The organism is Umezawaea tangerina (assembly GCF_003002815.1).
Taxonomy (GTDB): domain Bacteria; phylum Actinomycetota; class Actinomycetes; order Mycobacteriales; family Pseudonocardiaceae; genus Umezawaea; species Umezawaea tangerina.
On sequence record NZ_PVTF01000014.1, the window covers coordinates 277,196 to 320,490 of the forward strand.

Below are 43,295 nucleotides of genomic sequence, written 5' to 3' on the forward strand. Positions count from 1 at the left end.
TTCGGCACACGCCGCACCCGGATCTCGATGCCGTCGCGCACCACGCGCGCCCGGTAGCCGCGGCACCGGTACACCAGCACGAGGCCGTGGGCCATCACGAGGGTGAGCAGCCACAACACCAGGCCTGCGCTGGCGGTGAGCACCAGCGCAGCGAGGATCCACACGCCGAGCACCTTGCCCAGCTCGACGACCCCATACCTGATCATGGGTGTGCGCCCATGGACCGGCCGAGACGGACGAGCGCGTCCTCACCGTCGGCGAGCCGGGCAGGGTGCACGACCGCGAGACGCTCCAGTCGGGCTACCTGGACGGTGGAGACCGAGCCGGAGCGGTCTGCCATCACGTTGACCTCGGTCGTCGGAACGTTCTTCGACGTCGGCACCGTGATGCCGACGTCGAAGAACGTTCCGTCCCGGAGGCGCACCTTGTCGCCCACCGTCAGCTCGTTGCGGTTGATCATGGATCGCTCCTTCGCGGTCTTCACTCTTCGCGCGACGTCTCCGCCCCGCACGCGCGGCAGCGGTGCGGGTACTCCTTCAAGGACTCGCTCGATGCCCCGTGGTCCCCGCGGTGGCGGTTGCACTCGTGGGTGTGGTTGGCGCCGTCCGTCCAGCGATGCACGCAGAGCGGTCGCCGCTTCGGCACGGCCGCCAGGATCGTGTCGTCGCGCAGCCCTCGCATCTCGGCGAGGATCCGGCCGACCTCCGCCGCGTCGGCGCGCATCCGCTCCTCGCGCTGTACGGCTCGCGCGTACTCCTGCGCGGAGGGGTTGGCGAGCCAGCCCTCCAGCGCGGCGGCCTTGTGCTCGTCGGTCATCCAGTCGTCCATCACGCCTCCTCGAAGATGTGGAAGACCAGCGCTCCGCCGGCGGTGAGCGCGGTCCCGTGGAAGGTGGTCGCGCCGTCCGGGATCGGCGTGCCGGTGCCGACGATGTGGAAGACCCGTGTCACCAGTTCGGCGGCCGGGTTGACCCACGCCCACATCGCGACCGCGCCGTACTGCTCGTCGACGTCCAGCACCACAGCCCCCGTGGGCATCTCGATCCTGCTGACGGCGGTGGTGAGCTCGTACTTCCAGACGGTGCCGGTCACGGTGACTCCAAGCGGACGACGTCGAGTTCGTGCCGGAGCCGGTGGAGCCGCGTGGTCGACCAGCACGACGCGGCCTGCTCTGCTGCTCGGCCAGCGGGGGTGTTCTTGTCGCACTGCTGTGCTGCCCACAGCAGGCGTAGCCACGGCACGTCGACGCGCACGACGCTGTTGGAGTGCGCACTGCATCCGCTTGGCGGGCAGATGACCTCGACCGGGCCGCCGGACACCCGGACGATGACAACGTCGCAGGCCTCGTGCTGGGTGCGGGAGCGCATCCACTCGTGCGCGCCGTCGAGCGTGCGGACCTCGGCGGAGTCGGTGATCATGCGGACGCTGATGCCTGGGTCGTGGGACAGGCACACGAGGTCGAAGGCGCTGCTCATGAGTCCGCCTTGGACGGACCGCTGTGGACCCGCTCGTACCGGGTGACGCCCGGCGTTGTCTCCGACGGGCCCAGGCGGCGGTAGCGGTATTCGCCTGCGGTGTCGAGGGTGAGGTGGTCGCCGTCGAGGACACCGGTGCGGGTGAGCGCCTGGACCAGGTCGTCGTGCACGCCGATGAGGTCGTCGGCCTGCTCGACGGTGCGCACACCGCCGCTGACGGTGGTGAGCACCGCGGTGCTGTAGTCGGTGGTCACTCGGCTTCTCCCGTCTCCGGGGCGACGTTGTGCTCCGGACCGGTCGGCCACCGGAGCGCGAGCGACACCGCCTGCAGGCGGCGCGGCTGCCCGCACTGCCCCAGGCCGTCGCTGTCGGCTTGGGGCCGGTCGAAGGTGAGCGCGTGGGCGACGTGGAAGCGCATCCACTCCGGCGTCTGCAGCTCCAGCTGGTCGGCGATCTCCCGCAGCGTCGCGGCGAGCGCGGCCGCGTCCTCCGCCGTCGGCGGCTCGTCGGGCTGGACCTGGTCGACGGGCACGAGGTCGCCGGTGATCCGGAACCGGGTCAGCGCGTTGGGGTGGTAGAAGCTGTGGTCCGGCCTCTCGACGGAGATCGTGACGTGGTCGATCGCGAGCCCAGCGAGGTGCGCACCGGCGACGAGGTCGTGGTAGGCGGGGTCACCGCCCAGCGTGGCTTCGACCGTGCTCGTGCCGAGCCGGGGGCGAGCGAACCCGGCCGCGCCGAGCGAGGCCTCCGTGAGGAGGCGGGTGCGCGACGCGGGCAGGAGCGGGTGGCAGCGATCGAGCCATGGCAGTGGCCAATCCCTGCTGGCGGTGGACGGCACCAAGCCGCCTCGGTTGAGCCTGGGCGTCTCGAGAGCGACCTCGGGCGCCGGATCGTCGGCTGGCCGCCAGCCGTTCGCCCAAGGCGTGGACTCCTCGTCCGCGGCGACCAGTTCGATGGGGAGGCCGAGCACCGTCGAGTCGGGCAGGCCTGCCGCGACCAGCGCCTCCCACTCCTCGTCGGTCGGCTGCTCCGCCACCGGTGACTCGGAAAGCAGCCGCCGTGCCTGGGCGGCGGTCAGCTTCACCGGCCCACGGAACGGCGGGTACCCCTTGGCGCTGGAGGCGCGGATGAGCGCCTCGACGATCCCGATCACGGCGCCTTGCCTTCCTCGATCAGGTCGGCCTCGTCGGGCCTGACCACCAGCAGTTCGGCGCGGGACGTGATGACCGCGCGGTGGCCGGGGAACTCGGCCTTGAGCAGCTCGCTGGCGCGGCGTGCGTCGTCGGGCGTGATCGGGTCGGCGTAGGCCAGTACCAGCACGTCGCCCGGCCGGACGCGCACCACCCGCACCTCGGGCAGGTCCGGGCCGCCGGTCCAGCGGTGGCCGCACATGCACAAGTGCTGGGAGGAGGGCTCGTGTGCGCGTTGGATGCACTCGTGCCGGCTCGACCCCAGCGTGTGGAAGTGGGATGGCTCTGCGGACACGCTGGCCGGGCACAACGGCCGCTTGATGGCGGTCATCTCAGCCCCCGCTGGCTGGCGATGAACTCACGGACGCGGCGGTACTTCCCGCCGGTGCTGTGCCCGTCGAACTCGACGGTGTGCTTCGGCATGTGCCACGACACCTGGCCGGTCGGCAGTTCGATGTAGGCGACCGGCCAGTCCGGTTCAGCGGGGTCGGGTGCGAACCCGGCGGCGTAGCCGAGGCCGAGGGCCAAGTCCAAGGCCTTGAACACGAGCAGGTACCGGATCTCGTAGTCCGTGTCGTGCTCGGTGATCAGCTGCAGCACCCGGCACAGCTCGTCAGCGTCGGCGTGGTCCAGTACCGGGGGAGTCCAGCCCAGCGTCAGCAGCGCGGCGCGGGTCTCCTGCGGGATGGCCACGGAGGTGACGCCGTCGACCGTCACGTCGTGCGTCACCAACTGGAGCTCCAGCGCACGGTTGCGCGCATCGGCACGGAGCACTAGGTCCGTGACGGCCGGGCCGATGTCTACGCCGTCGACCAGCACGCTGCCCTTGCCTGGGCTGAGCTGCAGGGCCACGTGCTTCTGGATAGCCATCACGCACCGGCTTTCGGAGCGGCCGACGCCGGGCGTGGGTGGTGGTGGTCGACGGTCGAGGCGAAGCAGCGGCGGGCGAACTCCGCGCCCGTGATCGGCTCGTCGAAGCCGCGCGGGCCGTCAGTACGGGTGCCGTTCGTCCAGCCGTCCGGTTTGGTGACGGTGGCGTTGTGAACCTCCGCCCACTCCGCCGGGGTCTTCAGGTCGGCGGGGTCTGCTGGTGCGGGCACGGCGTCCTCCTCGGCGGTGGGGTTCCGGTCCGGCGCGGTCGCGCTGGGCGGCGCCTCCTCGATGAGCGGGATGGCTAGGCCGGAGATGCGGCACACGAGCACGCCAGCCCAGTCGTGCAGCGGGGTCCCGCGCTGCCACGGCACATCGCGCGTGAAGTCGGGCTCCAGCCCTGCTCCGGTGTCCACTCGCTGCGTCCATAGCGGACCCGTGGTCGACATCAGCGTGTGGTTGCGCTCGGCGGCCGCGGCGACAACTCGTTGCCGTAGGGACGACTCGACGACGTCCAGCGCTTTGGGGCTGTACTCGACGACCTCGGCGTGCACCTCTTGGGCGACGTTCACCCGGTTCCTGGCCGCCCAGGCCTGTTCCAGGCGCACGAGCAGGTCGGTGGGCAGGAGCACGGTGCGCTCGCCGCGCTGCCACACGGCGACGTCGGGCGGCAAGCTGCCGGTCATGCCGTCACCGCCGGGTCGAGCAGGCCGCACGCGTTGACGGGCAGCCGCTCGCCATCCACGACGGAGGTCATGTTGCCGTCGATCTCGACCAGACCACCGATGGGCCACGTGGGTGGGGTCGGGTCCTGGCCGACCGGCACCGCGATCAGCGTCTTGTCGACGTCGACCAGCACGGCGCCGCACCACGAGCAGCGCTGGCGCACCAGCGGGCCGATGAGGACCACCATCCCGGCGATGTGCACCACACCCGGCGTCACGCGCTTCTCCATGACACACGACCGTTGGGCAGGAACTCGAAGGCGATACCCGACTGGCGCTCGATGGCCTGCCTGACCGACTCGGCGAGCGCGGGGGCGCTGAGGTGGACCGAGTAGAACTTCCCGAAGTGGTTGGCGCGGGTCCCGAAGATGAGGAACGTCGGCCGGTAGTCGCCGCGGTTGTAGCCGTGCAGGGTGGCTGCGGCGAGCTGGTCAGGTGTCAGGTCGGCCCACGCCACCCACCCGGAGGTCCCCTCTGGCGGGCGCTCGGTGGTCGTCGCGCTGACCACGAACAGGGCCTCGGGCTCGCGGTTCGGGATGTCCACGTAGAACTTGTGTGGCCAACCGTACTTCTGGTCCGCCCACTTGGCGGTCCAAAAGGGCTCGGCAAGGAGGTCGTCGGGGTTGACGCTGCCGCAGAACGAGCAGCGCCTGAAGTGCTCACCGTGGGTTGGCTCGCGCCAGCTCCACCCGTCGAACGGCGCCGCGTCGGGGTGCACGACGTCCGCCCCCAGCCCCTGGTCTTCGACGTTGGCCACGTGCCTTCTCCTCTGCTTGTTACCGGTCAGTACGGGTACTACCTGCGAGTTCGCGTTAAGAATGATCTTGATCAGGTGGGCCGTGAGGGGGCCGCTGGAACGCAGCCGACCATCAGGCACCTGCACCCCTCGGCGCACCGGAACTCGTTGTCCCAGGGCGCCGCCGCGCGCCGGATCTCGTGCGTGCACTGGCGGCACACGCTGACCTCGGCCACTTGGGCCTCAGGCTTGGCCACGACAGCCACGGTCTTCACGACCCCACGTCCACGGCGAACGGCGGCATCCCGCCGCCGTAGAACGACACCCACACGCACCCGCCCTCGGCGAGCTGCTCCAGGTCGCCCTGCTCCAGCGCACACCGCACCGACAGCACCGGCATCCCCGTGCTCGCCGACACGCTCGCGACTGCTTCCACCGCGGCGATCGGGCCGGTCGGGTCGTCGTCCGGAGGGCCGACAACGAGCCGCCGCGCGCCCTCCCACACCGCCTCGTCAGGGATCGGGACTGGCCTCACTTCATCGCCTCCGGGTCCACGCCGACGACCGTGTACCGGACGTCGCTGCTGTTGTCGGCCTTCTCCGGGGCGTCCAAGCCCAGGTACTTCGCTCGCCGATCCATCAAGGTCAACAAGGCCCGCACCGACTGGGTGTCACCGGTGACCGCCCGCGGCCACAGCCCGCGTTGCAACCGGTCGAGCCGCGCCAGCTCGAGCTGCCGCCACATCTCCGAGCTCGCGCGCTCGTCGTCCTTGGCAGCCTCGAACGCGCGGCTCAGGTCCTTCGACACCGCGGCCCGCCGCGACTCCGGGGTGCTGCCGCCGTACTGCAGGGCGGACGCGATCTCGTCCAGCGAGGCGCCCGCGATCCGCAACTGCACAGCACGCGCGCGGCGTTCCGCCACCTGCGTCTGCACCTCGTCGCTCGCGGGCATGGGTTGGCACGTCCTTATGGGTTGGCGCGTTCGCGGGTGAAGTCGTGCTCCTCACCGGTGGATTTGAGGATCGGCAGCGTGCCGGTGTGCTCCTGGTAGCGGCGGCAGATGACGTCGACGTACCGCGGGTCCAGCTCGACCAGGCGGGCGTCAGCACCGACATGGTGGGCGGCGATCAGGGTCGAGCCGGACCCGCCGAAGGGCTCGTACACGAGGTGCCCACGGCGGCTGGAGTTCGCCAGCTGGCGGCGGATCAGCTCGACCGGCTTCATGGTCGGGTGGTCCTCGCTGCGCGCTGGCTTCGGGACCTCGAACACCGTCGACTGCGCGTTGTCGCCGTACCAGCCCACTCCGCCGCGGCCGCGGCGTCCCTCGCCGCCCGCGGTGAAGCCGTACATGATCGGCTCGTGCCGGTAGTGGTGGTCGGCGTGCCCGAGGGCGAAGGCGTCCTTCACCCAGATCAGGTTCTGGCGGAACACCCACCCGGCGCCGCGCACGGCCGCCTCGAACACAGCTCGCGCCATGTCCGCGTGCGCCACGTAGTACGGCGAGCCAGGGCGCAGGGCCACCGTCGCCACGGCGAAGGCGCCCGCGAGCAGGTCGGGTAGCCCGGCCGCCCCGTCGTTCTGGATCGTCTTGCCGCCGTGGGCGAGCCGGTCCTTCGCCGCCAGCTCCCGCGGCCCGCCGACGTAGTCGACGCCGTAGGGCGGGTCCGTCCACATCGCGTCGCACAGGTCGCCGTCGAGCATCTCCTCCACCGCCACCACGTCGGTGGCGTCACCGCACAGCACCCGGCTCCCGCCAAGCAGCCACACGTCACCGAGCTTCGAGTGCGGATCACGGGGTGCGTCCGGAACGTCGTCGACGTCGGTGAGCGCAACGGCAGGCTCACCGTCCTCGATGGACGCGAGCAGCCCAGCAAGGTCGTCGGAGTCGAACCCGGTCAGTTCCAGCAGCTGCGCGTCGGCGAGGTCCTCGAGGAGTTCGGCCAGCCCGCGCTCGTCCCAGCCCCCCTTGACGGTGATGTGGTTCGACGCGACAAGGTACGCCTCGGCGTCGTCGTCGGAGCGTGACGCCCACCCGCGGATGACCGGCATCAGCCACACGCCGTCCGGCCCGAGTCGCACGCCGTCCGGCGGCGTGATGCCCTCGGCGTGCATACGCACCAGCTCGTCGTACCGGCCGTGCCCGGCCACCAAGCGGCCCGTGCGCTCGTCGAGCAGCGGCAGCTCGGCGAACCCGAAGTGCCCGATGCTCCGGCTGATCGCCTCCGTGTCGTGACCCTTGGGGTTCCGGTGCGCCGGGGTGACCTCGTCGAGCGGGATGTAGTCGACGCGGCGCCCGGCCGCGGTGGGTGGGGTCGTCACTTCAGGGCCTCCATGTCCACCCCGACGACCGTGTACTGCACGGACACGTCGCCGCCCAGGTCGACCCGCACCGGCAGGTCCACGCCGTAGAGCCGCCGCAGCGACTCCGACAGCGACTGGATGCGGGTGAGCGCCTGCAGCTTCGGCCCGGCGTCGAACAGGGGAGAGCCCTCGCCCTCGCGGATCACGGCCTTGCCGGTCTCCGGGTCGATCGCGGGCATGCCCTCGCGGATGACCTTGCCGTGCGACACGACCACGTAGTCCCGGTCGTACAGCTCCTGCGCCTTGCGGAGCGCGTCCTCCAGCAGCTCCCGGTGCTCGGTCCGCAGCTCGGCCGCTTCGAGCGCCGGGATGTCCCTCAGCGCCTCGGCGTAGATCTGGTGAGCCCGCTGCCTCGACACCGGCGGCACGAGGCGCTCGCCGATCTCCTCGAATGTGTACCGCAGCCGCTTGAGCCGGAGCACCTCCGCCTTGCGGTGCTCGGCGTCCTCCACCTCCGCTGGAGTCCTGGTGTCCACGTCAAGCCCCCCTTGGTGTCAAGCGCCGCGTGCCGTCCAGTGTTCAGCGTAAGCGGTTGTGACACTGGACGGCGAGGGTGTGGTCGGAGGGGTGTCGTGTCCTTCGTGGACTCGGGGATGGGGTGGGGGCGGCGTGGTCGTGTGGCGGGTCTAGAACCCCGCGTGCATGGAGCGGGTGCTGTAGAGGTGCCAGTCGGGGAGTGCGGCGGCCTTCGCGCACCGGCGGACGATGGCGTTGATCGCTGTGGTCGAGATGTTGTCGTGGGAGTAGAGCCGGTCGTGCTGAGTGACCGACCGGAGCAGGGGGCCTTCGCCGGCGGTGTCGACGTCCCGCTCTGCGAGCGCGGTCAGCCAGTCGTTCAGGAGGTCGACCGGGCTGGTGTCGGCGTCCTCGCTGCGGGGGACGCGGACGAGCTCGCTGGCGGCGAACCGGTACTTCGGCAGGCGGATGAGCACGGTGAGCCCGCCGTCCGGATCGCGTCGGACATCGCTGAAGGTGAGGTCGGCCAGCTCCCTGCGGCGTCCGGCCAGCGCGAGGCCCAGCGTAAGCAGCAGTCGGTCACGCTTCCCTGCGAGCGCGGTCTTGTCGCAGGCCGCGGTCATCCGGTGGAGCACGTCCACCGTGATGGGGGGTGCCTCCATCTGGGGCCTGTGCGTCGAGGTGGCGAGGTTGTAGTCGCGCAGCACTAGCAGCGCTGCTTCGGTGTCCGGGGCACCCGTGAAGCCGGCCCCGCGGTGCTGGGCGCGGATCGCCGCGACGGCCTGCTGGATCGTGGCGGGGGCGCGGCCCTGGTCGCGCAGGTGTGCGACGTAGTCCGCGAGCGTGGTGGCTGTCGTGGGCAGCGACGTGCGGTCGTGGTCGGTGCACCAGTTGGTGAACGTGGCCCACTGGGAGCGGTAGACGCGCTCGGTGTTCTCCGAGGGGGTGCGGCGGATGTGCGGCTTGGGCATGGCGAGGCTCTCCGTGGTGGTGCGATGGGCGGGTGCGGCGTGCCCGAGTAACTTGCGATAAGTAATGTTATCGCAAGTTAGTGACCAGCTCCGCCGGGGGACCGCCCGAAGCGCCTCCGTCGCGGCAGAGGGCTGCCGGTATCACCGGTTCCGCTTGGTCGCCTGGCTGCTCATCTCCTGCTCGAACAGTTCGTCGGCGATGTCGGAGGGAGAGTTGACGAGGGCGAGGACGTGCTTGCCGTAGCGGTCGGTGGTGGAGGCGTAGACGTGGCCGACGAACCGGCGGATCGCGTCGTCTGGCACCCCGGCTTGGCGGAGGGCGGTGATGAGGGAGTGGCGGGCGGTGTGCGGGGACACCGTGCGGGGCTCCTCGACGCCGGCGAAGTCGGCGAGCCGCTGGAGTAGCGCGGCGACGTCGCCGCGGTCCATGCGGCCGCCGGACGCGGTGGCGAACAGGGGGACCGTTCCGCCGTGCTGGCCGCGCACCGCGACGGTCGCGCCGAGTCCGCGGGAGGCGAGGTAGCGGTCCAGGCGGACGCACACCTCGGTCGGGAGCTTGTAGGCGTGGCGGCGGCCGCCCTTGAGGGTGACCCACAGGACGCGCACGCCGCCAGTGCGTTCGATGTCGGCTGTGGTCGCGTTGATCAACTCGGAGATGCGCATCCCGAGCCGGTAGAGCAGTGCGACGAGCGCCGAGGTGCGCAGCCGGACCTGGTCGACCGGGTCGTGGTCGGCGGCGTACTGGAGCTGGGCGACCTCGGCGAGGGAGAGCGACCTGGTGGGGGAGTCGTTCTTCGGCTGGTCGACGCCGAGCTTCTTGCGGTTGACCAGCACGAGCGGGTTGCGCTCGGTGTGGCCTTCCTCGATCAGCCACCGGTAGAGGCTCGACGTCACGGTGAACGCGTGCGCGCGAGTCGAGTGCGACAGCAGCTCGCCGGTGATCGGGTGCGGCGCCTCACGCAGGTCCTCGGTCCAGGCGACCACGGTCGACCGGTCGGCGTCGAGCAGGTGCGTGCCGGTTGCCGCGCACCACGACAGCCAGCTGACGCCGTTGCGGAGCGTGCTGGTGTCCCGGAACTCGGCGGTCTTCGGGTGGAACGGGTAGCCGATCGCGTCCGCGTAGGTCGTGCGGGTGTTGTCCTTGCACTCGGCGAGCCACTGGCCGACCAGCACGAGCCCGGCCGTCCACCGGTCGCCGTCCGGGTCCGGTACGGGCAGCTGGTCGACCGCCACCAGGTCGCTCACGAGGTGCCCCTGTTGGTCCGCTGATCGGGCTCCAGCTCTTCGAGTTGCTCCCACGAGCACCCGTCGTCTGACCACCAGACCTGCGCGCGGCCGTCCTTGATGTCCAGGATTTGACCATCGAGCCCGACGGCGGGACACCACACGAGGCCGTTGACGCTGAAGCTCATGGCTTCCACTCCTCGCGGTACCCGTCGCAGTGCTGGTAGGCCAGCGCGAGGGCCTTGAGGATGCGGTCGGGGTACCCCCACTCGCCGTTGCTCTGCGCGTCTTCGGTGGCGTCCAGGATGGCGGTGTGCGCCTCGCACTGGGCCAGCACGCGCGGCGGGCCGTAGCAGTCACACGCCTCGAGGCCGAGCACGTCGCCGTCGCGGAAGTGGCGGCAGCAGCCGAGATGGTGTTCGTGCGCCAGCTCGCGCGTCTCGGCGATCTGGGTGCGGAGCCACGGCAGCAACTGGTCATCCACGACGTACTCCGTTCTGGCCGGTCGCCTGCTGCCACTGGTGGCCGCAGGACCTGCACTCTCGGGTGATCTGCTCTTGAGTCTCGAAACCCCACTCGACGCGGGTCCGAATCTCCAGAGGCTGTGTCGCGTCCGCCTGGGTCCGTGTGGCCGCGGGGAACTCGTCCATGACCGCATGCCGAACCCGGCGACCCGTTGGTACCTGCTGGCGTTCGCCGAGCAGGTGGTAGCGGCTGTCCGCGCAGGCCGGGCACTTGGCCCACGCGCTGAGCGGCTCGACTTCGGGTGGCGTGAAGCTGGTGTCGGTGAGCAGCACCTGTCGTTCGCGCGCGAACTCGTCCAAGCCGGTCACGTCCGGCCGGACGTGACCGTCCGTCCAGTAGGAGACGAGACCACCGTAGGCGGAGACGGCGCCGTCCTCACAGGACGTCCGCTGCCACGACAGGCCCGACTCCTTCGCCATCACTCCTCGCCAGCACTACGTCGGCGTTGGAGGGCGCCGTTGTCGTGCACGGAGGGATTCGGGAACACGCCGATCCGCTCGCGGGCCTCGTGCTCAGCTTCGTCGATTGCAGCGCGCAGGCGCTCTACCAAGCCGGTCATGGGCTCTCCAGACGATGTCGGTTCGGCTCGTGGATCTCCCGAGATCCTCCCCTCATAATACAGATTATGAGGGGAGGAAGCCGGTAGAGCTGTGCCCGGTATGACCTGCGTCAACCTGCCTGTGACGGCCGTCTGGAGTCGTCCGCGAACCGGCGGTCGATCAGTCGCTGACGAGCGCATCCCAGCAGTCGGAGCAGATGTGGCTCTCCTCCGTGATGTTCTCGTTCCAGACGTACCTGCTGCAGCGAGGACAGGTGTCGTTGAAGTCCTCTTCACACTCGGCGTTGAAGCACCGGCCCAGTGCCGCCGGGCTGCGCAGGCCGGTGTCCGGGTCGTACCACGCCACCATGTCCTTGCCGCATTCCGGGCAGTTCACGGACGAGTCACCGGTCTCGGCCATGTCCTGCCAGCTCAAGCCCAGCCGGTCGAAGAGGAAGTCCTCGAAGTACTCCTCCCGCGACTCCCACCGCCTCGTGCAGAAGGCGCACCGCGGCTCGACGTGAGCGGGGATGTTGACCGGCGCGGCGACAGCATCGCTTTCCAACAGCACCGCGGGCTGCCCGCAGTCGGGGCACCACGTCTTGGTCACGCCGTCCAGAGCCGGGTGCAGCCGCTGCATCCGCCCGCTCACGAGGCTGGTGATCGAGCCGAGACCGCTGCGGATGCTGGGCAGTGAGCGTTCGAGGAACTGCTCGTCCGCGCTGGTGAGGTGGGATTCCGGGGTGATGTAGGCGTCGATGAAGTCCAGAATGAACCCCAGCACCTTGCTGGTCTGGGACTCCACTGCCTCGGTCGTGCTTGTCAGGCCATGGTGCTGGAGCTGATTGCGCAGCTTGTCCAGCGCGGCGGCCGCCGTCCGCTGACCGTTGCCGATCGTGATGCCGTCGATCTTCCGCAGCCGTTTGATCGCGTCTGCAGCACCGATGCTTCGAAACTGCCCGGCCTCATACTGCTGCTGGGTGGCCGTGGCCGAGTCTTCTGCGAGGACGAGGGTCCAGTCCTCGCAGATCAGGCGGTACTTGAGGAGGACCTCCACACCTGCGTGCAGGTGGAGCACCGCGTACTTCAGGTCTCGGGGCGTGGGGGCGCCGCTGAGCCGCTCGACGGCGTCGACGAGGTAGTCCACGCCGTTCTGCAGCGGCGGGAAGTGAACGTCCTGTTTGGTCCCGCTGATACTCACGGTGCACACCTCCACGCTCGAACTCGTGACCTCATGGGTATGCCGACAGCGTAGCCACGCTGGCGCTGCTGACCCCTGCTATTTAGGTGCCGAGAGCGAAGGTGAGCTGGTCGGGATCGCCGCCGCCTGCGGCGGGCCCGTGGAGTCCGGACTTCGTGCAGCGGCCGCAGGTGACCGCCGACTTGGTCGGCATGAAGATGCTGAAGTCCCAGCCGCCGGTGCCGACGTGGCAGCCGGGGCCGGGCACGTCAACGCCCAGCCAGCCCTGCATGCGGACCGCATGCACGACGGTCGAACCCCGGAGGTAGCCGTTGTCGGTATGGCTGAACCGGGCGCGTGCGTCGGCCGCGGGTTTGGCGAGCGCATCGCGCAGCGAGGGCGTGGTCACGGTCAGCCTCCGAGGGGTGCCTCATCGTCCACGGGTAGAACGACAGCGGGCCGACCGGAGTGGTAACCGGTCGGCCCGCTGAGATGTCTGGTGGAGGAGAGCGAGGGAACTAAGCATCCATTTGCAGTGGTTGGGTAGAAGGAAGCTCCCTCAAGGCCTCGCGGCTAGCAGGCTAGCACCGCCTGCCCGCTACTGCGGCACCAGTTCCCGGAGCGTGTCGAGCGTGAACACCTGTGAGCCTTCCGGCAGGTGCTCCGGTCGCTCCAGCCCGACGAACGTCACCGGCTCGTCGAACGCCATGCCCGGCGTGTACTCGGTGACCGAGGTGGCTTCGCGGCTCATGAGGTCGACCACGTACTGCACCTGCAGGTACCGCCGCTCGACGATGCCGCGGGCCTGTAGCGCCGTGCTGAGCCGGTTGGTCTCGACGCGGTTGAAGTTCACCCCGCCTTGCAGGTAGAGGTGCAGCCACTTTGCCGACCACGTGAAGTCGGCGTTCCGGATGAACACCAGGGGCAGTGCGACCCGGCCGTTGCCGCGCATCTCCGACCGCGAGCGCACGGTCTTCGCCTCGAACGGGGAACCCTGCTGGCCGCGGGCTCGGGTCATGAAGCCGAACAGCGACTCGGCGACCTCGTCGAACCCCTCCCCCGCGTAGATGTTCACCTGGGGCACCACGTAGTGCGCCGAGATCGCGCGCAGGGGGACGTCGATGAACTCGGTCGCGCCGTTCGTGGCGTCGGTGATGTCGCCGGAGGACACCGCACCGTCGAACGACAGGCTGGTCCACGACACGTGGCCGAGGTAGTCGAAGTCCTCGTTGAGCAGGAGCGCTGAGAGGTCGAAGTCCGTCCGCTGCATGGTCTGCTTCCAGTAGCAGAAGAACCTCAGGACCTCACCATCGACCGACGCCAGCGAGCCACGCGGCATCACGCCGAACCCGTCGGCGGAGGCCTTGCCCGACAGCGGCAGGGCAACCTGCAGCACCGCGGGGTCGACCACCAGGCGGTCGTGGCTGAGCGGCACGCGGTGGGCCAGCTCGTCGTCGAGCAGGGCCACGACCCGTGCGACGACTGCGGCGTCCAAGGGCGGCCGCTCGTCGGTGGTCACCCACGAGCGTGCGGAGCGGTTGGCGAACACCCGCGCCGTGTCCGGGGCCGTGCGGTTGCCGAGGTGCTCGCGCACCGAGCACAGCACCCGCCCGGACACCCTGTTCGCCACCGACTGGAGGGTCCTGATCACCATGTCGGTCTCGTCCGGACCGCAGGAGCGCAGCACGCGGTCGAGCTGGCGCAGCAGCATCCCCGGCGCCATCGCCAACCGTTCGACCGCGCGGCCGACATCGCCCGCGGCGAATGCCAGCTCGACCCGCCCGGCCAACGACCGCGCCGCCAGGTCGCCGCGCGCGACGGCGAACACGTCCTGCGCGTGCGGGTAGCGGCGGAACTCATGCGGGTGCACGCCGCTGCTCAGGCTCTTCCAGCGCTGCCGGTAGCGGCGCACGTCGCCGAGCTTGTCCGGGTTGGCCGCCACGACCGTCTCCAACGCGGCCATCAGGGCGCGGCGCTGGGGCCTGCCGAACGACCGGAATCGGGTCGGTTCGGCCAGCGACACGTCACCACCGCTGAACTGGCACGCCAGGCGCAGCACGTCGGTGACGGTGTCCACCGCCACCAGCTCACGCCCGGAGGCCAGCCGGACGCCGTTGACCACCGCGCGGTTCTCCCGCACCGGGATCGTCGTCGGCTGGTCGCCGTCGACGCACTCGCGCGCCAGCTGCTCGAGCAGCGCCAGTTCGGCCTCGCCGAGCGGCACCGTGCTGCCCGCCAGCTGCAGGTACAGCGCGGTGGTCTCCTCGGCGAGCGTGCCGCCGAGGTGCAGCACGGTGACCCGGTCCTTCGCATCCGAGATCAGGTCTGCGTGTGCGGCCAGCATCTCCTCGTAGGTGTGCTGGTAGGTGCCGTAGCGCGGCAGCGCGAGCAGGTTGATCCCGCCGCTCGCGGCCGCGGCCAGCAGCTGCTCGTCGGAGGGAACCCCACCGTCGCCGCCGACGCGGGAGCCGACCAATGCGTCGCGAAGGCAGCTCGCCCAGAACTCCAGGGTGTCCGGGACACCGCGCGGGAAGTCGCGGAAGTACACGTTGTGGGCGACGTGGTCGCCGACCAGCTCGCGAACCGCACCCAGCACCCGCACGGCGGCGTCCATCGCCGTGCCGGGCTCGAGCCGGGACAGGTGCTCCAGCAGCGGACCGGATGCCTTGAACCCGGCGGACATGAGGACCACGTCCAGCTGTCGGGACACGGAGGTGGCATCGCCGGTCGCGCCCGCGACGGCCGGGACCCGCAGCGTCTTCTGGATGATCAGTTTTTCCAGCATGGATGCCTTCTTGCTCGGAGGAGAGTCGGGGCGCGCGACCAGCGTCGCAGCAGGCCGAGCGGTTCAGTAGCGAATAACGGCCGTGGGGATGTCAGCGGCCCACGCGACGCGGCCGATCGAGCCGTTCGGATCGCACTCGACGTACCGGGCGGTCGGTACCGCCTGCGGTCGTGGCCTCTCCCCCGTCGGGCAGCGCGGCCACACCGAACATCCTGCTGCCGCCGTCGCGGTGGTTCGGGGCCAGTCCGCCATCCGACATCACCGTCACCGGGCGACCCGCCACCAGCGCCGCCATCACCTCCGCCACTTCGACAGAGGCGCCCATCAGTCGAATTTGGACAGTCACTTCTTAGGCCTCCAAAGGGATTGTGTTTCGTGTACGCGGGTCATCGCGTGGTCAGGGCCGTGGGTACTGGTCGAGCAACGTCAAGGTGATCGACGTGAGCGCGCCGATCACCGCGCCGAAGAACGTGAACAGAGCGACGTCCTCGTTCCGCATTCCACCGACCTGTGCCGAGAGGATGAAGGCCATCACAGCACCAGCGCAGGCGTACTTGACGACCTCCGACAGTCGCGGTCGATGGGGTTGCGTGCTCACCCGTCGGCTCGCGCGGAGACCTGGTAGGGCCTGACCGACACGGAGTTGTTCTCGACGACGATGTCCCAGCGGTCGGCGGCGCGGTCGCCCTGTGCCTCGATCACCCCGGACACCAGGTGGTCGAAGGTGAAGTGCTTGAACTCGTCGGGGTAGAACCGGCCAGGCACCGGCTCCTGCAGCTCCAACTGCACGGCCGCGCCTGGCATGAGGAACGTGTTGATCAGGTACGCCATCCAGAGTTCGCCGTTGTAGAACTTCTCGACGCCGTCCCACTCGATGCCCGCCCCGTCCTCGGTCGGGACCCAGTCGCACCACACGCCGGGCTGCCCTTCGGGCTGACGATTCGAGTCCTGGACGTCGATGCCCGCGCCAGGCCCGTCCTTGCCGCTGCCGTCGACGAAGTAGGGGCCATGGCCGCGGGCCATCCGGCGGGTCTCGCTGAACTTCCGCAGGTAGGCGATCTCGTGCTCGTTGAGCGGCGGCGCCACGGTGACACGGCCGGTGTAGTCGGTGTTGTAACCCATCTCGGGGTGACTCCTAGTTGGTCGGTGGACACCGGTTGAGGATTAGAAGGCGCCTTCTGCCACCTGCATCACGGTGAGGCCGATCGACCGCCAGGCCCTGACAACCCGGTCACGGTCGTCGAACACGCACGTCACCGCGTACTGGTCGCGAATGTGTCGGTCGAACAGCTCGAGCTTCACCACGTCGTCGCGGCGCCGGTCGCCAGCGGGCCGCATGAACAGCCCGGCGTACGGGATCTGCACGTGCTCACCGAGCCACTCCTCGGTGACGTCCCGGTAGGTGTCGTCGCGGCCGGAGCAGAACACCAGCAGGTGCCCGGCGAGGTACATGCTGTTGACCGCGGCGATCACCGGATGGTTCGGCACGTCGAGGTGATAGCGGCTCGTGTCGAACGGCTCCCGCACCCCGGCGTGCAGCGCGACGGTGCCGTCGACGTCCACCATCACCGTGGCGGGCAACGCCGAGTTGGCCACGTACGGCCGCCCGATCGCCGTCGTTCTCGGCGTCGGTACGGGGAGCGGAAGTGCCTGCCCTGCCAGGAACCGGCTGTGAGCCTTCCGGATCACCTCCTCACCGACCGGCCGGGCGCGGTCGCGGTCGCGGCGGACGCACTCCTCGACGTCGACGTCGGTGAAGTCGCGCACCTCCAGCTCGGCGCCGAGCTTCGTCGCGAGGTCGACCCACGCTCGGAGGTAGCGGACGCGGAGGTTGGTGTCGTCGACGATGACGTCCACACCGGACCGCAGTAGCGCTTCGACCGAGGCGCGCTGCGCGAGCGACACCTGCTTCTCGGTGACGTGCAGGTGGTAGCCGCGTCCGTGCATCAGGTCCCGCAGGTCGTCGCGGTTGACCCGCACGAGCGAGCCGGGCTCGGCTTCGCCGAGCAGCCGCTTGGCTTCCGTGGTCTTCCCGCTGGCGGGCAAGCCGCGGGTGACGATGAGCCGGGTCATGATGCGTCCTCCGACAGGGTCATGAAGGGCAGCTCGTGCTCGGGGCACGTCGTCCGCCAGAGGTAGGTGTCGATCGACTGCCCGTCGGCGAGGCGGAAGATCGCGCCGAAGTGCTTGTGCGGCCTCGCAAGGGCAGCGAAAGCTTTCCGGTCGCCCCCCGTCTGGACCCGCATCTGCTCGCAGGTGGCCGTGATCTCGGCGCGGAGCGACTCCACCGCGCCAGTTAGCTCGGTGAGGCGTGCGTGTACCCACTGGAAGAACTCGTCGGGTACCCCGTCAAGCACGGTGCTCAGCCAGTCGGGGCCGATGGTGCGGATGCGCTCGGCGTCGGCCGGGTCGAGGTGAAGCTGGGTGGCGTACCACTGCCGATTGGCATCGGCCGGGGCCGGGCAGGCGTTGACGGCGAGGAACTCCCACAGCCGCCGTGCTGAGCAAGTGGTGAGGACCTTGTGCAGCTGGAGGTAATCAGCCTGCTTGATCTTCACCCGCTGGTCGTTGTGCAGAAACCGCACCACGAGACCTTCGGAGTTCGGCCGCGGGGCGGCGGCGAGAGCTTCGGCGAGGCTGGCGTACGGGAAGACCTGGACGCGCGGGCCCGGCCAGTCGGCTGTGAGCAAGGCGTTCGCGGTGACGCCGGTGTCGGTGTCGATTGCGCCGAGCAGGACCAGGTCGTCCAGCTCGCCGTAGTCCAGGACGATCCGGTTCGCCGGGTACACGATCTCGAACAGCACGGTGACGCCCTCGGGTGGCACCCACCTGCCCGCGTACCGCTCGTTGAACAACGCGGTGGCGTGCCGGGCTTGGTCGCTGGTGAACGAGCCTCGCGTGGCGACTGCCCACCCACCGGGCACCGGGTACAGGATGCCGAGCGACCCGTCTGCCTTGTCGCTCGCGATCACCGGCGTACGCAAGTCGAGGTCACCCGCCGTGGGATCGCCGTAGTTGAAGAACTTCCCGAACGGTCGAGCGACGATCTCGCCGGTGTCGCTGTCGACGATCAGACCTCGGCACGTGGTGGTGACCGCGTTCCACGCGCGGCCGTACTGGGCCTCCACGGTGTAGTTGAAGATCGAGAGCGGGAGCATCGGATGCTGCTGCACCCGCACGTACCCCTCACGGATCATCTCGCCGAGTAGTCCCTGGTCAAACAGGTCACCAAGCTTCGTCACGTGCGTCTCCTTCGGCCTGCGAATGCCACATAGTGTTGCCTCATGGTGTGGCACCGTCAAGCCGGATAATGCCACATGGTGAGGCCACTGGCGGTGTGACATGATCGGCGCATGAGCTCCGACCTGGAGGCGGCCGCAAGCGCCTTCTACCGCGCCGAGGCGGCGCTGGAGAAGCGCCGCGAGGAGCTGGCCAGCGCGATCGCGCAAGCGGCGCGCGAGCAGACGAAGCCGTCGGAGATCGTGCGGACGGTCGATGCCGCTGCCCGCAAGGCAGGACAGAAAAGTGGATACACCCGTGAGCACATCCGGCGAATCCTGCGTGCCGCTGGAGTCGAGGGTGGACGCGACGGCGCCCCACCCGCCCCTGGGTCGGGGCCGAGCGGGGCGCCGGGGTGAACGCAGTGGGTTCGAGGTAAGCCACGTCGTCGTGATCATGGGCGGAGCGGAACCCTCCGGAGGCCTTATCCGGAGGGCCCCGTTCCGCGGCTCCCGTGGGAGGAGCCTTATGTGGGCACCAGATCCTGGTGCCTTAGCTCTTGGGGTGCGTCTCCGTGTGCCGTCAACGTCCGGTCGTACCGCTGGCATCGTGTACGGGTGTTGGACTGGTAGCCAGCCGTGACTATCTGGCCGGCGGTTTGGTCGGTGGCTTCGGCCCGGTCGGACCGCCCGTGCCGGGCGAGGTCGGCGAGGTGCGCGGCTTGTGCTGTTCCCAGCTCAGTGGTCGGCCCAGCGGGTTCCAGTACTGGATCTGTGACTGCGGCTTCATTGGTCAACTTCCTTTGTGTTCAGGACAGTTCGGGTCTGGCTTTCGTACTCGGCCCAGACCGAGGAAGATTCGCCACGTGCAGGTACAGGTGTCGTCGGCTTCTTTCACTGCGCCACTGTCTCCGTCGTTGTGCAGCCGTCAGGCTGATCCGCTAGTGGGGCGACGTTGTTCCAGGGCGGCGTAGTAGGGCCGCACCAAAGCGATCTCTTCGGTCGGCTCATCATCCACAATGGACTGTTGGGAGCGAGGTGAGAGTGCGCTTGTTGGCCAATCTTCGGCTGCTGCCTTGGCGAGGAGGTCTGCCACGGTCAGCTCAGCTACGCGCCTCTCACCCATCGTGGGCGGCCTCGATCATCCGCATGACGGTTGCGTAGACCTTCTCGCCGTGGTCCGTCTTGATGGACGCCAGGTAGAGGTCTGCGGTCGTTTGTTCGTTGGTGACCAGCAGTCTCATCACGACGTTGAAGTGATGCATGCACTGGAGGACGTCCGGGACGAACGGCTTGGCGATGTGAAGACTGTTGTTCTCGCTCATGCTGCTGTGCTCCGGTGACTCTGGGGAGCGGTGGCCCTGACCTCGATGGGGGAGAGGGGCAGGGCCACCGCCTTGTGCCGTCCGGCCGTTGACGCGGGGGTGTAGCGGCTGGACGGAGATCGGACGGGGTGGTGCTCCGGGGCGGACATCAGCCCGAGGAAAGTGGACAGCGCTCGCTGGTGGTGTCGTTCCGCGACGCGCTGCTCGTACTGCGGTACAAGGCGAAACCCGGCGGCGGCGACGACGGTCGTCAGCGCGACGAACGCGAGTAGCGCTGGGTCGAAGACGATGATGCGGGCGATCGCCATCGCCGTTGCGACGATCACGACGATGCCGTGTCCTTGCGTGCGGCCGACCGGATCAACGCGACGAAGTGCGCGGCCTCGGCTGGGGAGAGCAGGACTTCGGGGGCGTGCTGGACCACTGCGACACCGCCACCTTCGACTCGTCCGGCGCCGACTTTGGATCGCCTGCCGTCGACGCTCCGGCAGTCCATGAGCTCCTGGCTGTGGATCTCGTGCATCCGTGACCTCCGTCGCACTTGCGATCCCCCGTACCGCCTCGCGCTTTAGCGAGCGTGCAACCGGACGCATAGCGCGAGGCGGCGGGGCTGAAGGCGCCACCCGGCGTGCCGGGGGGCCGTTCCGCAGTTGTCAGCCTACGTTGGCGCATGACAGTTTGGCGAGACGCCCAACCGGGTGAGCAGCCGTCGCTCGCCGTGTCCGGCAGACTGAGGCTTGATCACGGAAGGACACCGATGAGCGACTACGACAACTCCGGCGTCACAGAGACCGACGCCTCGGTGACGGCGTCCGACTTCAAGGTCGAGGTCGGCGCGAGGCTGCAGGCCATCCGAGAGGAACGGGGCCTGACGCGCGAAAGTGCGGCGGAAGTCCTCCGCTGCTCCGTCGACAAGATCGGGTCGTCCGAGCGTGGTCGGACTGCTCTCTCCGCGGTGGAGATGTCGATCCTGCTGGACTTCTACGACGTCCGGGGTGCACGACGCGAGCACCTCGAGGCTCTCGCGGAGAAGGCGAAGAAGCGCCGGTCGCCAGCACCGTGGTCGGCGGCGGTGTCGCCGCGGCTGAAGAGGTTCTTCCAGCTGGAGGAGACGGCGGTCCGCGTCCGCACCTACAACCCGCTGCTGGTGCACGGCTTGGCGCAGACCGAGGACTACGCACGCGCGCTCATCGCAGGCGAGGGTGGAAGGCGGCCTGCCCAGGTCGAGCAGCTGGTGCGTGCGCGCATGGCGCGGAAGGCTCGGCTGAACGGTCCCTCGCCGGTGTCCCTGACGATCGCGATCCCGGAGGCCGGATTGCGGAGTGGGATCGGTGGCCCGGAACTCATGCGTGGACAGATCGAACACCTGATCGAGTTGTCCACATCCGGCCGAGCCGACATTCGTGTGATTCCCAATGGCCCGGCCGTGTACCGCTCCCAGTCGTTCGCGTTCAGCATCCTTGACCCGGCTGGGCGTAGAAATCCTGTTGTCTACCTCGAACATATGCTCGACGGCGTGCTCATTGAGGATGCTGCTCGTGTGTCGGAGTTCGAGGACGCGTTCGAGGACATGCTCAATACCGTCGCCCTCTCGCCGGGTGACTCGGTCACTCTGCTCGCTACAGTCGCGGAGCAACCGTGACGCAGCAAGCGAGAGGCTGGGACGATGTCCCCTGAACTGAGAACGGCGGTATGGCGGAAGTCCAGCCGCACCGGCGGCAGTGGTGGTCAGTGTGTCGAGATCGCAATGTGCTCGACGGTTAGTGGAGTCCGCGATTCGAAAGATCCTCGCGGGCCGGTGCTGGAATTTCGCCGGGCCAGCCTGGTGAGTTTCCTGAACAACATCAAGATGGGCGACTAGCCCTGTTCGCGTGTCGGAGGCCGCGCCCACGGCTGTTGGGCGCGGCCTCCGCCGCTTGTTCTACCGCACTGCTGCCCCAGCCTGGGGCGTTTGCGGCCGACAGGGCAGCTGCGGAGACGATCCCTCGGAACTCCCTGACCTGACGGTCAGTGAGGAACGCCGCGCCCCTGGGTGGGCCGATGACGGCAACCAGGCCGTCCCGTACTCCAGCGCCGATGTTGATCTCGTTGCCTTCGTCGTCCAGGCACGTGATGAGGCGCAGGTTCCTGATCTCCGAACTCTCGTCGTCGGTTGCCATGCGCGGGAGGCTACCCAGCAAACGGGTTAACCAGGCACAAACTCCGCTAACTGGGAGCTATCGGATTCGTGACGCCCTGTTAGTGGTTGGCTTCCCCGGTGCGTCGCTGGCTGGTGCGCCAGCAGGCTTAGGGGACCCTATGTCCCACGTTTGCCCCGCGCCGCCGATCCTGAGATCGGCGGCGCGGGTTCCGCTGCTGGCCAGCGGCCTAACGTGGGGCCGGAGAGACTCGAACTCTCACTGGCACGGACCTAAACCGTGTGCCTCTGCCAATTGGGCTACGACCCCCTTGGGTAAGCCTATCGACACGCTCCCGCCGCTGACCAACTACGGTGGGGCAAGCCCTAGGGCACCGCTGACAGGAGGACATGTGGCTCGCGATCCCGACACCATCCAGCGTGAGATCGAGCAGGCTCGCGACGCGTTGGCCACGACCCTGGACGAGCTGGGTACGAGGGCGAACCCCCAGCGCTTCGTCGACGAGGGCAAGGCCACCGTGCGCGCCAAGTTCGACGATCCGAAGGTCAAGTACGCGCTCATCGCGGTGGGCGTCGTCGTCGGTCTCCTGGTCGTGCGCAAGCTGTTCCGCTGACCGCTCGGGTCCAGCGGGCCACCCCGGCCCGCTGGACCTCCGGCTCACGACGACAGCTCACGGCGAGAGTTCACGACGACAGCTCACGTCCACAGCTCACGGCGACAGCAGGAACCAGACGAACAGCCCCGTGGCCCCGTTGGCCCACGCGAGCAGTGCGAGGCGCAGCCAGCGGAACTTCATCCGCGCGATCACGGCCAGGTCGTGCGCGGCCCGCCAGGCCTCGCGGGCGGCGGTCCGCCGGTCCGCCGCGAGCAGCTCGTGCACCGGGGTGGCCGCCACCGTCGGCCACGAGAAGCGCGAGTGCCCGCGCGCGACGACCCGTGGCCGCAACGCCGCGGTCAGCGCCACCGCGGTGGTCACCACCGCCGCCAGCGTCCACACCAGCACCGCGGCCAGCGCCCACTCCCGCCACGAGTCGGGGGTGAACGACGCGCGGATGGCCGTCCGCTGGCCCACCAGCGCGCCGCCGAGGATCGTGGTGGCGGTCGCCAGCAGGCCCGCCTTCGTGTCGGCGTTCGTGACCCACCCGCTGAACTGGGCGATCGCGAACTGCGCCTCCGCGAGGGTGTCGGCCCGCCGCCGGACGACCCGCTTCACGACGTCGTCCGCGGCACGTGGATCCACGCGTGGTCGTCGACTTCCTTGACCACGAACGGGACCCGCCGGAACGCGAAGTGCTCGACGAGCACCGGGTCCTGGAACACGACGCCGCGGTACCAGGAGTCGGAGACCACGACGGCGAGGTTCGCCTCGGGGGCGGCGGCCAGGGCCTCGCGGCCCGCGGGCAGGTCGACGAGCCTGCACGCGGTGTTGAGGTCGCGGCCGATCCAGCCCCGGCCGTCCCTGGCGACCTCCCCGGCGTGCAGGGCGAGCCGCAGCTTCATCCGCACGGGCGCGGTGCTGCGGCGGGCGTGCCGGTCGAGCTCGCGCTCCAGGTTGTGCACCAGCCGTTCGGTGATCCTCCTCTTCGGCACCGTCGCCGGGATGAGCAGGATGATGCTGTCGCCCCGGTCCTGGGTCATGTCGTGCGGCCAGTCGATCCCGGAAGCGGCCATCGCGGTCTCGAGAACCGTGTACAACTCCTTGCGCAGCCACCTCTGGTCCTCGTCGGACCTCATTCCGTAACCCGCTATGTCGGCGATGACTAACGAGTGGTGGGTCAAGTTCTCGTCCATGGAAAGCTGCGTACTCCTTCGACGTGGTGCGCCTACGAGAATTGCGTATTCCGGTTCGCGATCCGATGTTAGTTTCTTTTCGAGTCCGCCGGACCCGTACTGGCGGCCGCGCTGACGAGGTCCACCATGGTGCGTCGGGGACCGCATGGCTCCGCACTTTGGCGGTTCGCTACCGGCCGGACTCTGCTACGGCCCGCAGCGCCGCCACGTTCGGCAGCACGGTCTGGCCGGAACCGCTCACCAGCAGACCCGCGCTCTTCAACGCGCTCAGGTGCCGTTCGGCCGTCCGCCCCTTGATCCCCGCGAGGGAGCCCAGCTCCACGGGGGTGAGCGCGAACGGCAGGGTGCAGCGCGCGTCGGTCGGGCACCCGCAGGTCTTGGCCAGCTCCACCAGCACGCGGGCCACCCTGGAGTACGACCCGTTCGCGACGAACTCGACCCGCCGCTGGTCAGCCCACCGGAAGCGCTCGCTCCCCATCCGCAGCAACGGGGCGTGCACCTTGGGGGTGTGCTCGACGAACCGGGTCCACGCGGCGCGGGGGACGGACCGCGCGACGACCTCGCCGCAGGCGATCACGTCGGCCGAGCGCGGGTTCCCGTCGTAGGCGGCAAGCTCGCCGACCACGTCGCCGCCGACCCGGATCGCGAGGAGCGCGACGTCGCCGTTCTCGCCCGCGGCGACCACCTTGACCACGCCGCTGAGCAGGACCACCACGTGGCCGTCCTGGTTGCCCTGCGCCAGGATGCGGAAGCCGTCCTCATGGGAAAGACGGGTGCCGAGCCTGAGCATCTTTTTACGGGTCGCGTCGTCCAATTGGCCCAGCAGGGTCGTGATCGGCCATTCGGAGGAATTGTGGGACGGCGGCTGGACTATGGCAGCCTCCCCTGATCGCGTAGTTATTCCCGCGCGATTAGGAGACTACTGTCGAATACTCCCGGAAGTGTCCGCAAAAACGGTACCTACCGGTACCTACTGGGCGCCGACCAGCGGCATCAGGACCTGGTCCACCACGCGGTCCACGAACGGCCGGTCCAGCGGGTCGCCGGTCAGCATCAGCCGGTAGATCAGGGCCGCGCCCGCCAGCTCCACGGTCATGCCCAGCGGCGCGTGCGGGCGGATCTCGCCGCGCTCGCTCGCGCGTTCCAGGATGCCGCGCAGCACGTCCCGCTGGGAGATCAGGAACGTCTCCCGGAACGCCGCCGCCAGCTCCGGCTCGTGCGGCAGCTCGCCGACGAGGGCCTGCGCGGCCTTGCCGATCGGGCCGGACAGGAACGCGGCGAACGAGTTCAGGAACTCCCGCAGGTCCTCGGCCAGCGACCCGGTGTCGGGCGTGGCCAGGTTCTGGCTCGCCAGCTGGGTGCAGGTGTCGATCACCAGGTCGAGCTTGGACTCCCAGCGGCGGTAGATCGTCGCCTTGCCCGCGCGGGCCCTTGCGGCCACGGCGTCCATCGTCAGGGCGCGGTAGCCGACCTCCGCCATGACCTCGAGCGCGGCTTGGCGCAGAGCGTCGTCCCTGCTCGCGTCGCGCGGCCTGCCGCGCTGGGGAGAGCGGGGCTCCTCGCTGTACGCCGGTGTAGCCAAAATCAAGCCGCCTTCCTCATCTGCACGTGCACGGTTGAAACATCCTAGGCGTGTCCGACCGCGTGCAGGCCGCTATCCACGGCTCCCGAACACGATCCGAACACGACTGGACCAACCGCTGTCCCCGGACGGCGGATCGGGCCGGGGCTCAGCCCGCCAGCCGTCCGGCGACCCCGCGCCACACCACGTCCATCACGTAGTCCACGGCGAGCGCGGGCCCGACCTCGGGCCGCCGTTCGCACCACAGCGCCAGCCGCTCGCAGGAGCCCACCACGATCTCCGCGAAGGCCTCCGCCTCCAGCGGTTCCAGGTCGGGCGAGACCCCCGCGATCACCGCGCCGATCAACGCCGTCTGCTGCGTCCGGATCCCCTCGACCTCCTCCACCGCCGACGGCACCGTGACCGCTGCCTCCTGCCGCAGCAGGGCCCACGACCGCCGGTGGTCCACGATGAACTCGAAGAACGCCAGCAGCCCGCGGCGCAGCAGCTCCTCCGGCCCCTCGGCGCCCGCGATGGCCTCCTCGGTCTTGGTCCGCAGCTCGGTCCGCGCCCGGTGGATGCACCCGATCAGCAGCCCCTCCTTGGACCCGAAGTACTCGTAGAGCATCGGCTTGGAGACCCCGACCCGCAGGGCGATCTCGTCCATGGACGTGGCGAGGTAGCCCTGTTCGGCGAAGACGACCTCGGCGACGTCGAGCATCTGCGCCTTGCGCTCGGCCTTGGGCATGCGGCGCCTGCGCGTGGGCTGGATGCTGGTCACGGCGGAAGGGTACTACCGCTAGTAACTTACTTCGAGTAACCTACCGGCGAGTACATAGCCGGACCGCGGAGGTTGCGCACTGATGGGCACGCACCGGGACACCGAAGTACTGGTCGTGGGCACGGGATTCTCCGGCCTCGGCATGGCGATCGAGCTCAAGCGCACGGGCCGGGACGACTTCGTCGTCCTGGAGAAGGCCTCCGACCTCGGCGGCACCTGGCGGGACAACCGGTACCCCGGCTGCGCGTGCGACGTGCAGTCCCACATGTACTCCTACTCGTTCGAGCTGAACCCGAACTGGTCGCGGGCCTTCGCCGAGCAGCCCGAGATCTGGGCGTACCTCCAGGGCGTGGCCGACAAGTACGACCTGCGGCGGCACATCCGGTTCGACACCGAGTTCAGCGCGGCGCGCTGGGACGAGGACGCGAAGGTCTGGCACGTCGACACCGCGGGCGGGGACACGTTCACCGCCAAGGCGCTCGTGATGGGCGTCGGCGCGCTGCACATCCCGAACGTGCCGGTGCTGCCGGGCGTGGAGCGGTTCCGGGGCAAGGTCTTCCACTCCGCCCGGTGGGACCAGGACTACGACCTCACGGGCAAGAGCGTCGCCGTCGTCGGCACCGGGGCGAGCGCGATCCAGTTCGTGCCGAAGATCGCCGACCGGGTCGGGCGGCTGTCGCTGTTCCAGCGCACGCCCCCGTGGATCATGCCGAAGGCCGACCGCCCCATCAGCGAGCGCGAGCGCCGGCTGTTCAAGCGGGTGCCGTTCGCCCAGCGCCTGTTCCGCGACGCCGTCTACTGGATGCGGGAGTCGACCGCGCTGGGGTTCGCGGTGAACCCGAAGATCATGAAGCTGGCCCAGGGCATCGCGCGCAGGCACATGCGGCACCAGGTGCCGGACCCCGAGCTGCGCCGCAAGCTCACCCCGGACTACACGATGGGCTGCAAGCGGGTGCTCATCTCCAACGACTACTACCCGGCGCTGTCGCGGCCGAACGTCGACCTGGTCACCGAGGGCATCGCGGAGGTGCGGGAGACGTCCGTGGTGGACGCCGCGGGTGTGGAACGGCCGGTGGACGCGATCATCTACGGCACCGGGTTCCACGTGATCGACGCGTTCGGGTACCTGTCCGTCACCGGCAAGGACGGGCGCGACCTGGCGGAGGAGTGGGAGGTCCAGGGGATCCAGAGCCACTTCGGGATCACCGTGTCCGGCTTCCCGAACTTCTTCTTCCTGCTGGGCCCGAACACCGGGCTGGGGCACAACTCCGTGGTGTTCATGGCCGAGTCGCAGATCAAGTACGTGTCGCAGTGCCTCGCGATGCTCGCCAAGGCCGACGAGCTGGAGGTGCGGCCCGAGGTGCAGCGGCGGTTCAACGAGGAGATCCAGCACAAGCTCAGCCGCGGGGTGTGGACCGAGGGCGGCTGCCAGAGCTGGTACCTCGACGCGCAGGGCGTGAACCGGACGATCTGGCCGGGGTTCACCTGGCGGTACTGGATGCGGACCAGGAAGGTCCGCGCCGACGACTTCGTGCTGACCAGGAAGGCGCGCGTGCCGGTCTGAGACAACGGGAAGGGGGCGCGTCCGACGTGGACGCGCCCCCTTCCCGTTGTCGCGGAGCGAGGATCAGGCGTCGGCGCGCTGCCCCGCGGCCTTCGAGCGCTCGGCCCGCAGCCGGGTGACGGCGGGCAGGTCCAGCGGCGACAGCTTCACGCCGGTGGCCCACTCGATCAGCAGGTCGGCGATCTGCGGGTTGCGCGGCAGCACGGGCCCGTGCAGGTACGTGCACAGGATCTTGCCCTGCACCGCGCCCTCCACCTTCCCGTCGTTGCCGGTCCCCACGGTCACGTGCGCGAGCGGCTGAGCGGCCGGGCCGAGCTCGGTGCGCCCCTGGTGGTTCTCGAACCCCGTCAGGAAGCCCTCGAACAGGCCGTTGGCGGGCTTGGCGAGCACCTCGCCGATCGCCCGCGACCCGCCCGCGTAGGACACCGAGTCGATCAGCCCGAGGCCGGGGTGCGTCACGTCGTCGGCGCGGGTGAACTTCTCGCCGAAGATCTGGATCCCGGCGCACACGCCGAGCACCACGGCCCCGCGCGCGGCGGCCCGCTGCAGGCCGGGGTTGTCGCGGAGGTGGCGCACGGCCAGCGTCTGCGCCGTGTCCTCGCCACCGCCCACGACGTAGATGTCGCACGAGTCCGGCACGGCCTCGCCGAAGTTCACCGAGATGATCTCCGAGGAGATCCCGCGCCACGCCAGCCGCTTGTCCAGCACGACGGCGTTGCCGAAGTCCCCGTAGGTGCCCAGCAGGTCGGGCAGCACGAGTGCGATGCGGACGGTCGAGTCACTCACTTGCGGACCTCGCGTTCAGGTCGCGGAACGCCGTGTAGTTCGCGATGACCTCGACCGCCCCTTCGGGCAGGGCGTCGATGGCCAGCAGCGGGTCGGGCACGATCTTGTGCTCCACCTCGGCGTAGGTCAGGCGGACGGCCAGGTCGGTGGCGCGCTCGCCCGAGGCGATGACGGTGCGGCCGCGGAGCCGTTCGAACGGCACGTCCCACAGCCACGACAGGTCGCGGCCGTCGGCCTCGTTGGCGTTGATCACCAGCACGGCCGGGTGGTCGGACTCCTTGACCACGGTCAGCGTCTCGCTCCAGCCCGCCGGGTTCTTGGACAGCAGCAGCCGGGCGGTGTGCCCGCTGCGCTGGATCATCCGGTACCGGCCCGCCACGTTGGACACGCCGCGCAGCCGCCGGACGGCTTCCTCGATCTGCACGCCGAGCGCCGCGGCGGCGGCCGTGGCCATCACCGCGTTGGCCTGGTTGAACTTGCCGGGCAGCCGCAGCGACAGGGCGACCTTGCTCGCGTTGGGCGCGATCAGGAACCCGTCGGTGGTCACCCAGTCCGGCTTGGGCCGGGCCAGGTCGCAGGTGCTGCACTGCCAGTGCTCGCCCTGCCAGCGGATCGGCTCGCCGCAGCGTGGGCACGAGGCCGAGTCGTGGTGCCAGCCGGTGCCGGTGGCGACCCACACGACGCGGTGGGCGTCCTTGGCCGCCGACGTCACCATGATGTCGTCGCAGTTGGCGATCACCGTGCAGCCGCGCAGCCTGGCGATCGTGTCGCGCAGGGAGCGCTCGATGGTGCGCACCTCGCCGACCCGGTCGAGCTGGTCCCGGCTGAGGTTCAGCAGCACCACGACGTCCGGCTGGGCGGCCGCGGCGACGGCGGGGAAGTACCCCTCGTCGACCTCCAGCACCGCGTACGGCGCGTCGGGCTGCTTGCTCAGCGCGGTCACGTGCCCGTCGGGCATGTTGGCGCCGCTGTGGTTGGTGGCCACCTCGCCCAGCGCCGTGACGGCACGGCTGAGCATCATCGTGCTGGTGGTCTTGCCGTTGGTACCGGTCACCAGGGCGACCCGTCTGCCGGTCGTCAGGCGCCGGAGCGCCTGCGGGTCCAGCTTCAACGCCACCCGGCCGCCGATCATGCCGCCTGCGCCGAGCCCCATCTTCTGGGACAGCTTCGAACTCATGTTGCCCAAGCGCACGGCAGCCGCGGTCCGCAAAGGCAGACGGGCTGGGGAGGCTGGATCTTCATTACCGTTGTTAGGCAAGCGACTTCCTGCATTTGGAACGGGCGCGCCCCTGGTCACGGCGGCGAGTCTAGCGGGACGCCCGGCTACCTCCGCGCGGTCCCGCCCAGATCACGCAGCGCGCGGATCAGCTCGACCGTGCTGAGCTGGCACAACTGGGCCATGTACTCGAGCGCGGGCAGATCGAGGTGCACCTGCGGGCTCTGCCCCATCGGCAGCGCCTGGAGCCGTCCCTGCGCCCACCGCCGCAGCGGCTGCAGCTCGGGCCGCTCGTCGGCCACCACCGCCACCAGGTTCAGCGAGAGGTGTCCCGTGGGGGTGTCGCCGAACACGCGCTCGTGCACCCTCGCCAACACCTCGTGCGCGGGCACGGCCAACGCGGCGCAGATCTCGACCAGTCGCACGACCGACACCTGCCGGGTGCCGAGCTCGTAGGTCGCCAGCGTCTGCAGCGAGATCTCGCTCTGCAACCTGCTGTTCAGCTCCTTGCGGGTCCATCCGCGCTGCTTGCGAAGGCTGCGGAGCTCATCGCCGAGCACGCGCTGGTACGCCGCTGTGTCGATCTGCACCGTCACTTCCTCCACCTGTCCACGTGGGGTGTTCGGCCCCAACGCAGAGGAAAGGCGGGAAAGGTGGGTTGATTACGTGACTTGCCCTGATTATCGCCCGATCGGGCTAATCGAGTAGTACTGTGAGTAGCTTTCTATCGCCTCAAGGCCACGGCAACGCCCGACTCGGCGGGCCCGAGGAACCGCGGATCCGGCTTCAGGACGAGCGCGTCCACCATCGCCTTGCCGCTGGCCAACGACTCCCGGAACCACCCGTACCGCGTCCCCCCGGCGAACTGGTCCGACGTGTCGTGCCCCACACCGAACGCCTCGATCCCCGCCGCCCGGCACAGCGCCACCGCCCTCGGCAGGTGGAACTCCTGCGTCACCACGGTCACCTTCTCGACCCCGAAGATCTGTCGCGCCCGCACGCACGAATCCCACGTGTCCAACCCCGCGTAGTCCGCCACCACCACCGCCCCCGGCACCCCCTTCGACACCAGGTACTCCCGCATCGCCCCCGGCTCGTCGTAGTCCTCCCGACTGTTGTCCCCGCTCACCAACAACACGGAAACCTTCCCCCTCGCGTACAGGTCAGCCGCCACATCCAGCCTCCCCGCCAGGAACGGCGTCGGCCTCCCCTCCCGCGTCAACCCCGCCCCCAACACCAACCCCACCGGCGCCCCCGGCACCTCCCGAGCCGAGTACCGGTAGGGAGCACTCGACGCCAACACCCACACCAACGGCACGAACGCCAACAGCAGCACCACCCCACCCCCCACCAACACCCGCCCCCACCGAACCCGCCCCGCACCCCTGCGAACCGCCTTCACCCCACCCAGCACAACCCGCTTCACCAATCCCCACACGACCCCAACCCCCTCACCCCTGGAGACGCCACCCGCCCTCCCAGCCGCAAGGACGCCTGAACCCCCACACCGGTTGGCCACCACCCACCCGGAAGCCGGACGCAGCCGCCACCAGTCCGACGCGCAGCGAGGATGCCTTCCCTGTCCGACGCGAAGCGAGCACGCCAACACAACGTTGGGCGCAGCCCGCCAGCGCGCATCCGGCGCGGAGCGCCTGGGGCCTTGTCGGCGCCAGCCGATGCCCTGTCGGGCGCAGCCCGATGCCTTGTCCAACGGCGCAGCCGAGGATGCCTTGTCGGGCGCAGCCCGATGCCTGAGTCGGCGCAGCCGATGCTGGCGAAGCCAGACCTACCCCTGCCCCCGATACACAGCGCCCTCCTGCTTCACCCTGCTTTGTCAAGATAGCTTTATCGTCTTGACAAAGCAGGGTGAAGCATTGAGACAATCGCGCGCCGGGGGCCGGGCTTCGCACGGTGGGCGGTCCCAACCTGGACTTCAGCAGAGGTGAGAGGGTCGAGAGCCCAACGCGCGACAGGAACCTGGACTCCTAAAGCAGAGATCCCCAGGCCCCACCTAGTTCACGCACCGCACCCCATCCGCCGTGATCGGCTTGTCCCCAGAAGCCGGCTGCTGCCGCACCCCGTCCAACCCGACCCCACTCCCACCGGCGAACCCCTGCGCCCCCGGCCCCGAGTAGTCAGACCCCACGAACACCCGCACGTGCCCCGCTTGGATGTTGTTGTCCTGCTCCACCGCGACCCCGCCGAGGATCTTCGCCACGGCGGCGGCCCCGTCGTCGCCGCCCTTCCCGAACTTCACCGTCGACGTCTTCGTGTTCGACTCCGCGTTCGCCGCGTCCCCGCTCACGAACCCCTTCGCCGCCAACGACTCCAGCACTTGCGCGGCCAGTCCGGGTACTCCTGAGGCGTTGCGCACCTCGACCGTCACCGACGAGTTGTCGAAGGGCTTGTCCGCCGCCGGGGGCGCGCTGCTCGTCTTGGCCGGGTCCTCGGTCAGGTTCTTCACGAACTTCTTGACCGCCGCCTCGTCGATCTCGATCGCCTGCCCGTCCTCGGGCGTCTCCAGCTCGGGGTCGCCGGTGGGGATCGTCTGGAACTCCATCGCCCCGCCGGAGAGGCTCTTCATCTGGTTGGCGAAGTTCAGGATGTCCCAGTCCTTGTCGAGCACGATCGACTTCGTCACCGCGTTGATCAGGTTCTTCGTCTTCGTCTGGTCGGACAGCACGCCCGCGGACAGCATCTTCTTGGCCAGGCCCGCCATGAAGACCTGCTGGCGCACGACCCGGTCGAGGTCGCCGCGCAGCAGCCCGTGCCGCTGCCGGACGAACGCCAGCGCGTCCTTGCCCTCGATGGTCTGCTGGCCCGCGGTGAAGTTCGCGCCGGAGAAGTCGTCCTGGGTGGCCTCGTTGAGGCACACGTCCACGCCGCCGACGGCCTTGGTGATGTCGTAGAACCCGACCAGGTTGATCTCGGCGTAGTGGTCGATCGTGACGCCGGTGAGATCCTGGATGGTCGCGATGAGGTTCTTCGCGCCTTCCTTCTTGGACTCCACCTCGATCTCGGCGGGGTCGAGGCCGCCCTTGCTGGTCAGCTCGGCCGCGGCGTCGTTCTTGCCGTAGGCGAACGCCGAGTTGATCTTGTGCCGCCCGTACCCGTTCGCGATCTTCACGTAGGAGTCGCGCGGGAACGACATCGCGACGGCCTTCTTCCCGTCGTTCGGGATGTGCATCAGGATCAGCGTGTCGGTGTTCAGGCCGCCGTCGTCGCTGCCGCCCGCCTGCAGCTCGTCCAGGATCTGCTGCGGCAGCGGGTTGCCCTTGGCGTCGGTGCGGCTGTCCATGCCGACCATCAGGATGTCGATCGCGCCGTCGGCGGGCTTCTCGCCGCCCGCGCCCGCGTTGATCACGTCCGTGGTGGTCAGGTTGTCGGTGAACGACTTGAGGTTCTGCCACGCGTACCCGGTGCCCAGCAGGACCGCCACGGACAGCAGCGACACGACCGACCGGCGCGCGATGGACCCGCCGGACGCGATCGGCCCCCGCGGCGGCGCGGGCCGCCTCGGCGGGCGGTCGGCGACGGGCTTGGGGCGCTCGGCGGCGGCGGGCCGGACCGGACGGGCCGGCGTCACGCGCTCGGTGGGCGCCGTCGCCGAGATCGGCTTGCGGCGCGGCGCCGGGTCCGCGGGCACGCGGCGGGCGGCCGGGGGCTCGGCGGGCGTGCGCCGCGGCGTGGACGGCGGCTCGGCGGGCGTGCGCCTGCCCGCGGGCGGCTCCGGGGGAGTGCGCCGCGCCGCCGGGGGCTCCGGGGGAGTCCGGCGGGCGGCGGGCGGCTCGGGGGGCGTTCTGCGGGCGGGCGGCGTGCGCCGGACCGGCTCCGAGGCTCCCGGCTGGCCTTGCGGGCGACGGGGCTGACCTGCGGAGGGACGTCGAGGAGGCACGGGCCGGCCGCGGGCGTCGCCCGCATCGCCAGGCCGTGGCGGCCGCTTGTCCACACCCAACTCCTACTCGTGCGCGCTTTCTCCAACGGTCGCCCGGATACGCCACGTAGGACGTCCGTACGGTCCGCGAGGTTGCCCAAAGCGTGACACAGGCGTGTTACCAGACTGGTCATCCGGTGTCCGTCGGGTTGCTGACCAGCGAAGTCGGCCGATCACGGCGGCTTTCGTAGACTGCCCGAGCCCCCACACCCCCCATCCGAGGTTGTCACCGTGCTGACCATGCAGGACGCGCTCCTGGCGCTGACCAAGTACTGGACCGATCGCGGCTGCATCGTCGTGCAGCCCTTCAACACCGAGGTCGGTGCGGGCACGCTCAACCCGGCGACGGTGCTGCGGGTGCTCGGCCCCGAGCCGTGGCGGGTGGCCTACGTCGAGCCCAGCGTCCGGCCCGACGACGCGCGCTACGGCGAGAACCCCAACCGGCTGCAGACCCACACCCAGTTCCAGGTCATCCTCAAGCCCGACCCCGGCAACCCCCAGGAGCTGTACCTGGGCAGCCTGGAGGCGCTGGGCATCGACATCCGGGCGCACGACGTCCGCTTCGTCGAGGACAACTGGGCCTCGCCCGCGCTCGGCGCCTGGGGCCTGGGCTGGGAGGTGTGGCTGGACGGGCTGGAGATCACCCAGTTCACCTACTTCCAGCAGGCCGGTGGCCAGACCCTCGAACCGGTGTCCGTCGAGGTCACCTACGGCATCGAGCGGATCATGATGGCGCTGCAGGGCGTCGACCACTTCAAGAAGATCGCCTACGCGCCCGGCATCTCCTACGGCGAGGCGTTCGGCCAGGCCGAGTACGAGATGAGCCGGTACTACCTCGACGACGCCGACGTCGAGGCCAACAAGCGGCTGTTCGAGGAGTACGCGACCGAGGCCAAGCGGCTGCTGGACCTGCGCCTCCCGGTCCCGGCGCACACCTACGTGCTCAAGTGCTCGCACACGTTCAACGTGCTCGACTCGCGCGGCGCGATCAGCACCACCGAGCGGGCCCGCGCCTTCGCCCGGATGCGCGGGCTGGCCCGCGAGGTGTCCGCGCTGTGGGCCGAGCGCCGCGCCGAGCTCGGCCACCCGCTCGGCGTCGCGGAGGTGCCCGCCCTCGCGGCCGCGCCGACGTCGTTCGCCGAGGTGACCGAGCCCGCGACGCTGCTGTTCGAGATCGGCACGGAGGAGCTGCCGCCGTCCGAGGTCACCAGGACCGTCGAGGCGGTCCGCGCGGCCGTCACGGACAAGCTGGGGGCCACCAGGCTCACCCACGGCGCCGTCGAGGTGCACGGCACGCCGCGCCGCGTCGTGGTGCTGGTCGCCGACGTGGCACCGCGCGAGCCGGACGCCGAGCGCACCGTGCGCGGGCCGAAGGTGGCCGCGGCGTTCGACGCGAACGGCGAGCCCACCAAGGCCGTGCAGGGCTTCGCCCGCGGCCAGAAGGTCGAGCTGTCCGAGCTGGGCCGGGTGACCGAGAACGGCGTCGAGCACGTCGCGCTGGTCAAGACCGAGACCGGCCGCGGCGCGGTCGAGGTGCTCAGCGGGCTGCTCGGCGAGGTCGTGGCCGAGCTGCGGTCCGAGAAGAACATGAAGTGGAACGACCCGAAGCTGTCGTTCACCCGCCCGATCCGCTGGCTGCTCGCGCTGCTGGGCCGGACCCCGGTGCCGGTCGCCGTGTCCACGCTCCAGGCGGGCACCACGACCCGCGTGCACCGCACGGCCGCCGAGCCCGAGGTGGCCGTGGCCGAGGCCGACGGCTACCTGGAGTTCCTGGCGGGCCACGGCATCGACGCCGACGCCTCCGCGCGCCAGGCGAAGATCGTCGCCGCCGCGACCGAGCTGGCGGCGTCCGTCGGCGGCACGGTCGACTTCACCGCCGAGGCCGGTGTGCTGGCCGAGGTGACGAACCTCGTCGAGTGGCCGACGCCGATCCTGGGCGGTTTCGAGGAGCGCTACCTCGACCTGCCAGGCGAGATCCTCACCACCGTCATGCGCAAGCACCAGCGGTACCTGCCGGTGCGCGACGCCGACGGCGGGCTCCTGCCGCACTTCGTCGCCGTCGCCAACGGCTCGGTCGACGCCGACCGCGTGCGGTCCGGCAACGAGGCCGTCCTGCGCGCCCGGTACGAGGACGCCGCGTTCTTCTGGCGCGCCGACCTCAAGACGCCGCTGGAGGACATGAAGGCGGGCCTGGCGAAGCTGACCTTCGCCGACAAGCTCGGCTCCATGGCCGACCGCGCCGAGCGGATCGCCTCGCTGGCGGCCACGCTGGCCGGTCACGTCGACCTCGGCGACGGCGAGGCGACCCTCAAGCGCGCGGGCGACCTGGCGAAGTTCGACCTCGGCTCGCAGATGGTCATCGAGCTGTCCAGCCTCGCGGGCACGATGGCCCGCGAGTACGCCCGGCATGCCGGTGAGACCGGCGAGGTCGCCCAGGCCCTGTTCGAGATGGAGCAGCCCCGGTCCGCGGGTGACCCGCTGCCCGCCTCGGTGCCCGGCGCGCTGCTCTCGCTGGCCGACCGGTTCGACCTGCTCGCGGGCCTGTTCGGCATCGGGGCCAACCCGACCGGCAGCTCCGACCCGTTCGGTCTGCGCCGGGCCGCGCTCGGCGCCGTGAGCGTCCTGCGCGCGTTCCCGGAGCTGCGGGCGATCACGCTGCCCGTCGCGCTGGAGGCGGCCCGCGCCCAGCTCGGCCTCGACGTGCCCGCGGAGACCGTCGCCGCGGCCCGCGAGTTCGCCGTGCGGCGCTACGAGCAGGCGCTGCTCGACGCCGGGCACGACCACCGGTTCGTCAACGCGGTCCTGCCGCTCGCCGACGCCCCCGTGGTTGCCGACGAGACGCTGACCCAGCTCACCGCGCTGGCCGCGGACCCGGCGTTCGGCGAGCTCGTCGCCGCGCTCCAGCGCGTGCGCCGGATCGTGCCCGCCGACACCGCCGGGACCTACGACGCCTCGGCGTTGACGGAGCCCGCGGAAGTGGCGCTGCACCAGGCGTTCGCCGGTCTCGGCGCGCGCCCGGACGGCCTGGCCGGGTTCGCCGCCGCCACGGCCGTGCTCACCGCCCCGGTCAACACCTTCTTCGACGAGGTGCTGGTCATGGCGGAGGACCCGGCCGTGAAGGCGGCGCGGCTCGGGCTGCTCGCCTCGATCCGCGACCACGCCGCGCCGGTCCTCGACTGGCAGGCGCTGGGCACCGCGCCGGCGTGATCCACGGCTCCCTGGTGCGCGTCCTCCGCGACGCGCACCAGGGCGTCAGCCCAGCCAGGACAGCGCGGCGGCGAGCAGCAGCAGGACGACCGCGAAGACGGCGAACGCGCAGCCCCACACCTCCGTCGGGGGCTCCTTGCGCCGGTGGAACGGCTTCCACAGCAGGTAGACGCCGAGCGGCACCGCGACCGCGCCGGTCAGCGCGCCGAGGAAGCCGACCCGCAGGCCGGTGTAGTACTCGACGTCCAGCGGCGGCGAGTCGACGTCGAGCGGGATCGTGGTCAGCGCCAGCACGCCCCACACGCCGAGCACCCAGGCGAACACCACCCGCGTCCGGGGCAGCAGGTCGCCGCGGATGACCATGAAGAACCCCAGCGCGGCCAGGACACCGCCCACCGGGAGCCAGCCGACGATGACGGCCAGCACCGGGACCGGGGCGACGAGGTCGCTGACCGCGGGCGCGATCCAGTACCAGAACGCGGGCACCAGCCCGATGAACGCGACGATGGCGACGCACGTCCACAGCGCCACCTTGCCCGCCGACCACGTCGTCCCCTGCGGCCGCGACCGCGTCACCCGCTCCGGCCGCCGCGCACGGGCTCGCGCCCGCCGTTCCCTCTGCCGCCTCTTCTGCCCCGCCGACTTCGCCACGGCGGGAGCATACGAAAGGCCCCCGGCGGACCGGGGGCCTTCCGCGCCGCAACGGGCTAGATGAAGCTGCCGCCTCGGGTCACCGCGCCGTAGGCGTCCACGATGCCGTAGCCGTAGAAGCCGTTGAACTTCGCGTCACCCTCGCAGGTGGCGTCGAACTCGGGCGAGCGGCCGACGTCCACGTAGGACACGGTCCGGGGGTTCGGGCAGGCCCGCGGGGTCGCGGTCTTGGTGAGGACCTTCTCCACCTTGTCCGGCGCCAGGGTCAGCGTGCCGGGGTGCTTCGGGTCGCGCTTGCCGTACTGGCTCACGATGAGCGCCGCGACGCCGGTGGCGTGCGGGGCGGCCATCGAGGTGCCCTGCAGGTACTGGTAGTAGCCGCAGGTCGTGCCCTTGCAGGCCTTCTTGACGCCCGCGGTGAGACCGGCGGGCGTGATCTCGCCCGCGGCGTCGATGGCGCCTTCGGCCAGTGCCACGTTGCGCGGGTAGGTCGACAGGATCAGGTTCTCGTTGGTCCGGTACCAGTCGGTGCCGAGGCCGTCGCGGAAGTAGCCGCCGGGGGCCGCGACGGAGGCCTGCTCCAGGCCGTAGTTCGAGTAGTCGGCCTTGGCGGTCGACGGGCCGAGCGCGGACACGGAGATGACGTGGTCGCCCTCGGTCGGCAGGTTCAGGCAGGTCGCGTTGTCGACGGCGCGGTCGTGGGCGTGGCCGGGCGGGTAGTTCGGGCTGACCACGTCGGTCCGCGGCTTGCCGAGGTCCTCGTGGTTGTTGCCGCCCGCGCCGATCAGCGTGACGCCCTTGCGGTGCGCGTAGTCCAGCGCGCGCTGCACGGCCGCGATGACCGCCCTCTGCTCGATCTGCTCCTCGGCGCTGTCGGCCGGGTTCGCCGTGCAGTTCATGTACCAGGGGTCGACGTAGAACGACATGTTGATCACGTCGAGGCCGATGTCCGCGCCGTAGGTGAGGGCGTCGACGACCGGCTGCAGGAAGAACGAGCCCGCGTCCTGGCCGCCGCGGATGTTCACGATCGACACGTTCGGCGCGACACCGGAGATGCCGAAGCCGTTCGCCGCCGCGCCGATGGTGCCCGCGACGTGCGTGCCGTGGCCGCCGTCGTCGTGGTTCGCCGGGTCGACGCAGCCGCGGAACTCGCACGGCCCGTCGAACTCGCCGCCGTCGGAGTCGGTCGGGATGTCGATGGTGAAGTTGCGGGAGAGCTTGTCGTTGAAGTTCGGTGCGATGTCCGGGTGGGTGCCGTCGACACCGGTGTCCAGGATGCCGACGTACACGCGCTTGTCACCGGCCTGCTTGGCGCGCGCGATGTCGGAGCGGACCATCTTCAGGCCCCACAGATCGCCGTCGAGCGGGTCGAGGCCGACCGCGCCCTTGTCGCCCTTGCGCGGGGAGGCGTTGGGGGTGGTGGTCTTGTTCTCCGACTCGACCTCGGCGCGCTTCACCTGGTCCTGCGTGACCTTCGGCTGCGCGGGGGAGTGGCCGACCGGCTTCACGTGGGCGGCGCCGAGCACGTCGGCGGAGGCCGACACCCGCTCGATGAAACCCGCCGCGGGTGCCTTGACCGTGAGGACGCCGACGGCGTCGTTGGTCCTGGTCACCTCGCCACCCGCGAGCGCGATGGCCTTCCTGGCCATGTCGCGGTTGCCGTTCTCCTCCAGGATCACCGTGTACTCGGCGGTGCCCTGCTGCTGGGCGGCCGCCGCGGGAGCCCCGCCCGCCGCCTGCGTTCCCGTCGCGAGCAGCGCCACCGTCGTGGCCACCACCAGCGCCGAGGGAACGAGCTTCCTTGTTCTCACCTGAGCTGTCTCCTCACACCCGAACCATGGCTGAGTTCCCGACACGGCCCCGACGCCGGTCAAGGGCGACACCCTGACACAGATATTCGTCCCGCGTCAGACCCTTTGGTAGGAGTTCGCCGCAAAGCCCGAAGAAGCGGGAAGTAGCCGTTCGTGAGCGGAGCGTAGTGATCAGATAAACGGTGGCGGTCGGGTACGAGGATCGACGCTGCCCGAAATAGGGGTCTATTTCCGCCCGGTGGGTGACTGGGGCTTGACTCGTGCACGCCCCGCGGTGTGGAATTTTGCATTCTCGCATTTGGGGTCACCGACGACTTCATCGGTAAGGGATTGATAGATGCGTAAACTGGCATGCGCGACTTCCGGCGGTCTATTGGCCCTGTCCCTCGTCGCGTGCGGATCCCCGGCCGAAGTCGGCACCGCCGCGCTCGGCGGACCCACGGCGAAACCGACGGTGGGGGTCATCCTCCCCGACAAGACCTCCTCCGCCCGGTGGGAGACCCAGGACCGCCCGCTGATGGCCCAGGCGTTCGGCTTCGCGGGCATCGAGCCGATCATCGAGAACGCCGAGGGCGACGAGAAGAAGTTCGCCACCCTGGCCGACGACATGATCCGCCGCGGGGTGAAGGTCCTGATCATCACGCCGCTCACCGCCCAGGGCGGCATCGACGTCGAGCGCAAGGCGCAGGCGGCGAAGATCCCGGTGATCGACTACGACCGGATCAGCCTGGGCGGCACGGCCGAGTACTACGTGTCCTTCGACAACGCCAACGTCGGCGAGCTGCAGGCCGAGGGCATGCTCTCCTGCCTCGGGCAGAAGCCGGGCGGGCAGATCATCGAGATGCAGGGCGCGCCGACCGACAACAACGCCACGCTGGTCTCCGAGGGGCAGCACCGCAAGCTGACCTCCAAGTACGACTCGGGCGAGCTCAAGCTGGTCAAGGCGCAGGCCGTCGACCAGTGGGACCCGGTGCTGGGCAAGAAGCTGTTCGACGAGATCCTCAGCGGCAACGGCAACAAGGTGGACGGCGTCATCGCCGCCAACGACGGGCTCGCCGGCGCCGTCATCGAGGTGCTCAAGGAGAAGAACCTGGTCGGCAAGGTGCCGGTGACCGGGCAGGACGCGACCCTGGCCAGCCTGCAGGCGATCCTGCGCGGCGACCAGTGCATGACGGTCTACAAGCCGATCCGGGACGAGGCCGAGGCGGCCGCCCGGCTCGCCATCGCGCTGGCCAAGGGCGACCAGGACGGCGCCGACGACCTGGCGACCGGCAACACCAGGGACCTGGTGGCCAAGCGCGACGTGAAGTCGATCCTGCTGGGCGCCGACCTGATCACCAAGCCGACCGTGCGCAGGCTCGTCGCGGAAAGCGTCGTGCGCCCCGCGGAATTGTGCGTCGACGACCTGGTGGCCATCTGCAAGCAGAACGACATCGTGGTGAACTAGGACGCCGGGTGCCCGTTCCGGTGAAAGCCGGGGCGGGCACTTCCGCGTCCGGTCGCGATAGCGGAATTTCTTCCGAATTGATTATTCGCCCTCGGGGCGCAATCGTGATCGTCGACGGGCGGAATCCGGGAGCCGTGTTCCAGGGGGTGTGGGAGCCGCGCCGGCCCGGTGTGCGGGAGGCCTCCTGGTGGCTCCCTCGCCCGGTGGCTCCCTGCCGTGCAGTGGGGGCGTGCGAGGCGTGGGGGCGGGCGGGCGTCGGGCGGTGGGGCCGACCGGAGGCCGGTTCCCGATCGGGTGGACCGCCCGCCATTCCGGTTCGTAAAAGTAGTGGATCAAAGACTCAGTGTGACGAAAGCGCGCCGCAATGCGCTACGTTACTGACCATGTAATGGTTCACGCACCTGCTCAAGTAGTCCACTTTTACGCCTGGATCGGGCGCCGGACTTGACTAACGCTCTCCGGCGTTATCAACTTTCGCAATATCATTATGTGAAGTCGTGGACTTCCGTTGCGAGGGACTGGCTAATGCGAAGACTTGCACGTGCGGCTTCCTGCGGTCTTCTGGTCTTGTCCGTGGCGGCCTGCGGCTCGACCGCCGACGACGGCGCGGTCGGGCAGTCGGCCCAGCCCAAGGCCAAGCCGACCGTGGGCGTGATCCTCCCGGACAAGACGTCGTCGGCGCGCTGGGAGGACCAGGACCGCCCGCTGATGGCCCAGGCGCTCGGGTTCGCGGGCATCGAGCCCATCATCGAGAACGCCGAGAACGACGAGGCCAAGTTCGCGAGCATCGCGGACGACATGATCAAGCGCGGCGTGAAGGTCCTGATGATCACCCCGCTGACCCCCGAGGGCGGTGCCGCCGTCCAGCGCAAGGCGCAGGCGGCGAAGATCCCGGTCATCGACTACGACCGCATCACCCTGGGCGGCACGGCCGAGTACTACGTCTCGTTCGACAACATCGCGGTCGGCGAACTGCAGGCCGAAGGCTTGCTGTCCTGCCTCGGCGACAAGCCGGGCGGGCAGATCATCGAGATCCAGGGCGCCCCCACCGACAACAACGCCACGCTCTTCGCCGACGGCCAGCGCCGCAAGATGGGCGTGAAGTACGACTCCGGCGCGTTGCGGCTGGTCAAGAGCCAGGCCATCGACAAGTGGGACGCGGCCATCGGCAAGCAGCAGTTCGAGCAGATCCTGGACGCCAACGGCGGCAAGGTCGACGGCGTGATCGCCGCGAACGACGGCCTGGCGGGCGGGGTCATCGAGGTGCTCAAGGCGCGGAACCTCGTCGGCAAGGTGCCGGTGACGGGCCAGGACGCCACGCTGGCGGGCCTGCAGGCGATCCTGCGCGGCGAGCAGTGCATGACGGTCTACAAGCCGATCCGGGACGAGGCCGAGGCCGCCGCGCGGCTCGCCATCGCCGTGGCGAAGGGCGACCAGGACGGCGCGGACGACCTGGCTACCGGCAACACCAGGGACCTCGTCGGCAAGCGCGACGTGAAATCCGTTCTGCTGGGCGCCGATTTGATCACCAAGCCCACCGTGAGCCGATTGGTGGCGGAGGGCGTCGTGAAGTCCGCGGAACTCTGCGTCGGTGATCTGGTGGCGATCTGCGCGCAGAACAACATTGTTATCAATTAGCCGGGACGGCGATCCTTCCGGTGGGAACCGGGAGGATCGCCGATTAATCCGGTAGGTCGTGCCTGCCGGAGATGAACTCCTGGAACCTGATCTTCAACCGGATGAGCGGTTGGCGCACCCGCGCCTCCCGCCGATAAGCGCGGCGCAGTTTGCGGGAGTCGTCGGCGTAGCGCCACCGCGCCCACGGCGACCCCGGCCGGGCCAGCCGCAGCGCGCCGATCTCCGGCAGCACGGGCACCAGCAGCCCGAGCAGCCCGGTCCAGATCTTGCCCTTGAGCAGCGAGACGATCGCGAACCCGACGTTCACCAGCACCGCGACCAGCCGCAGCACGAGCGTCTTGGTGGCGCTGTCGGTCTCGGCCGGGGTGAGGAAGTCGTCGTAGCCCAGCGGGCGGGCCCCTAGCAGCAGCAGGCCCGTCATGCCGATCGCGAGGAACACCGCGTCGACCGACAGCCTGCCGTTCTTGGTCCAGTACACGTCCCGCAGGTGCAGGATGAGCGCGAACTCGTCGAGCACGAGCGCCGCGCCCACGCCCAGCGTCGCCGCCGCGGTCAGCCGCAGCCAGTGCACGTCGTCCGGCGCCGCCAGGCCCGCCACGCCGCCGATGAGCATGAAGACGGTGCCGAACACGACGTGGTGGATGTGCGTGCCGCCGGGCGTGATGTTGCCCGGCCACCACCGCACCTTCGCCCGGATCAGCCGGACGCTGATCCGGATGAGCACGAACGTGACGACCAGGCCTACGAAGAAGAACAGCAGCCGGTCGCTGCCGGAGCTGACCACGCCGGTGCCCGTCGACGTCGACAGGTGGACCGACACTGGTGGTGATTCCTTCCGGATCGCGCTGGTGAACTGGACATTACGCCCACCAGTGCCGAGCCCGGCCGGTTCGGTCCGGTGAAGATCGGGCGAACGGTTCGGTGCCCGCGCCCTAGAACGTGACGCCGCCCTGGATGTCCCCGGCCTGCAGGACCTTCCCGTGCACCGTGCCGGAGATCTGGTTGGTGACGTGCCCCGTCTGGGTGACGGTCGTCTTCTCCCACTCGCTCCGCAGCCGCTTGGCGAACTCCGGGTCGGCCTGCTCGGCGCGCTCTAGCTGTAGTGATTTGTGACGTTGTTGACGGTTAGGCGGCCAGTCGGCTGATCGGTGGTCGACCACCGAGGGCGCTGTGGGCCCGTCGGGTGTTGTAGT

General features: G+C 69.8%; 56 protein-coding genes and 1 tRNA gene (1 of these 57 cut by a window edge). 9 read left to right on the forward strand and 48 right to left on the reverse strand.

Annotated features, from left to right (window positions below; translation table 11 throughout):
* From CLV43_RS38380 to CLV43_RS38510, 30 genes are all read right to left on the reverse strand, one after another.
* Nucleotides 1-206: the beginning of a hypothetical protein gene (locus CLV43_RS38380; RefSeq protein ID WP_106193894.1), read on the reverse strand. The gene continues 310 nt to the left of window position 1, outside the view; the window shows 206 of its 516 coding nt (coding positions 1-206); its start codon is at nt 204-206; its stop codon lies beyond the left edge, outside the window.
* Nucleotides 203-460 carry a hypothetical protein gene (locus CLV43_RS38385; protein ID WP_146175078.1) on the reverse strand — a complete coding sequence of 86 codons (258 nt, stop codon included), beginning with the start codon at nt 458-460 and terminating at the stop codon, nt 203-205. Before CLV43_RS38385 ends, CLV43_RS38380 begins: the two co-directional genes overlap by 4 nt.
* Before the next feature lie 20 nt (nt 461-480).
* Entirely contained in the window at nt 481-828 is a 348-nt protein-coding gene (locus CLV43_RS38390) for a hypothetical protein (RefSeq protein WP_106193897.1), read from the reverse strand.
* On the reverse strand, nt 828-1,091 hold the full coding sequence (locus tag CLV43_RS38395) for a DUF7352 domain-containing protein (RefSeq protein WP_106193899.1): 264 nt from the start codon (nt 1,089-1,091) through the stop codon (nt 828-830). The genes CLV43_RS38390 and CLV43_RS38395 overlap by 1 nt, the downstream gene beginning before the upstream one ends.
* Nucleotides 1,088-1,474 (reverse strand): hypothetical protein, encoded by a 387-nt coding sequence (locus CLV43_RS38400; protein ID WP_106193900.1) that lies wholly within the window; start codon nt 1,472-1,474, stop codon nt 1,088-1,090. The genes CLV43_RS38395 and CLV43_RS38400 overlap by 4 nt, the downstream gene beginning before the upstream one ends.
* Nucleotides 1,471-1,728, reverse strand: coding sequence for a hypothetical protein (locus CLV43_RS38405; protein ID WP_106193902.1), 258 nt, complete (start codon nt 1,726-1,728; stop codon nt 1,471-1,473). The genes CLV43_RS38400 and CLV43_RS38405 overlap by 4 nt, the downstream gene beginning before the upstream one ends.
* Nucleotides 1,725-2,627 (reverse strand): hypothetical protein, encoded by a 903-nt coding sequence (locus tag CLV43_RS38410; protein ID WP_106193904.1) that lies wholly within the window; start codon nt 2,625-2,627, stop codon nt 1,725-1,727. The genes CLV43_RS38405 and CLV43_RS38410 overlap by 4 nt, the downstream gene beginning before the upstream one ends.
* A complete protein-coding gene (locus CLV43_RS38415; protein ID WP_106193905.1) occupies nt 2,624-2,866 on the reverse strand; it encodes a hypothetical protein in 243 nt (80 codons plus the stop codon). The genes CLV43_RS38410 and CLV43_RS38415 overlap by 4 nt, the downstream gene beginning before the upstream one ends.
* A 125-nt stretch (nt 2,867-2,991) precedes the next feature.
* Nucleotides 2,992-3,534: a hypothetical protein gene (locus tag CLV43_RS38420; protein ID WP_106193907.1), complete on the reverse strand. Its 543-nt coding sequence runs from the start codon at nt 3,532-3,534 to the stop codon at nt 2,992-2,994.
* A complete protein-coding gene (locus CLV43_RS38425) occupies nt 3,534-4,220 on the reverse strand; it encodes a hypothetical protein (protein WP_106193908.1) in 687 nt (228 codons plus the stop codon). Before CLV43_RS38425 ends, CLV43_RS38420 begins: the two co-directional genes overlap by 1 nt.
* Nucleotides 4,217-4,489: a hypothetical protein gene (locus CLV43_RS38430; protein ID WP_106193910.1), complete on the reverse strand. Its 273-nt coding sequence runs from the start codon at nt 4,487-4,489 to the stop codon at nt 4,217-4,219. The genes CLV43_RS38425 and CLV43_RS38430 overlap by 4 nt, the downstream gene beginning before the upstream one ends.
* Entirely contained in the window at nt 4,474-5,136 is a 663-nt protein-coding gene (locus CLV43_RS38435; RefSeq protein WP_146175079.1) for a hypothetical protein, read from the reverse strand. The genes CLV43_RS38430 and CLV43_RS38435 overlap by 16 nt, the downstream gene beginning before the upstream one ends.
* Before the next feature lie 130 nt (nt 5,137-5,266).
* Nucleotides 5,267-5,530, reverse strand: a complete 264-nt coding sequence (locus CLV43_RS38445) for a hypothetical protein (protein ID WP_146175080.1) — start codon at nt 5,528-5,530, stop codon at nt 5,267-5,269.
* Nucleotides 5,527-5,946, reverse strand: coding sequence for a hypothetical protein (locus CLV43_RS38450; protein WP_106193916.1), 420 nt, complete (start codon nt 5,944-5,946; stop codon nt 5,527-5,529). Before CLV43_RS38450 ends, CLV43_RS38445 begins: the two co-directional genes overlap by 4 nt.
* A 14-nt stretch (nt 5,947-5,960) precedes the next feature.
* Complete coding sequence (locus tag CLV43_RS38455; RefSeq protein WP_106193918.1) at nt 5,961-7,313, reverse strand: DNA modification methylase; 1,353 nt, start codon at nt 7,311-7,313, stop codon at nt 5,961-5,963.
* The gene (locus CLV43_RS38460) at nt 7,310-7,831 is read right to left on the reverse strand and encodes a hypothetical protein (RefSeq protein ID WP_146175081.1); all 522 of its coding nucleotides are present in this window, start codon (nt 7,829-7,831) and stop codon (nt 7,310-7,312) included. The genes CLV43_RS38455 and CLV43_RS38460 overlap by 4 nt, the downstream gene beginning before the upstream one ends.
* Before the next feature lie 150 nt (nt 7,832-7,981).
* Nucleotides 7,982-8,782 (reverse strand): site-specific integrase, encoded by an 801-nt coding sequence (locus CLV43_RS38465; protein WP_106193921.1) that lies wholly within the window; start codon nt 8,780-8,782, stop codon nt 7,982-7,984.
* A 141-nt stretch (nt 8,783-8,923) separates the two neighbouring features.
* Complete coding sequence (locus tag CLV43_RS38470) at nt 8,924-10,027, reverse strand: tyrosine-type recombinase/integrase (RefSeq protein WP_106193923.1); 1,104 nt, start codon at nt 10,025-10,027, stop codon at nt 8,924-8,926.
* The gene (locus CLV43_RS48180) at nt 10,024-10,194 is read right to left on the reverse strand and encodes a hypothetical protein (RefSeq protein WP_170156200.1); all 171 of its coding nucleotides are present in this window, start codon (nt 10,192-10,194) and stop codon (nt 10,024-10,026) included. Before CLV43_RS48180 ends, CLV43_RS38470 begins: the two co-directional genes overlap by 4 nt.
* Nucleotides 10,191-10,490 carry a DUF6221 family protein gene (locus CLV43_RS38475; RefSeq protein WP_106193925.1) on the reverse strand — a complete coding sequence of 100 codons (300 nt, stop codon included), beginning with the start codon at nt 10,488-10,490 and terminating at the stop codon, nt 10,191-10,193. The genes CLV43_RS48180 and CLV43_RS38475 overlap by 4 nt, the downstream gene beginning before the upstream one ends.
* Nucleotides 10,483-10,950 (reverse strand): hypothetical protein, encoded by a 468-nt coding sequence (locus tag CLV43_RS38480; protein WP_106193926.1) that lies wholly within the window; start codon nt 10,948-10,950, stop codon nt 10,483-10,485. Before CLV43_RS38480 ends, CLV43_RS38475 begins: the two co-directional genes overlap by 8 nt.
* Entirely contained in the window at nt 10,950-11,090 is a 141-nt protein-coding gene (locus tag CLV43_RS48185) for a hypothetical protein (RefSeq protein ID WP_170156201.1), read from the reverse strand. Before CLV43_RS48185 ends, CLV43_RS38480 begins: the two co-directional genes overlap by 1 nt.
* A gap of 160 nt (nt 11,091-11,250) precedes the next feature.
* Nucleotides 11,251-12,285 (reverse strand): hypothetical protein, encoded by a 1,035-nt coding sequence (locus tag CLV43_RS38485; RefSeq protein ID WP_106193928.1) that lies wholly within the window; start codon nt 12,283-12,285, stop codon nt 11,251-11,253.
* A gap of 67 nt (nt 12,286-12,352) precedes the next feature.
* Entirely contained in the window at nt 12,353-12,658 is a 306-nt protein-coding gene (locus CLV43_RS38490) for a hypothetical protein (RefSeq protein ID WP_106193929.1), read from the reverse strand.
* Between the two features lie 189 nt (nt 12,659-12,847).
* Complete coding sequence (locus CLV43_RS38495; RefSeq protein WP_106193931.1) at nt 12,848-15,034, reverse strand: TerD family protein; 2,187 nt, start codon at nt 15,032-15,034, stop codon at nt 12,848-12,850.
* Between the two features lie 91 nt (nt 15,035-15,125).
* Nucleotides 15,126-15,359: a hypothetical protein gene (locus tag CLV43_RS47395; RefSeq protein ID WP_146175082.1), complete on the reverse strand. Its 234-nt coding sequence runs from the start codon at nt 15,357-15,359 to the stop codon at nt 15,126-15,128.
* Nucleotides 15,360-15,431: 72 nt separating this feature from the next.
* A complete protein-coding gene (locus CLV43_RS50225) occupies nt 15,432-15,566 on the reverse strand; it encodes a hypothetical protein (RefSeq protein ID WP_281262198.1) in 135 nt (44 codons plus the stop codon).
* 62 nt (nt 15,567-15,628) lie between these two features.
* Nucleotides 15,629-16,156, reverse strand: a complete 528-nt coding sequence (locus tag CLV43_RS38500) for a hypothetical protein (RefSeq protein ID WP_106193932.1) — start codon at nt 16,154-16,156, stop codon at nt 15,629-15,631.
* 42 nt (nt 16,157-16,198) lie between these two features.
* Nucleotides 16,199-17,107: a phosphatase domain-containing protein gene (locus CLV43_RS38505; protein WP_106193934.1), complete on the reverse strand. Its 909-nt coding sequence runs from the start codon at nt 17,105-17,107 to the stop codon at nt 16,199-16,201.
* Entirely contained in the window at nt 17,104-18,330 is a 1,227-nt protein-coding gene (locus CLV43_RS38510) for a T4 RnlA family RNA ligase (protein WP_245887290.1), read from the reverse strand. The genes CLV43_RS38505 and CLV43_RS38510 overlap by 4 nt, the downstream gene beginning before the upstream one ends.
* Nucleotides 18,331-18,387: 57 nt before the next feature.
* Between CLV43_RS38510 and CLV43_RS38515 the strand changes: the two genes are divergently transcribed.
* On the forward strand, nt 18,388-18,672 hold the full coding sequence (locus CLV43_RS38515; RefSeq protein ID WP_211304755.1) for a hypothetical protein: 285 nt from the start codon (nt 18,388-18,390) through the stop codon (nt 18,670-18,672).
* A gap of 698 nt (nt 18,673-19,370) precedes the next feature.
* On the opposite strand, the gene CLV43_RS38520 is transcribed toward CLV43_RS38515, so the two are convergent.
* The 3 genes from CLV43_RS38520 to CLV43_RS38530 are packed head-to-tail and all read right to left on the reverse strand — an operon-like array spanning nt 19,371 to nt 20,100.
* A complete protein-coding gene (locus tag CLV43_RS38520) occupies nt 19,371-19,577 on the reverse strand; it encodes a hypothetical protein (RefSeq protein WP_106193938.1) in 207 nt (68 codons plus the stop codon).
* A complete protein-coding gene (locus tag CLV43_RS38525; RefSeq protein WP_106193939.1) occupies nt 19,574-19,903 on the reverse strand; it encodes a hypothetical protein in 330 nt (109 codons plus the stop codon). The genes CLV43_RS38520 and CLV43_RS38525 overlap by 4 nt, the downstream gene beginning before the upstream one ends.
* Nucleotides 19,900-20,100, reverse strand: a complete 201-nt coding sequence (locus tag CLV43_RS38530; RefSeq protein ID WP_106193941.1) for a hypothetical protein — start codon at nt 20,098-20,100, stop codon at nt 19,900-19,902. The genes CLV43_RS38525 and CLV43_RS38530 overlap by 4 nt, the downstream gene beginning before the upstream one ends.
* Nucleotides 20,101-20,334: 234 nt before the next feature.
* On the opposite strand from CLV43_RS38530, the gene CLV43_RS38535 reads away from it, so the two are divergent.
* Nucleotides 20,335-21,219 carry a helix-turn-helix domain-containing protein gene (locus CLV43_RS38535; RefSeq protein ID WP_170156203.1) on the forward strand — a complete coding sequence of 295 codons (885 nt, stop codon included), beginning with the start codon at nt 20,335-20,337 and terminating at the stop codon, nt 21,217-21,219.
* Nucleotides 21,220-21,243: 24 nt separating this feature from the next.
* On the forward strand, nt 21,244-21,438 hold the full coding sequence (locus CLV43_RS38540) for a DUF397 domain-containing protein (protein WP_106193944.1): 195 nt from the start codon (nt 21,244-21,246) through the stop codon (nt 21,436-21,438).
* Nucleotides 21,439-21,950: 512 nt separating this feature from the next.
* Here the strand turns inward: CLV43_RS38540 and CLV43_RS38545 are convergent.
* A tRNA-Leu gene (locus CLV43_RS38545) sits at nt 21,951-22,024 on the reverse strand.
* 82 nt (nt 22,025-22,106) lie between these two features.
* Here CLV43_RS38545 and CLV43_RS38550 point away from each other — a divergent pair.
* Nucleotides 22,107-22,328: a DUF3618 domain-containing protein gene (locus CLV43_RS38550; protein ID WP_106193945.1), complete on the forward strand. Its 222-nt coding sequence runs from the start codon at nt 22,107-22,109 to the stop codon at nt 22,326-22,328.
* 96 nt (nt 22,329-22,424) lie between these two features.
* Here CLV43_RS38550 and CLV43_RS38555 read toward each other — a convergent pair whose 3' ends face one another.
* The 5 genes from CLV43_RS38555 to CLV43_RS38575 form a co-directional block, all read right to left on the reverse strand.
* Entirely contained in the window at nt 22,425-22,955 is a 531-nt protein-coding gene (locus tag CLV43_RS38555; RefSeq protein ID WP_106193947.1) for a Pycsar system effector family protein, read from the reverse strand.
* Complete coding sequence (locus CLV43_RS38560) at nt 22,925-23,449, reverse strand: hypothetical protein (protein WP_106193948.1); 525 nt, start codon at nt 23,447-23,449, stop codon at nt 22,925-22,927. The genes CLV43_RS38555 and CLV43_RS38560 overlap by 31 nt, the downstream gene beginning before the upstream one ends.
* Before the next feature lie 226 nt (nt 23,450-23,675).
* The gene (locus CLV43_RS38565) at nt 23,676-24,320 is read right to left on the reverse strand and encodes a Crp/Fnr family transcriptional regulator (RefSeq protein WP_146175084.1); all 645 of its coding nucleotides are present in this window, start codon (nt 24,318-24,320) and stop codon (nt 23,676-23,678) included.
* A 156-nt stretch (nt 24,321-24,476) separates the two neighbouring features.
* Complete coding sequence (locus tag CLV43_RS38570; protein ID WP_245887282.1) at nt 24,477-25,094, reverse strand: TetR/AcrR family transcriptional regulator; 618 nt, start codon at nt 25,092-25,094, stop codon at nt 24,477-24,479.
* Nucleotides 25,095-25,236: 142 nt separating this feature from the next.
* The gene (locus tag CLV43_RS38575; RefSeq protein WP_106194033.1) at nt 25,237-25,815 is read right to left on the reverse strand and encodes a TetR/AcrR family transcriptional regulator; all 579 of its coding nucleotides are present in this window, start codon (nt 25,813-25,815) and stop codon (nt 25,237-25,239) included.
* A 115-nt stretch (nt 25,816-25,930) separates the two neighbouring features.
* On the opposite strand from CLV43_RS38575, the gene CLV43_RS38580 reads away from it, so the two are divergent.
* Complete coding sequence (locus CLV43_RS38580) at nt 25,931-27,412, forward strand: flavin-containing monooxygenase (protein WP_106193953.1); 1,482 nt, start codon at nt 25,931-25,933, stop codon at nt 27,410-27,412.
* 63 nt (nt 27,413-27,475) lie between these two features.
* On the opposite strand, the gene CLV43_RS38585 is transcribed toward CLV43_RS38580, so the two are convergent.
* The 5 genes from CLV43_RS38585 to CLV43_RS38605 form a co-directional block, all read right to left on the reverse strand.
* Complete coding sequence (locus CLV43_RS38585; protein WP_106193955.1) at nt 27,476-28,198, reverse strand: type 1 glutamine amidotransferase; 723 nt, start codon at nt 28,196-28,198, stop codon at nt 27,476-27,478.
* Nucleotides 28,191-29,375 carry a MurT ligase domain-containing protein gene (locus CLV43_RS38590; RefSeq protein WP_106193956.1) on the reverse strand — a complete coding sequence of 395 codons (1,185 nt, stop codon included), beginning with the start codon at nt 29,373-29,375 and terminating at the stop codon, nt 28,191-28,193. The genes CLV43_RS38585 and CLV43_RS38590 overlap by 8 nt, the downstream gene beginning before the upstream one ends.
* A 146-nt stretch (nt 29,376-29,521) precedes the next feature.
* Entirely contained in the window at nt 29,522-30,004 is a 483-nt protein-coding gene (locus CLV43_RS38595) for a helix-turn-helix domain-containing protein (RefSeq protein WP_106194035.1), read from the reverse strand.
* 134 nt (nt 30,005-30,138) lie between these two features.
* Nucleotides 30,139-30,753 (reverse strand): SanA/YdcF family protein, encoded by a 615-nt coding sequence (locus CLV43_RS38600; RefSeq protein WP_245887286.1) that lies wholly within the window; start codon nt 30,751-30,753, stop codon nt 30,139-30,141.
* 672 nt (nt 30,754-31,425) lie between these two features.
* The gene (locus CLV43_RS38605) at nt 31,426-32,853 is read right to left on the reverse strand and encodes an LCP family protein (RefSeq protein ID WP_245887287.1); all 1,428 of its coding nucleotides are present in this window, start codon (nt 32,851-32,853) and stop codon (nt 31,426-31,428) included.
* Between CLV43_RS38605 and CLV43_RS47400 the strand changes: the two genes are divergently transcribed.
* Both CLV43_RS47400 and CLV43_RS38610 read left to right on the forward strand, forming a co-directional pair.
* Nucleotides 32,834-33,283, forward strand: a complete 450-nt coding sequence (locus tag CLV43_RS47400) for a TrbL/VirB6 family protein (protein WP_146175085.1) — start codon at nt 32,834-32,836, stop codon at nt 33,281-33,283. The two genes, CLV43_RS38605 and CLV43_RS47400, sit on opposite strands and share 20 nt — an antisense overlap.
* Before the next feature lie 305 nt (nt 33,284-33,588).
* Nucleotides 33,589-36,555, forward strand: coding sequence for a glycine--tRNA ligase (locus CLV43_RS38610; RefSeq protein WP_106194041.1), 2,967 nt, complete (start codon nt 33,589-33,591; stop codon nt 36,553-36,555).
* Nucleotides 36,556-36,600: 45 nt separating this feature from the next.
* On the opposite strand, the gene CLV43_RS38615 is transcribed toward CLV43_RS38610, so the two are convergent.
* Nucleotides 36,601-37,206, reverse strand: coding sequence for a hypothetical protein (locus CLV43_RS38615; RefSeq protein ID WP_146175086.1), 606 nt, complete (start codon nt 37,204-37,206; stop codon nt 36,601-36,603).
* Between the two features lie 56 nt (nt 37,207-37,262).
* Nucleotides 37,263-39,017 carry a S8 family peptidase gene (locus CLV43_RS38620; protein ID WP_106193961.1) on the reverse strand — a complete coding sequence of 585 codons (1,755 nt, stop codon included), beginning with the start codon at nt 39,015-39,017 and terminating at the stop codon, nt 37,263-37,265.
* A gap of 337 nt (nt 39,018-39,354) precedes the next feature.
* On the opposite strand from CLV43_RS38620, the gene CLV43_RS38625 reads away from it, so the two are divergent.
* Both CLV43_RS38625 and CLV43_RS38630 read left to right on the forward strand, forming a co-directional pair.
* Nucleotides 39,355-40,464, forward strand: coding sequence for a sugar ABC transporter substrate-binding protein (locus CLV43_RS38625; protein ID WP_106193963.1), 1,110 nt, complete (start codon nt 39,355-39,357; stop codon nt 40,462-40,464).
* A gap of 525 nt (nt 40,465-40,989) precedes the next feature.
* Nucleotides 40,990-42,102: a sugar ABC transporter substrate-binding protein gene (locus CLV43_RS38630; protein WP_106193964.1), complete on the forward strand. Its 1,113-nt coding sequence runs from the start codon at nt 40,990-40,992 to the stop codon at nt 42,100-42,102.
* Nucleotides 42,103-42,145: 43 nt separating this feature from the next.
* Here CLV43_RS38630 and CLV43_RS38635 read toward each other — a convergent pair whose 3' ends face one another.
* Both CLV43_RS38635 and CLV43_RS38640 read right to left on the reverse strand, forming a co-directional pair.
* Entirely contained in the window at nt 42,146-42,922 is a 777-nt protein-coding gene (locus tag CLV43_RS38635) for a hypothetical protein (RefSeq protein WP_245887288.1), read from the reverse strand.
* 112 nt (nt 42,923-43,034) lie between these two features.
* On the reverse strand, nt 43,035-43,295 hold a 261-nt coding region (locus CLV43_RS38640; protein WP_211304758.1), incomplete at its 5' end, for a hypothetical protein.

Coding starts and splice junctions, on each gene's coding strand:
- CLV43_RS38535 (WP_170156203.1), top strand. CDS start 20,335: ATGAGCGACTACGACAACTCCGGCGTCACAGAGACCGACGCCTCGGTG.
- CLV43_RS38610 (WP_106194041.1), top strand. CDS start 33,589: ATGCAGGACGCGCTCCTGGCGCTGACCAAGTACTGGACCGATCGCGGC.
- CLV43_RS38625 (WP_106193963.1), top strand. CDS start 39,355: ATGCGTAAACTGGCATGCGCGACTTCCGGCGGTCTATTGGCCCTGTCC.
- CLV43_RS48185 (WP_170156201.1), bottom strand. CDS start 11,090: ATGACCGGCTTGGTAGAGCGCCTGCGCGCTGCAATCGACGAAGCTGAG.
- CLV43_RS38390 (WP_106193897.1), bottom strand. CDS start 828: ATGGACGACTGGATGACCGACGAGCACAAGGCCGCCGCGCTGGAGGGC.
- CLV43_RS38425 (WP_106193908.1), bottom strand. CDS start 4,220: ATGACCGGCAGCTTGCCGCCCGACGTCGCCGTGTGGCAGCGCGGCGAG.
- CLV43_RS38540 (WP_106193944.1), top strand. CDS start 21,244: ATGTCCCCTGAACTGAGAACGGCGGTATGGCGGAAGTCCAGCCGCACC.
- CLV43_RS38515 (WP_211304755.1), top strand. CDS start 18,388: ATGAGCTCCGACCTGGAGGCGGCCGCAAGCGCCTTCTACCGCGCCGAG.
- CLV43_RS38590 (WP_106193956.1), bottom strand. CDS start 29,375: ATGAGTTCGAAGCTGTCCCAGAAGATGGGGCTCGGCGCAGGCGGCATG.
- CLV43_RS38530 (WP_106193941.1), bottom strand. CDS start 20,100: ATGCACGAGATCCACAGCCAGGAGCTCATGGACTGCCGGAGCGTCGAC.
- CLV43_RS47395 (WP_146175082.1), bottom strand. CDS start 15,359: ATGGGCGCCTCTGTCGAAGTGGCGGAGGTGATGGCGGCGCTGGTGGCG.
- CLV43_RS38430 (WP_106193910.1), bottom strand. CDS start 4,489: ATGGAGAAGCGCGTGACGCCGGGTGTGGTGCACATCGCCGGGATGGTG.
- CLV43_RS38520 (WP_106193938.1), bottom strand. CDS start 19,577: ATGAGCGAGAACAACAGTCTTCACATCGCCAAGCCGTTCGTCCCGGAC.
- CLV43_RS38480 (WP_106193926.1), bottom strand. CDS start 10,950: ATGGCGAAGGAGTCGGGCCTGTCGTGGCAGCGGACGTCCTGTGAGGAC.
- CLV43_RS48180 (WP_170156200.1), bottom strand. CDS start 10,194: ATGAGCTTCAGCGTCAACGGCCTCGTGTGGTGTCCCGCCGTCGGGCTC.
- CLV43_RS38495 (WP_106193931.1), bottom strand. CDS start 15,034: ATGCTGGAAAAACTGATCATCCAGAAGACGCTGCGGGTCCCGGCCGTC.
- CLV43_RS38465 (WP_106193921.1), bottom strand. CDS start 8,782: ATGCCCAAGCCGCACATCCGCCGCACCCCCTCGGAGAACACCGAGCGC.
- CLV43_RS38575 (WP_106194033.1), bottom strand. CDS start 25,815: ATGCCCAAGGCCGAGCGCAAGGCGCAGATGCTCGACGTCGCCGAGGTC.
- CLV43_RS38560 (WP_106193948.1), bottom strand. CDS start 23,449: ATGAGGTCCGACGAGGACCAGAGGTGGCTGCGCAAGGAGTTGTACACG.
- CLV43_RS38385 (WP_146175078.1), bottom strand. CDS start 460: ATGATCAACCGCAACGAGCTGACGGTGGGCGACAAGGTGCGCCTCCGG.
- CLV43_RS38400 (WP_106193900.1), bottom strand. CDS start 1,474: ATGAGCAGCGCCTTCGACCTCGTGTGCCTGTCCCACGACCCAGGCATC.
- CLV43_RS38500 (WP_106193932.1), bottom strand. CDS start 16,156: ATGGGTTACAACACCGACTACACCGGCCGTGTCACCGTGGCGCCGCCG.
- CLV43_RS38505 (WP_106193934.1), bottom strand. CDS start 17,107: ATGACCCGGCTCATCGTCACCCGCGGCTTGCCCGCCAGCGGGAAGACC.
- CLV43_RS38420 (WP_106193907.1), bottom strand. CDS start 3,534: ATGGCTATCCAGAAGCACGTGGCCCTGCAGCTCAGCCCAGGCAAGGGC.
- CLV43_RS38580 (WP_106193953.1), top strand. CDS start 25,931: ATGGGCACGCACCGGGACACCGAAGTACTGGTCGTGGGCACGGGATTC.
- CLV43_RS38415 (WP_106193905.1), bottom strand. CDS start 2,866: ATGTGCGGCCACCGCTGGACCGGCGGCCCGGACCTGCCCGAGGTGCGG.
- CLV43_RS50225 (WP_281262198.1), bottom strand. CDS start 15,566: ATGGCCTTCATCCTCTCGGCACAGGTCGGTGGAATGCGGAACGAGGAC.
- CLV43_RS38630 (WP_106193964.1), top strand. CDS start 40,990: ATGCGAAGACTTGCACGTGCGGCTTCCTGCGGTCTTCTGGTCTTGTCC.
- CLV43_RS38450 (WP_106193916.1), bottom strand. CDS start 5,946: ATGCCCGCGAGCGACGAGGTGCAGACGCAGGTGGCGGAACGCCGCGCG.